Origin of the sequence: Rhizobium chutanense (genome assembly GCF_002531935.1) — a bacterium.
GTDB classification, from domain to species: Bacteria; Pseudomonadota; Alphaproteobacteria; order Rhizobiales; family Rhizobiaceae; genus Rhizobium; species Rhizobium chutanense.
The window spans coordinates 224,147-274,249 of the sequence record NZ_NWSV01000007.1; the positions used below are offsets into that span (position 1 = coordinate 224,147).

General features: G+C 62.2%; 52 protein-coding genes and 1 riboswitch (1 of these 53 running past the window's edge). Of the genes, 31 read left to right on the forward strand and 21 right to left on the reverse strand.

The features are described from left to right. Both CO666_RS14315 and crcB read right to left on the reverse strand, forming a co-directional pair. On the reverse strand, window positions 1-922 hold the 5' portion of the coding sequence (locus CO666_RS14315) for an RluA family pseudouridine synthase (RefSeq protein ID WP_097612757.1). It extends 71 nt beyond the left edge of the window; the window shows 922 of its 993 coding nt (coding positions 1-922); it begins with the start codon at window positions 920-922; its stop codon lies off the left edge, out of view. Between the two features lie 88 nt (window positions 923-1,010). Beyond that, a complete protein-coding gene (gene crcB, locus CO666_RS14320; RefSeq protein WP_097612758.1) occupies window positions 1,011-1,388 on the reverse strand; it encodes a fluoride efflux transporter CrcB in 378 nt (125 codons plus the stop codon). A 121-nt stretch (window positions 1,389-1,509) separates the two neighbouring features. On the opposite strand from crcB, the gene CO666_RS14325 reads away from it, so the two are divergent. After that, entirely contained in the window at window positions 1,510-1,776 is a 267-nt protein-coding gene (locus CO666_RS14325; protein WP_010064965.1) for a hypothetical protein, read from the forward strand. Between the two features lie 82 nt (window positions 1,777-1,858). On the opposite strand, the gene CO666_RS14330 is transcribed toward CO666_RS14325, so the two are convergent. Both CO666_RS14330 and CO666_RS14335 read right to left on the reverse strand, forming a co-directional pair. Further along, the gene (locus tag CO666_RS14330) at window positions 1,859-2,929 is read right to left on the reverse strand and encodes a copper chaperone PCu(A)C domain-containing protein (protein ID WP_097612759.1); all 1,071 of its coding nucleotides are present in this window, start codon (window positions 2,927-2,929) and stop codon (window positions 1,859-1,861) included. Window positions 2,930-3,003: 74 nt separating this feature from the next. Further along, window positions 3,004-3,384: a hypothetical protein gene (locus tag CO666_RS14335; RefSeq protein WP_097612760.1), complete on the reverse strand. Its 381-nt coding sequence runs from the start codon at window positions 3,382-3,384 to the stop codon at window positions 3,004-3,006. Between the two features lie 158 nt (window positions 3,385-3,542). Then, window positions 3,543-3,635: riboswitch (glycine riboswitch) on the forward strand. Between the two features lie 157 nt (window positions 3,636-3,792). Between CO666_RS14335 and gcvT the strand changes: the two genes are divergently transcribed. From gcvT to CO666_RS14365, 6 genes are all read left to right on the forward strand, one after another. Next, window positions 3,793-4,929 (forward strand): glycine cleavage system aminomethyltransferase GcvT, encoded by a 1,137-nt coding sequence (gcvT, locus tag CO666_RS14340; RefSeq protein ID WP_097612761.1) that lies wholly within the window; start codon window positions 3,793-3,795, stop codon window positions 4,927-4,929. Between the two features lie 23 nt (window positions 4,930-4,952). Further along, window positions 4,953-5,315: a glycine cleavage system protein GcvH gene (gene gcvH / locus CO666_RS14345; RefSeq protein WP_097612762.1), complete on the forward strand. Its 363-nt coding sequence runs from the start codon at window positions 4,953-4,955 to the stop codon at window positions 5,313-5,315. Continuing rightward, a complete protein-coding gene (gene gcvP / locus CO666_RS14350; protein ID WP_097612763.1) occupies window positions 5,315-8,179 on the forward strand; it encodes an aminomethyl-transferring glycine dehydrogenase in 2,865 nt (954 codons plus the stop codon). The genes gcvH and gcvP overlap by 1 nt, the downstream gene beginning before the upstream one ends. 132 nt (window positions 8,180-8,311) lie before the next feature. After that, on the forward strand, window positions 8,312-8,557 hold the full coding sequence (locus CO666_RS14355; RefSeq protein WP_164736371.1) for a DUF982 domain-containing protein: 246 nt from the start codon (window positions 8,312-8,314) through the stop codon (window positions 8,555-8,557). Between the two features lie 211 nt (window positions 8,558-8,768). Beyond that, entirely contained in the window at window positions 8,769-9,809 is a 1,041-nt protein-coding gene (locus tag CO666_RS14360; RefSeq protein WP_097612765.1) for a glycoside hydrolase family 25 protein, read from the forward strand. 144 nt (window positions 9,810-9,953) lie between these two features. Further along, window positions 9,954-10,259, forward strand: a complete 306-nt coding sequence (locus CO666_RS14365) for a flagellar basal body rod protein FlgC (protein WP_097612766.1) — start codon at window positions 9,954-9,956, stop codon at window positions 10,257-10,259. Window positions 10,260-10,318: 59 nt separating this feature from the next. Here the strand turns inward: CO666_RS14365 and sufA are convergent, their stop codons facing one another. The 8 genes from sufA to CO666_RS14405 form a co-directional block, all read right to left on the reverse strand. Next, window positions 10,319-10,711, reverse strand: coding sequence for a Fe-S cluster assembly scaffold SufA (sufA, locus tag CO666_RS14370; RefSeq protein WP_097612767.1), 393 nt, complete (start codon window positions 10,709-10,711; stop codon window positions 10,319-10,321). Between the two features lie 113 nt (window positions 10,712-10,824). Beyond that, on the reverse strand, window positions 10,825-11,205 hold the full coding sequence (locus CO666_RS14375; protein ID WP_097612768.1) for an SUF system Fe-S cluster assembly protein: 381 nt from the start codon (window positions 11,203-11,205) through the stop codon (window positions 10,825-10,827). Window positions 11,206-11,217: 12 nt separating this feature from the next. Further along, window positions 11,218-12,459 carry a cysteine desulfurase gene (locus CO666_RS14380; RefSeq protein ID WP_097612769.1) on the reverse strand — a complete coding sequence of 414 codons (1,242 nt, stop codon included), beginning with the start codon at window positions 12,457-12,459 and terminating at the stop codon, window positions 11,218-11,220. A gap of 11 nt (window positions 12,460-12,470) precedes the next feature. Next, window positions 12,471-13,745 (reverse strand): Fe-S cluster assembly protein SufD, encoded by a 1,275-nt coding sequence (gene sufD, locus CO666_RS14385; protein WP_097612770.1) that lies wholly within the window; start codon window positions 13,743-13,745, stop codon window positions 12,471-12,473. 24 nt (window positions 13,746-13,769) lie between these two features. Then, on the reverse strand, window positions 13,770-14,525 hold the full coding sequence (sufC, locus tag CO666_RS14390) for a Fe-S cluster assembly ATPase SufC (RefSeq protein ID WP_037073856.1): 756 nt from the start codon (window positions 14,523-14,525) through the stop codon (window positions 13,770-13,772). Between the two features lie 79 nt (window positions 14,526-14,604). Then, on the reverse strand, window positions 14,605-14,850 hold the full coding sequence (locus CO666_RS14395; RefSeq protein ID WP_097612771.1) for a hypothetical protein: 246 nt from the start codon (window positions 14,848-14,850) through the stop codon (window positions 14,605-14,607). Between the two features lies 1 nt (window position 14,851). After that, window positions 14,852-16,321, reverse strand: a complete 1,470-nt coding sequence (gene sufB / locus CO666_RS14400) for a Fe-S cluster assembly protein SufB (RefSeq protein ID WP_097612772.1) — start codon at window positions 16,319-16,321, stop codon at window positions 14,852-14,854. 144 nt (window positions 16,322-16,465) lie between these two features. Then, the gene (locus CO666_RS14405; RefSeq protein WP_097612773.1) at window positions 16,466-17,632 is read right to left on the reverse strand and encodes a cysteine desulfurase family protein; all 1,167 of its coding nucleotides are present in this window, start codon (window positions 17,630-17,632) and stop codon (window positions 16,466-16,468) included. A gap of 217 nt (window positions 17,633-17,849) precedes the next feature. Here CO666_RS14405 and CO666_RS14410 point away from each other — a divergent pair, with 217 nt between their 5' ends. Together CO666_RS14410 and CO666_RS14415 are read left to right on the forward strand one after the other, a co-directional pair. Then, on the forward strand, window positions 17,850-18,527 hold the full coding sequence (locus CO666_RS14410; RefSeq protein WP_003568896.1) for an alpha/beta hydrolase: 678 nt from the start codon (window positions 17,850-17,852) through the stop codon (window positions 18,525-18,527). A 144-nt stretch (window positions 18,528-18,671) separates the two neighbouring features. Further along, window positions 18,672-19,847 (forward strand): acyltransferase family protein, encoded by a 1,176-nt coding sequence (locus CO666_RS14415; protein WP_097612774.1) that lies wholly within the window; start codon window positions 18,672-18,674, stop codon window positions 19,845-19,847. Here CO666_RS14415 and CO666_RS14420 read toward each other — a convergent pair. Then, window positions 19,837-20,370: a GNAT family N-acetyltransferase gene (locus CO666_RS14420; RefSeq protein ID WP_097612775.1), complete on the reverse strand. Its 534-nt coding sequence runs from the start codon at window positions 20,368-20,370 to the stop codon at window positions 19,837-19,839. The two genes, CO666_RS14415 and CO666_RS14420, sit on opposite strands and share 11 nt — an antisense overlap. Next, complete coding sequence (locus CO666_RS14425) at window positions 20,367-21,485, reverse strand: anhydro-N-acetylmuramic acid kinase (protein WP_097612776.1); 1,119 nt, start codon at window positions 21,483-21,485, stop codon at window positions 20,367-20,369. The genes CO666_RS14420 and CO666_RS14425 overlap by 4 nt, the downstream gene beginning before the upstream one ends. A gap of 130 nt (window positions 21,486-21,615) precedes the next feature. On the opposite strand from CO666_RS14425, the gene tyrS reads away from it, so the two are divergent. Next, complete coding sequence (gene tyrS / locus CO666_RS14430; protein WP_097612777.1) at window positions 21,616-22,872, forward strand: tyrosine--tRNA ligase; 1,257 nt, start codon at window positions 21,616-21,618, stop codon at window positions 22,870-22,872. A gap of 81 nt (window positions 22,873-22,953) precedes the next feature. On the opposite strand, the gene CO666_RS14435 is transcribed toward tyrS, so the two are convergent. Both CO666_RS14435 and CO666_RS14440 read right to left on the reverse strand, forming a co-directional pair. Beyond that, on the reverse strand, window positions 22,954-23,199 hold the full coding sequence (locus CO666_RS14435) for a hypothetical protein (protein ID WP_425352412.1): 246 nt from the start codon (window positions 23,197-23,199) through the stop codon (window positions 22,954-22,956). 180 nt (window positions 23,200-23,379) lie between these two features. After that, window positions 23,380-26,778, reverse strand: coding sequence for a YhdP family protein (locus CO666_RS14440; RefSeq protein WP_097612778.1), 3,399 nt, complete (start codon window positions 26,776-26,778; stop codon window positions 23,380-23,382). 125 nt (window positions 26,779-26,903) lie between these two features. On the opposite strand from CO666_RS14440, the gene CO666_RS14445 reads away from it, so the two are divergent. From CO666_RS14445 to CO666_RS14465, 5 genes are all read left to right on the forward strand, one after another. Continuing rightward, on the forward strand, window positions 26,904-27,377 hold the full coding sequence (locus CO666_RS14445; protein ID WP_097612779.1) for a peroxiredoxin: 474 nt from the start codon (window positions 26,904-26,906) through the stop codon (window positions 27,375-27,377). Continuing rightward, a complete protein-coding gene (locus tag CO666_RS14450) occupies window positions 27,374-28,201 on the forward strand; it encodes a ferritin-like domain-containing protein (protein ID WP_097612780.1) in 828 nt (275 codons plus the stop codon). Before CO666_RS14445 ends, CO666_RS14450 begins: the two co-directional genes overlap by 4 nt. 105 nt (window positions 28,202-28,306) lie before the next feature. Then, window positions 28,307-29,611, forward strand: a complete 1,305-nt coding sequence (locus CO666_RS14455; RefSeq protein WP_097612781.1) for a peptidoglycan DD-metalloendopeptidase family protein — start codon at window positions 28,307-28,309, stop codon at window positions 29,609-29,611. A 157-nt stretch (window positions 29,612-29,768) separates the two neighbouring features. Then, window positions 29,769-31,286, forward strand: coding sequence for a DEAD/DEAH box helicase (locus tag CO666_RS14460; protein ID WP_097612782.1), 1,518 nt, complete (start codon window positions 29,769-29,771; stop codon window positions 31,284-31,286). A gap of 8 nt (window positions 31,287-31,294) precedes the next feature. Next, window positions 31,295-31,720, forward strand: a complete 426-nt coding sequence (locus tag CO666_RS14465) for an NUDIX domain-containing protein (RefSeq protein ID WP_097612783.1) — start codon at window positions 31,295-31,297, stop codon at window positions 31,718-31,720. On the opposite strand, the gene CO666_RS14470 is transcribed toward CO666_RS14465, so the two are convergent. After that, complete coding sequence (locus CO666_RS14470) at window positions 31,721-32,038, reverse strand: TfoX/Sxy family protein (protein ID WP_085737372.1); 318 nt, start codon at window positions 32,036-32,038, stop codon at window positions 31,721-31,723. A 34-nt stretch (window positions 32,039-32,072) separates the two neighbouring features. Further along, entirely contained in the window at window positions 32,073-32,567 is a 495-nt protein-coding gene (locus tag CO666_RS14475; RefSeq protein ID WP_097612784.1) for a flavin reductase, read from the reverse strand. Between the two features lie 284 nt (window positions 32,568-32,851). On the opposite strand from CO666_RS14475, the gene CO666_RS14480 reads away from it, so the two are divergent. The 5 genes from CO666_RS14480 (at window position 32,852) to purB (ending at window position 37,272) form a co-directional block, all read left to right on the forward strand. Further along, on the forward strand, window positions 32,852-33,934 hold the full coding sequence (locus CO666_RS14480; protein ID WP_097612785.1) for a branched-chain amino acid ABC transporter substrate-binding protein: 1,083 nt from the start codon (window positions 32,852-32,854) through the stop codon (window positions 33,932-33,934). A 64-nt stretch (window positions 33,935-33,998) separates the two neighbouring features. After that, window positions 33,999-34,676 (forward strand): ribulose-phosphate 3-epimerase, encoded by a 678-nt coding sequence (rpe, locus tag CO666_RS14485; protein ID WP_097612818.1) that lies wholly within the window; start codon window positions 33,999-34,001, stop codon window positions 34,674-34,676. After that, window positions 34,673-35,398 carry a DUF2259 domain-containing protein gene (locus CO666_RS14490; protein ID WP_097612786.1) on the forward strand — a complete coding sequence of 242 codons (726 nt, stop codon included), beginning with the start codon at window positions 34,673-34,675 and terminating at the stop codon, window positions 35,396-35,398. The genes rpe and CO666_RS14490 overlap by 4 nt, the downstream gene beginning before the upstream one ends. Window positions 35,399-35,408: 10 nt before the next feature. Further along, on the forward strand, window positions 35,409-35,894 hold the full coding sequence (locus CO666_RS14495) for a hypothetical protein (protein WP_097612787.1): 486 nt from the start codon (window positions 35,409-35,411) through the stop codon (window positions 35,892-35,894). 70 nt (window positions 35,895-35,964) lie between these two features. Continuing rightward, window positions 35,965-37,272 (forward strand): adenylosuccinate lyase, encoded by a 1,308-nt coding sequence (gene purB, locus CO666_RS14500; protein WP_097612788.1) that lies wholly within the window; start codon window positions 35,965-35,967, stop codon window positions 37,270-37,272. Between the two features lie 51 nt (window positions 37,273-37,323). On the opposite strand, the gene CO666_RS14505 is transcribed toward purB, so the two are convergent. Together CO666_RS14505 and CO666_RS14510 are read right to left on the reverse strand one after the other, a co-directional pair. After that, entirely contained in the window at window positions 37,324-37,803 is a 480-nt protein-coding gene (locus tag CO666_RS14505; RefSeq protein ID WP_097612789.1) for a low affinity iron permease family protein, read from the reverse strand. A gap of 126 nt (window positions 37,804-37,929) precedes the next feature. Then, complete coding sequence (locus CO666_RS14510; RefSeq protein ID WP_097612790.1) at window positions 37,930-38,733, reverse strand: DUF2189 domain-containing protein; 804 nt, start codon at window positions 38,731-38,733, stop codon at window positions 37,930-37,932. Window positions 38,734-38,909: 176 nt separating this feature from the next. On the opposite strand from CO666_RS14510, the gene CO666_RS14515 reads away from it, so the two are divergent. From CO666_RS14515 to CO666_RS14545, 7 genes are all read left to right on the forward strand, one after another. Beyond that, entirely contained in the window at window positions 38,910-39,464 is a 555-nt protein-coding gene (locus CO666_RS14515) for an RBBP9/YdeN family alpha/beta hydrolase (RefSeq protein WP_097612791.1), read from the forward strand. Window positions 39,465-39,582: 118 nt separating this feature from the next. Continuing rightward, window positions 39,583-41,880: a putative bifunctional diguanylate cyclase/phosphodiesterase gene (locus CO666_RS14520; RefSeq protein ID WP_097612792.1), complete on the forward strand. Its 2,298-nt coding sequence runs from the start codon at window positions 39,583-39,585 to the stop codon at window positions 41,878-41,880. Window positions 41,881-42,148: 268 nt separating this feature from the next. Then, window positions 42,149-42,913 (forward strand): phosphoribosylaminoimidazolesuccinocarboxamide synthase, encoded by a 765-nt coding sequence (gene purC / locus CO666_RS14525; protein ID WP_003568927.1) that lies wholly within the window; start codon window positions 42,149-42,151, stop codon window positions 42,911-42,913. Window positions 42,914-42,928: 15 nt separating this feature from the next. Continuing rightward, window positions 42,929-43,171, forward strand: a complete 243-nt coding sequence (gene purS, locus CO666_RS14530) for a phosphoribosylformylglycinamidine synthase subunit PurS (protein ID WP_088684904.1) — start codon at window positions 42,929-42,931, stop codon at window positions 43,169-43,171. 44 nt (window positions 43,172-43,215) lie between these two features. Continuing rightward, window positions 43,216-43,770 carry an RNA 2'-phosphotransferase gene (locus CO666_RS14535; protein ID WP_097612793.1) on the forward strand — a complete coding sequence of 185 codons (555 nt, stop codon included), beginning with the start codon at window positions 43,216-43,218 and terminating at the stop codon, window positions 43,768-43,770. Beyond that, window positions 43,767-44,438, forward strand: a complete 672-nt coding sequence (gene purQ, locus CO666_RS14540; protein ID WP_097612794.1) for a phosphoribosylformylglycinamidine synthase subunit PurQ — start codon at window positions 43,767-43,769, stop codon at window positions 44,436-44,438. The genes CO666_RS14535 and purQ overlap by 4 nt, the downstream gene beginning before the upstream one ends. A 31-nt stretch (window positions 44,439-44,469) precedes the next feature. Continuing rightward, window positions 44,470-44,865, forward strand: a complete 396-nt coding sequence (locus CO666_RS14545; protein WP_097612795.1) for a hypothetical protein — start codon at window positions 44,470-44,472, stop codon at window positions 44,863-44,865. Between the two features lie 40 nt (window positions 44,866-44,905). Here the strand turns inward: CO666_RS14545 and CO666_RS14550 are convergent, their stop codons facing one another. Continuing rightward, the gene (locus tag CO666_RS14550) at window positions 44,906-45,157 is read right to left on the reverse strand and encodes a DUF1127 domain-containing protein (RefSeq protein WP_097612796.1); all 252 of its coding nucleotides are present in this window, start codon (window positions 45,155-45,157) and stop codon (window positions 44,906-44,908) included. An 81-nt stretch (window positions 45,158-45,238) separates the two neighbouring features. On the opposite strand from CO666_RS14550, the gene CO666_RS14555 reads away from it, so the two are divergent. The 4 genes from CO666_RS14555 to CO666_RS14570 all read left to right on the forward strand — a co-directional run bounded on the left by CO666_RS14555 (window position 45,239) and on the right by CO666_RS14570 (window position 49,961). Beyond that, entirely contained in the window at window positions 45,239-46,657 is a 1,419-nt protein-coding gene (locus tag CO666_RS14555) for an aminotransferase-like domain-containing protein (protein ID WP_097612797.1), read from the forward strand. Between the two features lie 121 nt (window positions 46,658-46,778). Next, the gene (locus CO666_RS14560; protein WP_097612798.1) at window positions 46,779-47,357 is read left to right on the forward strand and encodes an acyloxyacyl hydrolase; all 579 of its coding nucleotides are present in this window, start codon (window positions 46,779-46,781) and stop codon (window positions 47,355-47,357) included. A gap of 119 nt (window positions 47,358-47,476) precedes the next feature. Next, a complete protein-coding gene (gene purL, locus CO666_RS14565; protein ID WP_097612799.1) occupies window positions 47,477-49,708 on the forward strand; it encodes a phosphoribosylformylglycinamidine synthase subunit PurL in 2,232 nt (743 codons plus the stop codon). A 19-nt stretch (window positions 49,709-49,727) separates the two neighbouring features. Continuing rightward, on the forward strand, window positions 49,728-49,961 hold the full coding sequence (locus CO666_RS14570; RefSeq protein ID WP_003540079.1) for a BolA/IbaG family iron-sulfur metabolism protein: 234 nt from the start codon (window positions 49,728-49,730) through the stop codon (window positions 49,959-49,961). Window positions 49,962-50,103 lie beyond the last annotated feature (142 nt).

A 50,103-nucleotide genomic window follows, 5' to 3' on the forward strand; every position in this document is an offset into this window, starting at 1 on the left:
GCAGCGGCGCGCTGACGCGCAACCGCCCACCGGAGGGGTGCGGGATGTCGATGTGACGCGCGTGCAGATGCAGCTTCTTCTGGACGCCGCCCGGAAAATCCCAATTCGGATCATCGTCGAAATATTTCGGATCGCCGATGATGGGATGGCCGATATGCAGGGCATGGACGCGCAACTGGTGGGTACGGCCGGTATAGGGCTCCATCTCCAGCCATGCGAGGTTCTGTGCCGCCGTCTCCACCACGCGATAGAAGGAAATCGCATGGTCGGCGCCGTCCTCGCCGTGTTTGGCGATGCGCATGCGGTCGCCATCGGCCGTCGGTTCCTTGACGAGCCAGGTCGAAATCTTGTCCTCGTGCTTGCGCGGCACGCCCTTGACCAGCGCCCAGTAGGTCTTCTTGGTGTCGCGCTCGCGGAAGGCCGCCGTCAGCTTCTGTGCGGCGCCGCGCGTGCGGGCGATGACGAGAACACCTGACGTGTCGCGGTCGAGGCGGTGAACGAGCCGTGGCTTTTCGCCCTTCGGGCTGGTCCAGGCTTCGAGCATCTGGTCGATATGCCGGGCGACGCCGGAGCCGCCCTGCACGGCAATGCCCGGCGGCTTGTTGAGCACGATGACCTTGTCATCCTCATGCAGCACCATGCGCGACAATAGTTCGAAATCGGACGAATGCTTGAGATCCCTGCCGGCGATCGGTCCGGATTTGACCTTGGCATCGACATCCAGCGGCGGCACCCGCACCGTCTGCCCGGGCTGCACGCGCGCATCCGATTTGACCCGTCCGCCGTCGACGCGCACCTGGCCGGAGCGCAACAGCTTCTGCAGCGGGCCGAAACCGAGCCCTGGAAAATGCACCTTGAACCAGCGATCGAGCCGCATGCCGGCTTCGTCGGGTTCCACCTTGATATGTTCTATGCCAGCCATAAAAAATCTTTCGGAAATTGCAGCGCGGGCCGAGCCGGCGTTCTTGCCGCAGCCTTTAGAGCATTTTCACGCAAAACGGAAACCGGAATCAGGCAAAAGCGCGGATGACGGCAAGCCCGGCAATAACAGCCGCCATCGAAAGCCCGACGCTGGCAGCGATATAGACACCGCCGGCCACGGCCTCGCCGCGCTCGAACAGCGAGATCGCATCCAGCGAGAAGGCCGAGAAGGTGGTGAAACCGCCAAGGAAGCCGGTGATCAGCAACAGGCGCAGTTCCACCGAAGCGTTGAATTTGCGCGCAATCAGCTCGGCGAAAACACCGATGACGAAGCAGCCGACGACGTTGACGGCAAGGGTGCCCCAGGGAAAGGCCGGGCCCATCAGCCGCAACGACCACTGGCCGACATAATATCTGAGAAGGGAACCGACAGCGCCGCCGACGGCAACGAGAAGAGCCTGGATCATCAGCCGGATTTATCGCAACTCCGCCGAGATTCCAATCGGGATGGAACGAATTCTTACCATCCGATAAAATGCCAATGATTTTATTATGATGGCACCAAGATCATGCCGATACGCTGACGGCATGACCCAGCTCCTGTCCGTATCGGCCAACACTGCTGCCATTGCCTTCGAATCGCTGAGGATTCCTCAGCGTGTGGCGACCAGCACCGCCGCACGCGATGCGCGCCGCATTGCCGATCGGCAATTGAAGGCCGACAGCGCCGATCAGGCCGAGGAGCCCTCCAGCATCATCCAGTCGACGGAAGTCGCGCTCGACCTGATGGCCAAAGGCAATCGCCAGCCGCAGGCCGGCCTCAAGCAAGCCTTGCAATCTTACGAAGAGGTCTGAGGCACCGCTTGAACGGCAAGCCCGCAAGCCCGGTTGCGACACCGCAACCACCTGCGGGCTCTTCGTCTTAGGACGGCGTCGTTCACTTGCCCTGCGCTGACAGCACTTGCAGCACCACATCGACTTTGCCGGCTTTTTCGAAGGTCAGCGTCACCGGCACCGTATCGCCCTGCTTGAACGGCGTCTTCACCTTCTGGAACATCAGATGCAGGTTGCCGGGCTCGAGCTTGACCGTCTCGCCGGCGGCAATCGCGATGCCGTCCTTCAGCTGCCGCATCCGCATGACATTGTCCTTCGTTACCATTTCGTGGATCTGAACCTCGCCCGCTGCGGGTGATGTCACCGAGATCAGGCGGTCATCCGCCTTGCCATTGTTCTTCACTGAGAAAAAGCCGCCGCCGACCGGCTGACCGGGCAGCATCGCCTTGGCGAAACCGCCGGCGATTTCGAGATCGCCGGCCTTGACCGTGTCACCGGCCGGCGCTGCCGTCGGCATCCCCGGCATCCCCGGCATCCCCGGCATACCGCTCAGATCCATGCCGGCTTTGCCGGTCATATCCATGCCGGCTTTACCGGTCATGTCCATGCCGGCCATGTCGTCGTGATCGTGGCCATGATCTTCCCCGGCGACAACCTTCAACAGCGGCGCCGGGCTCTTGAGCCCATGCGCGTCGCCTCCCTCCGGCGCCACCTGATCCCAGGCCTGAACCGTATCGCCGCACATCTGCGTCACCGGAAAGGCGAGCGACGTGCCTGCCTCGACGCCGGAAACCTTCCCCTGGATGACAAAGGTATCGTAGAAATCGTCGGAGAGATTGCCGTTCTTCCAGCGGATTTCGATCGCGCCTTTTTTCACCTTGTCGCCGTGATTGTCGTAGGTCTTCTGGTAATCGCCCTTGATGACCTCGAGCTCCCAGCCGGCTTTCGGCTGCGGCTTGGCGAAGACGAAGCCTTCCGGCAGCTTGACCCGCACTTCCGTCGTCGCCTTGCCGTCGCAGCCGTGCGGCAGCTGCAGCGTGGCGAGAATGGTGCTTTCCTGTGTCGCCTGCTTGTCGAGGAAGCTGACATGCGCCTCGGCACCCGAAACGGTGGCGGCGGAAAGAAGGGCGGCAAGGCCCATGGTCTTGATGGTCTCGGTCTTGATCGTTTTCATCGGATATCTCCTCGCCGGCCGCGGCGCTTCTCTCAGGCGGACCGGCATGTTGCATTTGATATTGCGGAGGAAGATCAGACTGGGACGGGAGGCGCGCGGGAATTCGGCCGGCTGACAGCGCTTGCGCCGGCAATTGCGGCGGTTTCGATCGGTGAATTGGTAAGCGAGGCGAGTTTGCGCTCAAGCCAGGAACCCGCATCCGGCGTCGGCAGGATGACCGAAGCCGATAGCCGGCATGCTTCGCAATTCGGCTTGAACCCGACGGTCTTGCCGCCGTCATCCTTGATCGTCACGCAAAGCGAGGCAAAGGTGCCGTCCGGCAGCATATAGGCGGCTGCATCGTAACCCTCGGAAGCGAGAGCCTGCGGCGCCTGATGGGCAAACCCAAGCAAAAGCAGGCTCAATGCGCAAAACATGCGTAAGAAGAGCGTCGCTTTCAATTCGGTTCGCCGCATGAGATCCCCTTCAACAGAAAGCCGCGATAGCCGGTTTCGCCCCCGAATGCAAAACCAGATTTGCCGCAGTTTAAGGCCTGCTTGGAATAAGACGACAAAAATTTGCTCGGTGACGACATTTGGCGCTTGCCAAGTACCGCAGCCGCCGGATAATTGCGCCAACCTTGTTGGGAGAATCCGGTGCTTTCGCCACCGGTGCCGAAGGAGCAACCGCCCCGGAAACTCTCAGGCAAAAGGACCAGCAAGGGGCAGACGGAACTCTGGAGAGAAGCGTTCTCGAAACGCTCGCCGAAGGGATAACAATCTCAGGCAAAGGGACAGAGGGGGCTCAGGAGAGAAGTGCGCAGCCGCGCCTTCAGATTTGAGCCCGCGCCTTCGTGAAGAAGACGCAAACCCCGGAGGCGTCTTTTGGACGATACTGCTGCCCTGAAGAAAACCCCGCTGCATGACCTGCATCTCCAGCTCGGCGCCCGCATGGTGCCGTTCGCAGGTTACGACATGCCGGTGCAATATCCCGCCGGCGTGATGAAGGAGCATCTTCATACCCGTGCCGAAGCCGGCCTCTTCGATGTCTCCCATATGGGCCAGGTCATCATCAAGGCAAAATCGGGCAGTTACGAGGACGCAGCACTGGCGCTCGAAAGTCTGGTGCCCGTCGATATATTGGGCCTTGCCGAAGGCCGCCAGCGCTACGGCTTTTTCACCGACGACAGTGGCTGCATTCTCGACGACCTGATGATCACCCATCTCGACGACCATCTTTTCGTCGTCGTCAACGCGTCCTGCAAGGAAGCCGATCTCGCCCATCTGCAAGCCCATATCGGCGACCGGTGCGACATCACCCTTCTCGACCGCGCTTTGATCGCGCTACAGGGACCGCGTGCCGTCGAGGTGCTCGCCGAACTCTGGGCCGACGTCGCGGCGATGAAATTCATGGATGTGCGCCACTGCCGGCTGCACGACGTTTCCTGTCTGGTTTCGCGCTCCGGCTATAGCGGCGAGGACGGCTTCGAAATCTCGATCCCGTCGGACAAGGCCGTTGATGTCACCATGCGATTGCTCGAGCATCCCGATGTCCAGGCGATCGGCCTCGGCGCCCGCGATTCGCTGCGCCTCGAAGCCGGTCTCTGCCTCTACGGCAACGATATCGACACCACCACCTCGCCGGTCGAGGCCGCACTCGAATGGGCGATGCAGAAGGCACGACGCGCGGGTGGCGCACGCGCCGGCGGTTTCCCGGGCTCCGGCCGCATCCTTTCTGAGCTCGAAAACGGCGCTGCTCGCCGCCGGGTCGGCCTGAAGCCGGAAGGCAAGGCGCCGGTGCGCGGCCATGCCAAGCTCTATGCCGATGCCGAGGGCAAGGCCGAAATCGGCGAAGTCACCTCGGGCGGCTTCGGCCCCAGCGTCGAAGGCCCGGTCGCCATGGGCTACGTCCCGGTCTCCCATGCTGCGGCCGGCACGCTCGTCTACGCCGAGGTGCGCGGCAAATATCTGCCGATCACCGTCAGCACCCTTCCCTTCGTTACCCCGACCTACAAACGCTAAACCTTTTCCAGAGAGGACGAACAATGCTGAAATTCACCGAAGAACACGAATGGCTGCAGATTGAAGGCGGCGTTGCGACGGTCGGCATCACCACCTATGCCGTCGAGCAGCTCGGCGACCTGGTTTTCGTCGAACTGCCGGAAGTCGGCGCGACCTTCTCCAAGAACGCCAATGCCGCGACCGTTGAATCCGTCAAGGCTGCTTCCGACGTCTATTGTCCGCTCGACGGCGAGATCACCGAGGTCAATCCGGCCATCGTCGCAGATCCGTCGCTGGTCAATTCCGATCCTCAAGGCGCCGGCTGGTTCTTCAAGCTGAAGCTTGCAAATGCCGCGGACGCCGATGGCCTGCTCGACGAGGCTGCCTATAAGGAGCTCACCGCGTAATGACGACGCCGACCGAATTCCAGTTCACCGATTACCAGCCCTACGATTTCGCCAATCGACGCCATATCGGCCCCTCGCCGGCCGAGATGACCGACATGCTGAAGGTGATCGGCTATAACAGCCTCGACGGGCTGATCGACGCGACGCTGCCCCCCGCCATCCGTCAGAAGGCGCCGCTCGTCTGGGGCGCGCCGATGACCGAGCGCGAGGCGCTCGACAAGCTGCGCGACACCGCCAACAAGAACAAGGTGCTGGTCTCGCTGATCGGCCAGGGCTATTACGGCACGATCACGCCGCCTGTGATCCAGCGCAACATCCTGGAAAACCCCGCCTGGTACACGGCCTACACGCCCTATCAGCCGGAGATCAGCCAGGGTCGCCTGGAAGCGCTGCTGAACTACCAGACGATGATCTGTGACTTGACCGGTCTCGACGTCGCCAACGCCTCGCTGCTCGACGAGGCGACCGCCGCCGCCGAAGGCATGGCGATGGCCGAGCGCGTCTCCAAGTCGAAGGCAAAAGCCTTCTTCGTCGATGCCGACTGCCACCCGCAGACCATCGCCCTCATCCGCACCCGCGCCGAGCCGCTCGGCTGGAGCGTCATCGTCGGCAATCCCTTCACCGATCTCGACCCCGTCGATGTCTTCGGTGCGATCTTCCAGTATCCCGGCACGCATGGTCACGTGCATGATTTCACCGGCCTGATCTCCCGCCTGCACCAGGCCGGCGCCATCGCAGTCGTCGCCGCCGATATCCTGGCGCTGACGCTGTTGAAATCGCCCGGCGAAATGGGCGCCGATATCGCCGTTGGCTCCTCGCAGCGCTTCGGCGTCCCGGTCGGCTACGGCGGCCCGCATGCGGCCTATATGGCTGTCAAAGATGCCATCAAGCGCTCCATGCCCGGCCGCCTTGTCGGCGTCTCCGTCGATGCCCGCGGCAACCGCGCCTATCGTCTGTCGCTGCAGACCCGCGAGCAGCATATCCGCCGCGAGAAGGCGACCTCGAATATCTGCACCGCCCAGGTGCTGCTCGCCGTCATGGCCTCGATGTATGCGGTCTTCCACGGTCCGGACGGAATCAAGGCGATCGCCCAGCAGGTGCACCAGAAAGCCGTGCTGATGGCCAAGGGCCTGGAAAAGCTCGGCTACAAGGTCGAGCCGGCCAGTTTCTTCGACACGATCACCGTCGATGTCGGCCACATGCAGGGTCTCATCCTGCGCGCCGCCGTCGCCGAAGGCGTCAATCTGCGCAAGGTCGGCGAAACCGGGATCGGCATGAGCCTCGACGAGCGCACGCGGCCTGCGACGCTCGAAGCCGTCTGGCGCGCTTTCGGCGGCAATTTCACCATTGCCGATTTCGAGCCGTCCTACCGGCTGCCGAAGGACCTGCTCAGGACCAGCGATTACCTCACCCATCCGATCTTCCACATGAACCGCGCCGAAAGCGAGATGACGCGTTACATCCGCCGGCTCTCCGACCGCGATCTGGCGCTCGACCGCTCGATGATCCCGCTCGGCTCCTGCACGATGAAGCTGAATGCGACGGCGGAAATGCTGCCGATCACCTGGCCGGAATTTTCCGACATCCACCCCTTCGTGCCGGCAGATCAGGCGCTCGGCTATCGCGAGATGATCGACGACCTGACGGAAAAGCTCTGCGCCGTCACCGGCTACGATGCCTTCTCGATGCAGCCCAATTCCGGGGCGCAAGGCGAATATGCCGGCCTCCTGACGATCCGCAACTTTCATATCGCCAACGGCGAGGGCCATCGCGACGTCTGCCTCATCCCGACCTCGGCGCACGGCACCAACCCGGCCTCGGCCCAGATGGTCGGCATGAAGGTGGTGGTCGTCAAGGTGCGTGAAAACGGCGATATCGATCTCGACGATTTCCGCGCCAAGGCTGAGGAACATGCGGCAAACCTCTCCTGCTGCATGATCACCTACCCCTCGACGCACGGCGTGTTCGAAGAAACCGTCAAGGAAATCTGCGATCTCGTGCATGCCAATGGCGGCCAGGTCTACCTCGACGGCGCCAATATGAACGCCATGGTCGGCCTGTCCCGTCCCGGTGACATCGGCTCCGACGTTTCGCATCTGAACCTCCACAAGACCTTCTGCATCCCGCATGGCGGTGGCGGCCCCGGCATGGGCCCGATCGGCGTCAAGGCGCACCTGGCACCCTATCTGCCCGGCCATCCCGAAACCGACGGGCGCTCGGGCGCGGTTTCGGCTGCAGCTTTCGGATCAGCCTCGATCCTGCCGATCTCCTGGAGCTATTGCTTGATGATGGGCGGCGAAGGGCTGACGCAGGCGACCAAGGTGGCCATCCTCAATGCCAACTATATCGCCACGCGGCTGAAGGGTGCCTATGACGTGCTCTACAAATCGAAGACCGGTCGCGTCGCGCATGAATGCATCATCGACACGCGCCCGCTGGTCGACAGCGCAGGCGTCACGGTCGACGATGTCGCCAAGCGGCTGATCGACTGCGGTTTCCACGCGCCGACCATGAGCTGGCCGGTTGCCGGCACGCTGATGATCGAGCCGACGGAAAGCGAGACCAAGGCCGAACTCGACCGCTTCTGCGAGGCGATGCTGGCGATCCGCGAGGAAGCCCGCGCCATCGAGGATGGCCGCATGGACAAGGCCAACAATCCGCTGAAGAACGCCCCGCATACGGTGGAAGACCTCGTCGGCGAATGGAATCGCCCCTATAGCCGAGAACAGGCCTGCTTCCCGCCCGGCGCCTTCCGCGTCGACAAATACTGGTCGCCTGTCAATCGCGTCGACAATGTCTTCGGCGACCGCAACCTGATCTGCACCTGCCCGCCGGTCGAGGCCTATGCTGAGGCCGCCGAGTAGCGCGCAAGCCTGACGCAGTCGCGAAAGGCTGGACAATCCAAGCCCCTTCCATCATGGGAGGGGCTTTCCCAATTCTGATGGAAATGCACGAAAGAAGGTCATCTCATGCCCCAGGATCCAAGCGAAGCAAGAATGCAGGCGCCCTGGTCGAAGCCTGTGCTCATCGCCCTCGAAGAGCCCGGCCAATACGTGACCATCGACAACACCCAGGCCGCCTCCTGGGCGATGATCGAGGACTGGCCGACGGAGGACGGCGCCGCACTCGACCAGGCGCTGCTGATCTGCGCCGACGTCATCAAAGGCAAGCGCACCGGCGAGGATGCACGCAAGGCATTCATCGCCGCCGCAGTCGAAGCGGACCTCGACATCAAGGCCTGACCGGCTGCAATCCGCCGCTGGAATGGACGATGAAGACACGGCGCTTCACGGCGCTCAACCAGCTTCAATGCCTCGGCAGCGGCACCAGTTTGGGAAATGGCCCACAAGGATCAAATTTAACCTTTCTTAGCAAGTCTCTGTTAGCAATTCATAAAGGTGGCTTCCATCAGCATGGATCACCGTCGATCCCTTGTTTTGCGTGCAGGTTCTTATGCGTCCATCGGCTGTGCCAGCAATCCTCCTTGCCGCCCTGATTCTCTCGGGATGCGCCGCCAGCTCCGGCGCCGAAGATGTGCTGACCCCGGTGCCGTCGCGGGAGACAACCAATGCCATCAGTCAGCCGAGCGGCCCGATACCGGCTGCTGCCGTGGGTGATCCCGCGCCGCAGGCAAGCCCGCCGCAGCAGGCCTTGAGCTGGGCTGGGCAGGTTCCGGAGCCGCAGGCGCTCGTGCCCGCAGACAGGCCGGTCGGTATGCCGATGCCGACCGAAAGGCCGGTGGCGATGCTCATGCCCGCCAATCCGGGGATCGATCCCGATGTCGGTACGAAATCGCCGACACGCTCGCGAATTTACGGTCACCGCTTCCGCGACGCCAAGCCGATCAACTTCGGCTCCACCTCCCCCAGAAAGCTGGCCGTGCACGGCGTCGACGTGTCGCGCTGGCAGGGCGAGATCGACTGGGAAACGCTGCGGCAGCAGGGCGCGAACTTCGTCTACATCAAGGCGACGGACGGCGGCGATCACCTCGATCCGATGTTCAAGAAGAACTGGCGCCGGGCCAAGGAAGCCGGCCTGAAACACGGCGCCTATCACTTCTTCTACTGGTGCCGGACCGCCGGCGAGCAGGCCGACTGGTTCATCCGCAATGTTCCGCGGGAGGCAAACGCACTTCCGCCCGTCATCGACGTCGAATGGAACGGCGAATCGAGCTGCAAGCGGCGCATTTCTCCCGCCCGCGTCCGGGAAAAAATGCAGGTCTTCATGGACAAGCTGGAACGCTATTACGGCCAGCGCCCGATCATCTACACCGCGCCGGACTTCTACCGCGACAATCTGAAGGGCCAAATGCTCGATTATCCCTTCTGGCTGCGCTCGGTGGCCGCCCACCCCTCCAAGGTCTATCCAGGCCGCAAGTGGCTGTTCTGGCAATATTCCGGCTCCGGCCTTTCCGACGGCGTCGACGGCAAGATCGATCTCAACGTGTTCAACGGCAACGAAAGCGACTGGCACGACTGGGTGGCGGCGCGATAGCGAGGCCGCCTCTCCCGTGTCAATCCAGAACAGATGCACCCCCTCGGTGCCCGGTCCGATAAGTCTTTGCTAACGCAAGGCTTTCAACATTCCCTAAGCCATTGCGGATAAAAGCGTTCTATTCAGATCTTAAGGAAACGGCTGATGAGCATATCGGGCATCACCAACATTGCTCTCTCGGGAATGCGGGCGCAGACGACGCGCGTGGGCGCGATTGCCAGCAATATCGCAAACAGCAGCACTCCGGGCTACGCCAAGCTGAATACCAGCCTCACCTCCGTCGAACCAGGCGGCGTCCAGGCGGTCGTCAGCCCGACGACGTCGGATGTCGATCCCGCCACCGAACTGACCGACCTGATCGAAGCCGAGCAGAGCTACAAGGCAAACGCCACAGTCTTCGAGACGGGCGCCGACATGTGGGAAATGCTCATGAGCATCAAGCGCGACTGAACGCACCCGATTTCACCCAAGACGTACTGACAGAAAATTTTCCGCCGGCCTGAAACCTATCAGGAATGCGCCGGCTCGTTCTGCCGCTGTGCGGCAAGCGCCGCGAGATCGGCAGGCTTCAGTTCGACGGATTCGCCGCAGCCGCAGGCCGATGTCTGGTTTGGATTGGTGAAGGTGAAACCGGAGCGCAGCGTCGTCTGCTCGAAGCCCATTTCGGTGCCGAGAAGATAGAGCACAGCGGAGGGTTCGACCCACACCTTGGCGCCGTCGCGCTCGACCAAATCGTCCTTGGTATTCGGCTCGGTCACCAGATCGATGGTATATTCCATCCCGGCGCAGCCGCCCTTCTTGATGCCGACGCGGACGCCCTTGGCCCCCGGGCCGGAATTTTCGACGATCGCCTTGACGCGGGCCGCAGCACCGTCCGTCATGCTCATCACTGCAAAGCCCATCGGCTCATTCTCCTTCCGCAACCGGGGTCAAGATCCGGCGCTTCGTGAATCAAATGTAGTCGCCCGAGGTAAACGGATCAATACCACGGTACCGCGTCAGTACCCTCGCCGGCTCAATACCAGCCGACGGCGACCTGCGCCTCTTCGGACATGCGGTCCGGCGTCCACGGCGGATCGAATGTCATTTCGACCTCGACGCCCGATACGCCTTCGACGGCGCCGACGGCATTTTCAACCCAGCCAGGCATCTCGCCGGCAACCGGGCAGCCGGGCGCGGTCAGGGTCATCATGATCTTCACCATCCGGTCATCCTCGATGTCGATCTTGTAGATCAGACCGAGTTCGAAGATGTCGGCCGGAATTTCCGGATCGTAGACGGTTTTCAGAGCGCTGATGACGTCGTCGCTGAGCCGTGCCAGTTCATCGGCCGGAATGCTGGAATGCACGATGCCTTCGCGCACGTCGATCTTCTGTTCGGTTTCGTCCAGGCTCATCACGAACACTCCTCAGGCAAAGAACTTGCGCGCATATTCAAGCGCATCGGCCAAAGCATCGACTTCGGCGCGGGTATTGTACATGCCGAAGGATGCACGGCATGTGGAGGTGACGCCGAAGCGTTTCAAGAGTGGCATGGCGCAATGCGTGCCGGCCCTGACCGCAACACCCTGCCGGTCGATCACCATCGAGACGTCATGGGCATGGATGCCGGCAAGCTCGAAGGAGAAGATGCTGCCCTTGTCGGGCGCCGTCCCGAACATCCGCAGCGAATTGACCGACTTCAGCCGCTCGACAGCATAAGAGGCAAGATCGGCCTCATGCTTGGCGATCGCCTCACGGCCGATCTTCTCCATGTAGTCGAGTGCATAGCCCAGCCCGATCGCCTGCACGATCGGCGGCGTGCCGGCCTCGAAGCGGTGCGGCGGGTCGTTATAGGTGACGTTATCCTCGGCGACCTCGAAGATCATCTCGCCGCCGCCCTGGAACGGACGCATCTCCTGCAGCCGCTCCTTCTTGCCGTAGAGCACGCCGATGCCCGACGGGCCGTAGAGCTTGTGACCGGTCATGACATACCAGTCGCAATCGATATCCTGCACGTCGACCGGCAGATGCACGGCGCCCTGGCTGCCGTCGATCAGCACCGGGATGCCGCGCTCATGCGCGATCCGGCAGACTTCCTTGACGGGAACGATCGAGCCGAGCGCATTCGACATATGGGTGATGGCGACGAGCTTGGTGCGCTCCGTCAGGCTCTTTTCGAAATCCTCGATATGGAAGGCGCCCTCGTCATCGACTGGCACCCACACGAGTTTGGCGCCCTGCCGCTCGCGGATGAAGTGCCAGGGCACGATGTTGGAATGGTGCTCCATGATTGTCAGGACGATCTCGTCGCCCTCGCCGATTTTGGGCATGCCCCAGCCGTAAGCGACGGTATTGATCGCTTCCGTCGAATTCTTGGTAAAGACGATATCGTTGACCGAAGGCGCGTTGAGGAAGCGGCGGACCTTCTCGCGCGCCGCCTCATAAGCATCCGTCGCCGCATTGGAGAGATAGTGCAGGCCCCGATGCACATTGGCATATTCGTGGGCATAGGCGTGCGAGATGGCGTCGATCACCACCTGCGGCTTCTGGGCGGAAGCGCCGTTGTCGAGATAGACCAGCGGCTTGCCGTGCACCTTCTCCGCCAGGATCGGAAAATCCCGGCGGATGGCTTCGACGTCGTATGGGGTGGCCGGCACTATCTTGTCCATCGCAATTCCGATCAGGCGTGCTTTTGGAGCCAGGCCGAAATTACGCCTTCCAGCGCTTCGACCAGGGCCTCGTCTTCCAGTTCCTCGACGATCTCGGCGACGAAGGCGTTGACCAGCATGGCCCGCGCGATCTTCTCCGGAATACCGCGCGCCATCAGATAGTAAAGATGATTGGCGTCGATATCGGTCACCGTCGCGCCGTGGCCGCACTGCACATCGTCGGCGAAGATTTCGAGTTCGGGCTTGACCGAGAACTCGGCATCGTCGGACATCAGCAGGGTGTTGCAGGCCATCTTGGCATCGGTCTTCTGCGCATCGGGCGCAACCCGGATCATGCCCTGGAAGACGCCCTTGGCCCGGTCGAAGACGACGTTGCGGATCACTTCGGTCGAGCCGGTATGCGGCACGTCGTGGCCGAGCACCATCGTGACGTCGGTATGGCTTTCCGCCCCGAGCAGGTTGATGCCGCGGAGCGTCAGATCAGCGCCCTCGCCCGTCACCTTGATATGCAGCTCCTGGCGCACCAGCTTGCCGCCGGCGTTGATGACGAACAGCCGGAGCTTCGCATCGGCGCCGAGATCGACGCGGATCTGGCCGAGATGCGTATCGTCGCTCCCCTGCTGCTGCAGGATGATCCAGGTCAGCTCCGTGCCTTCGCCGACCGTGATGTCACTGATGTGGGACACGAGCGCGGCATCGCCCGTCACCGCAAGGTGACGCTCGATGACGGTTCCCTTGACGCCGGCGCCGAAGGAAACGGGAAGGCGCGTATGTGCCTGACCGCCGGCATGGAGAAACTGGATTTCAAGCGGATTTTCAAGCTCGGTCTCCGCGGGCACGTCGACGACATAGCCGTCGCGCACGAAGCTGCCGTTGATGCGGCCGACGGCGTCGTCGCTGCCGAGCGCATCGAGCCCGTCCGCGGCGGAGCCGTCGAGCAGACGTTCGGAATAGGCGGAAATGCCGAGGTCACCGGCCACGGCCTTCTGATTGGCATGGCCCTGGATGACCGTCAGCACCGCGGAATCGGCAACGAGCGGCTCCAAAGCTTCCGAGCCGGCGTCACCCGCCTGCGGCGGGACAGTGCGCAGAAGATTCTTGAGGTCGGTATAGTGCCAGGCTTCGATGCGGCGCGTCGGCAGGCCGGCCTTCTTCAGGTCGTCGAGAAGCCGGTCGCGCAGGGCCGTCACCGCACCATTGCCCGGCAGGTCGCCGATCTGCTGGTTGAAGGCCTCGATCAGCGCCGCTTCGGCCGCAGTCAGGCGGCTCGTCGTCTGCATGTTCATGGACGTCGTCCTTTCCACCCGAACTCAGGCCGCCGCGCCGATGATGTCGGCATAGCCGTTGGCCTCAAGCTCATGCGCCAGCGTCTTGTCGCCCGACTTGATCACCTGGCCCTTGTAGAGAACGTGAACCGTATCCGGCACGATATAGTCGAGCAGGCGCTGGTAATGGGTGATGACCACGACGGCGCGATCCGGCGAGCGCAGCGCGTTGACGCCGTCGGCGACGATCTTCAGCGCGTCGATGTCGAGACCGGAATCGGTTTCATCGAGCACGCAGAGCTTCGGCTCCAAGAGCGCCATCTGCAGGATCTCGGCGCGCTTCTTCTCGCCGCCCGAGAAGCCGACGTTGAGCGGCCGCTTCAGCATCTCGGTATTGATCTGCAGCTTGCCCGCGGCATCCTTGACCCGGCGCATGAAATCCGGCGTCGTCAGCTCGTCTTCGCCGCGTGCCTTACGCTGCTCATTCATCGCCACCTTCAGGAACTGCATGGTGGCGACACCTGGAATTTCCACCGGGTACTGGAAGGCGAGGAAGACGCCCTTGGCGGCGCGTTCGGCCGGATCGAGTTCGAGAATGCTCTCGCCATTATAGAGAATGTCGCCCTCGGTGACCTCGTAGTCGCTGCGGCCGGACAGCACATAGGAGAGCGTCGACTTGCCGGAGCCGTTCGGCCCCATGATCGCGGCAACTTCGCCGGCCTTCACCGTCAGGTTCAGGCCACGGATGATCTCTGTGCCGTCTTCGGCGATACGGGCATGGAGGTTTCTGATTTCAAGCATCTTTGGTTCCTGCGTTTTGTCTGCGTAGCTCATCGGAGCCTCGCGCAATTTCTAAGACATCAACATTTTGTGCTCGGCGCTATCGCGAAAAAAAGCGAAAGACACGGAAAACCGCGACCGTTACGAGCCATAGCCATTCGAGAAATTCCGGGAGTTCCTGAAGAATCTGTCCCGGTTTTTCCATGCGCTGCTGGAGAAACACATAAGGCTGCTCCGGCGGCTTTTCTGTTTCGTATCTTTGCTCGCGGGGGCGAATTTTCGCCAATATCTCCCCACGCATATTCTCCAGACGTCCAAAAATACGCTTTTTGTCCGTCTCGTTCATGTCAACCGACCGAGCCTTCCAGCGAGATGCTGATCAGCTTCTGCGCCTCGACGGCGAACTCCATCGGCAGTTCCTGCAGGACTTCCTTGACGAAGCCGTTGACGATCAGGGCGATTGCCGCTTCGGTGGGGATGCCGCGCTGCAGGCAGTAGAACAGCTGGTCCTCGGAGATTTTCGAGGTCGTCGCTTCATGCTCGAACTGCGCCGTCGAGTTCTTCGCCTCGATGTAGGGCACGGTATGAGCGCCGCACTTGTCGCCGATCAGGAGCGAATCGCACTGGGTGAAGTTGCGCGCGTTCGACGCCTTGCGGTGGGCCGAAACCTGGCCGCGATAGGTGTTGTTGGACACGCCGGCGGCGATGCCCTTGGAGACGATGCGGCTCGACGTGTTCTTGCCGAGATGGATCATCTTGGTGCCGCTGTCGATCTGCTGATGGCCGTTGGAGACGGCGATCGAGTAGAACTCGCCGCGGCTGTCGTCGCCGCGCAGGATGCAGGACGGATATTTCCAGGTGATCGCCGAGCCGGTTTCGACCTGCGTCCAGGAAATCTTCGACCGGTCGCCACGGCAATCGCCGCGCTTGGTGACGAAGTTGTAGATGCCGCCCTTGCCTTCCTTGTCACCGGGATACCAGTTCTGGACGGTGGAATACTTGATCTCGGCATCGTCGAGCGCAACCAGCTCGACCACGGCCGCATGCAGCTGGTTTTCGTCGCGCTGCGGTGCCGTGCAGCCTTCGAGGTAGGAAACGTAGGCGCCTTCTTCCGCGATGATCAGCGTGCGCTCGAACTGGCCGGTGCCCTTCTCGTTGATGCGGAAATAGGTGGACAGCTCCATCGGGCAGCGAACGCCCTTCGGCACGAAGACGAAAGAGCCGTCGGTAAAGACCGCGGAGTTCAGCGTCGCATAGTAGTTGTCGCTCGTCGGCACCACGGAGCCGAGATATTTCTGCACCAGTTCCGGATGCTCGCGGATGGCTTCCGAGATCGACATGAAGATCACGCCGGCCTTCTTCAACTCCGCCTTGAAGGTGGTGACGACCGAAACGCTGTCGAAAACGGCGTCGACGGCGATCTTCGGCTTCTCGACGCCGGCAAGGATCTCCTGCTCGCGCAGAGGAATGCCGAGTTTCTCGTAAACCTTCAACAGCTCAGGATCGACCTCGTCGAGCGACTTCGGGCCCGGCGTGCTCTTCGGCGCGGCGTAATAATGAATGTCGTTGAAATCGATCTTCGGATAATCGACGCGCGCCCAGGTCGGCTCTTCCAGCGTCAGCCAGCGCCGATAGGCTTCGAGGCGCCATTCCAGCATCCATTCCGGTTCCTGCTTCTTGGCCGAAATGAAGCGGATGATATCCTCGGACAGGCCTTTCGGCGCCTTGTCCATTTCGATGACGGTCTCGAAACCGTATTTGTACTGGTCCACATCGATCAGGCGCACCTGGTCGATCGTTTCCTGCACGGCAGCCATCTCATTCTCCAATCTCGCCGGATACAAGGTCCGGCAGCTTGTAGCGTTTGGGCAATTGTCTTGCCCCTCATGTAAGACGCCAAAAGGGACTTTTCAGCCCGATTGGCAAGCGGAAATTTGTCTTTCCGCAAGTTTTGAGGCGGGTCAGGCCGCCTCGCCCGCCGACCTTCGCCGGCAGGCGATCTTCGCAAAAGCCGCAATCGCCCGGTCGATATCCTCTTCGGTCGTCGAAAAGCCGAGCGAGATCCGCAGCGCCCCGAGCTTGGCGTCACGTCCCATCGCCGTCAGCACATGGCTTTCGCCGAGCCGTCCCGACGAGCAGGCAGAACCCGCCGAAAGCGCCACGCCTTCGAGATCGAAGGCGATCTGTCCGGTCTCCGCCTTCAGCCCCGGCAGGGTGAAAAAGATCGTGTTGGTGACGCGCTCGCCGCCAGCGCCGTGGATGATCACATCGGCTGCCGCCCGGCGCATGCCGGCTTCCAGCCGCTCGCGCAAGGCGCCGATCGCCGCATTGCGCGCCTCGAATTCGCAGGCCGCCGCCTCCGCCGCCGCACCGAAGCCGATCAGCGCCAGGGAGTTCTGTGTCCCCGACCGGTGACCGCGCTCCTGCCCGCCGCCTTGGATCAGCGGCCGCGGCATCAGCGCCTCGCCGCGCGCAATCAGCGCGCCGGCGCCCTTCGGCCCGCCGATCTTGTGCGACGAGACGATCATGAAGTCGGCGCCGATCCTGCCGATGTCGAGCCCGATGCGGCCGGCCGCCTGCACGGCATCGACGACGAAAAGCCCGCCATGGGCGTGCACGATTTTTGCCGCTGCCTCCACGGGCTGGACGATACCCGTCTCATTGTTGACGAGCATGATGGCGACCATCGGCAGGCCGGCGGCCTTGTCATGGGCATCGAGCAGGCTAGCGAGCGCATTGAGGTCGACGATGCCGGCTTCCGTTACCGGGATTTCCGTCATCGTCTCTTTGGCGAAACGGCCGCCTTCGCGCACCGCCGGATGCTCGATCGCCGAAAAATAGAGATGTCCGAGCCGCAACGGCGTGCGGCCCATGCGGAAATCCGGCGTCAGCACCAGATTGGCGGCCTCGGTCGCGCCGCTGGTGAAGACCACATTGCCGGCGTCGGTGCCCACCAGGGCCGCCACTTTGCGCCGTGCGCATTCGATGGCAGCGCGGGCGGCGCGGCCTTCGCCGTGGACGGAATTTGGATTGCCGAAAATGTCGATGGCGCGCATGATCGCCTCGCGCGCTGCGGGGTGCAGCGGCGCTGTGGCATTCCAGTCGAGATAAAGGCGTGGCGGCGCCATGATCTTCAGTCCTGCGCTTGACGAGCTTGCTTCAGCACCCGCGGCTCATTTTTCTTGAAATTTCCGCCGGGCTTGCCTTATGACACATTCCACGATGCGTGGATCGCCATGCAAGTTTCGAATTGTTCTAAACTGCGTTTTAGAAAAGCTGACAACACTAGTCAAGTCATGTTGTCGTCCAACGCAGCGCGAACGCGAAATAAAACCCGGAGTACCAATGCCCGAAGTTATTTTCAACGGCCCAGCCGGCCGTCTTGAAGGCCGCTACCAGCCCTCCAAGGAAAAAAGCGCGCCCATCGCTCTCATCCTGCATCCGCATCCGCAGTTCGGCGGCACGATGAACAATCAGATCGTCTACCAGCTCTTCTACATGTTCCAGAAGCGCGGGTTCACGACCCTGCGCTTCAATTTCCGGGGCATCGGCCGCAGCCAGGGCGAATTCGACCACGGCGCCGGCGAACTCTCGGACGCCGCCTCCGCGCTCGACTGGGTGCAGAGCCTGCATCCCGATTCGAAGACCTGCTGGGTCGCCGGTTATTCCTTCGGCTCCTGGATCGGCATGCAGCTGCTGATGCGCCGGCCGGAGATCGAGGGCTTCATGTCGATCGCGCCGCAGCCCAACACATACGACTTCTCCTTCCTGGCGCCCTGCCCCTCCTCCGGCCTGATCATCAACGGCGAGGCCGACAAGGTGGCGCCGGAAAAGGATGTCAACGGCCTTGTGGAGAAACTGAAGACCCAGAAGGGCATCCTCATCACCCACCGCACCGTTTCCAACGCCAACCACTTCTTCAACGGCCAGGTGGAAACGCTGATGGGCGAATGCGAGGATTATCTCGACCGCCGCCTCAACGGCGAACTGGTGCCGGAACCGGCCGCCAAACGGATCCGCTGACGCATAGCGCCGGCTCGTCTTCCCCTGAGAAGGCGAGCCGGGACGCCACCCGCCGATTGTGCCGGAACAGATCACCTATCGTGTTGCAATATATATTGCAGTGCGGTAGGGTCCTCGCGATCCTAACTAAAGCGAGGTCCGCAAATGACCAAGTCGTTCGGGGAAGTCCTGGATAAGTATAGGGGTATTGGTCCGGGGTTCGACTTTCTTCGAATTGGGCTCGCCTTTTCTATCGTATTGACGCATTCGTTTTTGCTGACGCGGAATGATGCCTTCATCAGAGGCTCGGTATTCTGGTTTACCGAATACGCTCTTGTTCCGATGTTTTTCGCCCTGAGCGGATTTCTGATTGCCGGCAGCGCCCAGCGCCTGAGCCTCCCGAATTTTCTGATCAATCGCGGCTTGCGCATCGTTCCGGCACTTGCCGTCGATATCGTCGTGTGTTCGCTGATCATCGGACCGATCGTGACGATCGTCTATCACGCCGAATATTTTACCGATCCGCGGTTCTTCAAATACTTCCTGAATATCGTCGGCTGGATCCATTACGAGCTGCCGGGCGTCTTCCAGGACAATCCGAGCCAGCGGGTCAACGGCGCTCTGTGGACGGTTCCATGGGAGATCTTCTGCTACATCATCATGTCGTTCCTGATGATCACCGCCATCGTGAAGACGCGCTACAAGCTGCTCGGCGTAACGATCGCCTACATCGTCATCGGTCTCATCGTGCAGAAGATGCCCTATCTGTTGCCCGGTTCAATCAAGCCGATCGCTCGCTTCCTGTTCATGAGTCGCGGCTCCCAGCTGATCACGGCCTTCATGATGGGCATCGTCGTCTTTCAGTTCAAAGCGGTCATTCCGCATTCCCGCTGGCTGTTCGCCGCCGCCTGCCTGGTTTGCATCGTCGCCATTCTCACCCTCGACAGCCGGGCGGTGGAGTCGGTAATCAACCGGCCGATCGTCATCACCTCGCTCGTCTACATCACCGTCTTCATCGGCTTGTCTGAGGTGCCCATTCCGGCCTTTTTCAGGAAGGGCGACTATTCCTACGGCGTCTATCTCTACCATGATCCGTTCCTGCAGATCTGGATCAGCGCGTTCCCCTCACTCTTTCTCTACCCGAAATATGGTGCGCTGGCGCTCTATATGGTCGGTCTGCCCTCGGCTCTCGCCGTCGCGGTGCTGTCCTGGCATTTCATCGAGAAACCGATCCTCGGCCTTCGCAAGAAATTCTCGTTCATCGCCCAGGTCCGGGGCGTCGAGAATGGCAATCACGCTGGACATGGATCCAATGTCCGGCCGGTCGCGGTCAAAAGTTAGGGCTTTGCCGGCGCATATCCGCGGTGAGTTCAAAAGCTGGGTCAAGCACTCCATCGATCAGGATCGGCGCGCGTTCGCGCATGCCGATCTTCTGGAGGACGCGTTGCGAGGCGATGTTTTCGGGATGCGTGAAGGCGATGAAGCCGGATGCCAACTGCTTCTCAAAGAACCAGTCTGAAAGCGCTAACGCCGCCTCGGTCGCTAAGCCCTTGCCCCAAGCCTCCTCGCGCAGGGAATAGCCAAGTTCGAAGTGTTCGCCCCTGAACTTCGAAATCCCCGCGCGGCCGATGAATTGGCCATCCTCGGCGATAATCTTGTATTTGGTCGTGCCGTCGCGTGCCTGTTCCCCGAACCAGCCCCGCAGCCGCTCTTCGGCCTTTTCGAGACTCCACGGCGCGCTGCCGGGCAGATATCGGGTCGTCGCCATGGTCGAATGCAACTGCTGCACCAGCGCCGCATCGCCTTCGTCCCACATGACGAAGCTGAGCCGTGGCGTCTTCAGTATGACCTGCTGCTCTCTCATGGCCTTGCCAGCACCCCGCCGCTGACTGGGGCGGCGACCCCCGTCGTGCCGGGAAACGTCAACGGCAGCCCGTCCAGCGAGCGGACGGCGAGATAGGCCCAGGCCTCGGCTTCCATCGCATCGCCGTCGAAGCCGGCCTGTTCGGCGGTCAACACCTTCGAGCCCAGCCTTTCGGCCATGGCCGAGAACTCCGCCATGAGGGTGGCGTTCAGCCGCCCGCCGCCGCAGACGATATAGATCGACGGGCTCTCGGGCAGGAAACCGGCGGATTTGATGATCGAGGCGGCGGCGACATGGGCGAGTGTGCGGGCGCCGTCCTCGAGGCTTGCCTCCTCCGGCCGAAGCGGCGCAAAATCGCCGCGGTCAAGTGAGCGGCGAACATTGCCGCGAAAGAACGGGCTTGCCAGATAGCGTTCCGCAAGAGCGGCCACGACCTTGCCGCGCCCGCCGATCTCGCCGCCGGGATCATAGGTTTTGCCGGTCTGCATCTCCACCCATTGGTCGATCAGCGTATTGCCCGGCCCGCTGTCGAAGGCCGCGATCCGGCCATCCCCACCGATAAAGGTCAGATTCGAGATGCCGCCGATATTGACGAAACACACCGCCTGCACCGCTTGCTGGAATTTTCCTGCGAGTGCCGCGTGATAGGCCGGCACCAGCGGCGCGCCCTGCCCGCCATGAAGCATGTCGTTGGCGCGCATGTCATAGACCACCGATATGCCGGTCCGGCGCGCCAATTCCCCTCCATCGCCGATCTGGATCGTCAATCCTTCGTCGGGGCGATGGAGCACTGTCTGGCCATGAAAACCGAGAACATCGATGGCATCGGCAGAAAGCCCGAAACGCTCCAGAAATGCCGTAACGGCAGCTGCATGCCGCAAGGTCAGTTCAAGCTCGATCCGGCGAAGTTCCTCCGGCCGTTCACGCCGGTCGCGCAGCGGCCGCGCCAGCTCCAGCGCCCGTTTCAGCCGCCCGCGAAAATCGGCGTCATAGGGCACGCCCATGAAAGGCCCGCGTTCGATGAAGCCGCGGCCGTCGGTCCTGAGCAGCGCGACGTCGATTCCGTCCATCGACGTGCCGCTCATCAGGCCGATCGCAGTCCTGATGACGTCCATGCGGCTTGCCTCCCTGCGATTCCCGGATGCACTTTTATAAAAACAGTGCTAAACGCGCCGCGACAGATCAACAACAACGAACTTGCGCAAGCCCCAGCGGTCGAGCGCAGATACTCAAGAGACGAAACCCATGTCCGAGTTCAAGTCCGATTTCCTCCGCACCCTGAAAGAGCGCGGCTTCATTCATCAGATCTCTGATGAAAGCGGCCTCGACGACCTCTTCGCCAAGGAAACCGTGACGGCCTATATCGGCTATGACCCGACGGCATCCAGCCTCCATGTCGGCCATCTCACGCAGATCATGATGCTGCACTGGCTGCAGGCGACGGGCCACCGCCCGATCTCGCTGATGGGCGGCGGCACCGGCATGGTCGGCGATCCCTCCTTCAAAGAGGAGGCCCGCAAGCTGATGACGATCGAGACGATCGAAGAAAATATCGCATCGATCAAGCGCTGCTTTTCGAACTATCTCGATTACGGCAAGCCCGGCAACGCCGCGCTGATGATCAACAATGCCGAATGGCTGCGTACGTTGAATTACCTGGAGTTCCTGCGCGATGTCGGCCGCCATTTCTCGGTCAACCGAATGCTGTCCTTCGACAGTGTGAAGACGCGCCTTGACCGCGAGCAGTCGCTCTCCTTCCTGGAATTCAATTACATGATCCTCCAGGCCTATGATTTCGTCGAGCTCGCCAAACGCTACGACTGCCGCCTGCAGATGGGCGGTTCGGACCAATGGGGCAATATCGTCAACGGCATCGATCTCGGTCACCGCATGGGGACGCAGCAGCTTTACGCCCTGACTTCGCCGCTGCTGACGACATCGTCCGGCGCCAAGATGGGCAAGTCGGCGACGGGCGCTATCTGGCTGAACGCCGATATGCTCTCGGCCTATGATTTCTGGCAATATTGGCGCAACACCGAGGATGCCGACGTCTCGCGCTTCCTGAAGCTGTACACGACGCTGCCGATGGATGAAATCGCTCGTCTTTCGGCGCTCGGCGGTTCGGAGATCAACGAGGTCAAGAAGATCCTCGCGACCGAAGTGACGGCGATCCTGCACGGGCGCGAGGCGGCTGAACAGGCCGCCGAAACGGCGCGCAAAACTTTCGAAGAAGGCGGCCTTTCCGACAACCTGCCGTCTGTCGAGGTTCCCGCATCCGAACTCGACGCCGGCATCGGTTTGCTGTCGCTGATCGTTCGGGCCGGCCTGGCCGCGTCGAATGGCGAAGCCCGCCGTCACGTCCAAGGCGGCGCTGTCCGCATCAACGACGAGGCCGTCAGCGACGAACGGAAGATGATCGGCAGCGGCGAAATCACCGCCGACGGCATCATCAAGCTCTCGCTCGGCAAGAAGAAGCACATCCTGATCCGTCGCGCGGCGTAAGCGGCTTCAAGTGTGAACGGATATGAAAGCCGGCGGCCTCGCCGGCTTTTTCTTTGTTAGCCCCTGCATCAGCGAACAAGATCATTCAGCTCTTTGCTGACCTTCACCGTCATTCCGTTCGGTTTCTCGAAGCAGATAGCCCGGCGGATCGATATTTGAAGCGGGCTTCATCCGCGACCACCAGCTGATCGAGAAGATCGGCGGCGTCACCGTCGCGTCGAGGGGAACGGCGAGGATGTGGCCGGAGCGGGTGGGCTGGGGCGGTTTTGGCCGGTCGCCCTTTTCCGCAGAATACGAAGCCTGATGGCCGACCGTGACGGCGATCACGATGGCGGATGCAAAAGAGACTGTCCGAGCACGCCGCATGGCATTCTCCGCCGGCCATCACTTTCTGGCCGAAACCCCACATTACATCAGTATTCACTAAAATACTTCAGCGTCGACGACGAAATTGCCGGCAGGCGACCGAACGGATGATCCGGATTCGCGAGGAAGCCCTCGCCTGCTTCACTGGAATTCGAAGATCTGCCGGAAAACACCGGGCGCGATGATCGACAGCGGATTGATCTGCAGGTTCGGCTGGTCGAACTTGCCTGTGAGTTTGAAGGTGATACCGATCAGGCCGCGGTCGCTGCCATTGCCGAGGATGACGCCGATCAGCGGCAGTTCGGCAAACAGCCGGTTGAGGCCGTAGGCCGGCATGAAAGTGCCGGTCATGTCCATGTTGCCCTTGCGATCGCGCACGACTCCCTGGAAAGTCGCGCCGATCTGGTCGCCGCGCAGCACGCCGTTCTCGATGCCGACCATGCCATTGCGCGACACGACGCGGGCAAAGCCGCGCTGGAAACGCTGCGACGAGGTATCGATGTCGCGCTTGACGGCTTCATTGAGGCTGCGCTGCTCGCTTCCGACAGGCGTCGAGACGATCGAGCGCAGCCGTTGTTCGTTGACGATCGCAAAACGGCGCACGTCGAGCGAACCGTCCCAGCCGCCCTGTGGAGAAAGCCGGATCGCCAGATTGAGCAGACCGCCCTGCATGTGCTGATAGAGATCGGCGAAACGCGATACCGCGCCGGCATCGCCGCTGGTGATGTTGATGACGCCGCCATCCTTCATCTGGCTGACCACGGCCTCGCCGCTGTCGGTAACGGCGGAAAAGTTCAGCGCTTGCAGCCTGTCGCCGCGCAGTGACACCTGCGCCTGGAAATTGCCGATCTTTTCGTCGTTGAAACCGATGACGTTTTTGAGCTTAGCGCGCACCGACACGCCGGTGTCGCCGGCATCTCCTTCATCATCATCGCCCGAGCCCGATTTCAACCGTGCGATAACCGGCCGCGCATCGGCGCTATCGCCGGAAACGGAAACGTCGAAATTACCCTTGCTGCGCTTCACCGATAGGGCGAAATCGTCGAGCGAGGAGAGTTTGACGCTGTCGAAATCGGCAGAGATCAGCCCGGCCTTGCCGACATTCAGAGACCCGGTGGCGCCGAAACCGTCGCCCTTCAGCCGGAAATTCTTGATCTCGGTATTGTCGGCCGGGCCGGATGTTTCGAATTCGGCCGTGGCCGCAATGCCGCTGCCCTTCGACCAGCCGATCCACGGCAGGTCGAGCTGCGATTTGGTGAGGTCGAGCTGGACGTCCTGCCGGTCGTCGTCGATCCGCGTCAGCACCATCTTCACGCTGCCGCCGATGATGCCGGCGAGGCCGGGTATCAGCTTGTTGCGCTGGTCTTCGGACAGCGTCGCGGTGATTACCCGCTGCCGCTTCGCGCTGTCGGATGCCTCGACCGGTTCGGCAAGATCGATGTCGGCCGGGACGCCATCGATCTGGGCCTTGGCGTCGAGCGTGATCTGTTTCGGATTGCCGTTCAGCGTACCGTTGAGATTGCTGATCGTCCGGCCGGAAAACGGCTTGGCAAGATCGATGTCGGTCAGCTTCATTTCCGCCGTCCATTCGGCCGGCGGCGGGTTCTGCGAAGAGAGCAGGCCGAAATGCGCCTTGACGTGCGCCTCGATCCGGCCTTTGAAATCGTCGGGCGTAAAGCCGGCGCGCTGCAGCACCCGGATCGGCCTATAGGTCAGAAGTTCGCCGACGGCGTCGGCTGCTCCGGAGACCGCGAGATCGATATCCGCCATCAGCGGCTTGTCGTAGGTGGCGGGCATGATGAAGGTTCCCTGCCCGAGAACGACGGATCGGCCGGAAGGGAAATAGGACGTGCCGCTCTTGATCGCGATCGTCGCAACGGGGCCGGTCAGATCGAAATGGGCCGACGTGTCACGGATCGGCGGAATCTCGCCGGCGACGTTCATCCGCGCTCCCGCGATGTCGAAGCCGATGCGGATCTGGTTGGCATCGAGCTTCAATCCCCTGCCGCCGGCGGCCTCATCCAGTCTGCCGAAGGGAATGAAGACTGATATGGCGGCGTTGGTGACCGTGCCGCCGAAGAGGTTGCCGTGTACCCAGGCGCGCACCTTCGGCGCCATCCAGAAGGGCCAGAGCTGCTTGATCGCGGTCGTCTGCAACTGTGCCGACTGGCCGGCAAAGCTGATCTCCGGCGATTTGTCGCCGAGCTTGACGTGCAGCGCCCCGTAAAGCGCGCCGAGCGGGCTGGAGACGGTCATGTTGGGAAACAGGAACTCCCGCCCGCTGACCATGTAGCGCCCGGTGGCCTGGATGTCGAAGGAGAGCGGCTGCTCGCCGGAGCCGCCGGGGGCCGCTGTGCCGCCGCTGACAAGCAGGTCGATGCCGAAGCCCTTCCCGGCCTGCGGATCGAGCTTGTCGAGATCGATGAGCGCGCCGTTGATCGGCACCGTGGTCGCGCCGAACCGGGCGTTCGACCGGGCAATTTCGAGCGTCTGCTTGTCGAAATCGTAGACGAGGTTGATCTGCCCGCCCGACAGCTCCTGCGCATCGCCGTCCGCATAGATCAGGCCGGAACCGATATCGAGCGTCGCCGCCAGCGCCGGCTGCACGCTGTCTCGCCCCCTGGTGGCCGACACCGTCAGGTCGGCGAAGGCGTTGAGCCCCTGGCGTATCACGCCCTGATCGTTGCGTTTCAGCGCAAAGGGCGTGAGATCGGCATGCTTCAGCGTCGCCACGACCTTCGACACGTGGCCGCCTTCTTTCTCGGCGAGCACATCGAGCTCGGCCACCTCACCGTTGAGCGCGACCTCGCCGCTCAATTGCAGTGAGGACGGGCCGGCATGGGCAAAGACGAGATTGTCGATGACGAGCGACAGCGGACCATTGGCGGTATCGGCAAGCTTGATGTTTATGCCGGAGATGCGCACCGAATTCGTCGAGCCGCGCGTCACGATGCTGTCGAACATATCGAACTGCGAAAAGATCCTTTCCATCGCCGCCGGCATGGCGTCAATGCGCAGATCGTCGAGTTTGACGGGATTGCCGGAGGGAAGAAGTGCTGTATCGAGGGCGATATCCTCCGCTTCGATGTCCGAAACGGCGATGCGGCCGCGGAAAAGCTGCAGCGGATCGAGCCCCAGGCGCACAGAACCCGTCGTCGACAGGTGCTGACCGCTCTCCCGGTCGATCATGTTGACGTTGCGCGCCTCCAGCGCCAGCCGGAAGTCCGACGTGAAGCGGATGACGGTGGAGCCGACCTCGGCGCGGTAGCGCGGTCCGGCCACGCCGTTCAACGCCGCCTGCGCCTGCTGCGACAGCGGCTTGTCGAACATGCCACTTTCGACGGTGAAGATGATCGCAGCGAAAACAAGCAGAATCAGCCCCAGAAATCCGAGCGTCAGCTTCGCCGTGCGCTGCATTGGCGAACGCGGCGGCGGGCAATGGACGATGATCGGATCCTCGGCCTGGGCGGACGGCAAGCGGTCCAGCGCAACGATATCCTTCTTGCGAAACGTGACCTTTTCGCCGCGGATGGCTGACATGCGCCTTCGGGCTCTCCCTTAAGTGAAGAATTGAACCCGGCAATGCTGGACGGGTTTCCATCCACTATATAATTCGGGGAGAGACAGTGTCATCCACAAACCCGGCAAAAGAAAGGTTTTCCCAAATGGCGGTTCCCGGCATCGGCGCCACGGCTCCTGATTTCAACCTTCCCCGCGATGGCGGCGGCCGCGTCTCGCTGGCCGAATTCCATGGCAGGCCGCTCGTCCTGTTCTTCTACCCTAAGGACGACACGACCGGCTGCACTGCAGAATCACTGGCTTTCACCGCATTGGCAAGCGAGTTCGAGGCGGCCGGTGCCGCCGTCATCGGCATGTCGCCCGATTCGGCCGCCTGCCATGACAAGTTTATCAGGAAGCACCGTCTTTCGGTGGCGCTCGCCTCGGACGAGGAAAAAACCACGCTGCGGGCCTATGGCGTCTGGAAGGAAAAGAGCATGTACGGCCGCAACTTCATGGGCGTCGAGCGCACCACTTTCCTGATCCGCCAGGACGGCACGATCGCCACCATCTGGCAGAAGGTGAAGGTGCAGGGCCATGCCGAAACCGTGCTCGAGGCCGTGCGGAATCTGGCGGCGTGACCGGCAACCTCACGATAACATCTCTGCGTGGCGGCGCCATCGATGCGATACGCTCCGCCGATCTCGACCGCAAGACGGCGCTCGCGCAGGAAAGCGCCACCCGCTGGTTCGAACGCCGGGTGTCGTTGCGCTCGCCGCTCGATGCCGCATTGCCGGACAGGCCCGGCCGTCCTGAAAAGCCGGTTCTGACGCCGCCGACCCAGGTGGAGAAACGCTCGTTGCACACGCTGAAAGGCCGGATCGCCCTGCTCCATGCCATCGCCCATATCGAGCTTAATGCCGTCGATCTGGCGCTCGATATCGTCGCGCGTTTCGCAACCGAACAGGTGCCGAATTCCTTCTTCGACGGCTGGATGCAGGTTGCCTTCGAGGAGGCGAAACATTTCCGCATGGTGCGCGCCCGCCTCAACGATCTCGGCGCCGATTACGGCGATCTTCCCGCCCATGACGGGCTCTGGCAGGCCGCCCATTCTACGCGCAACGACCTCACCGCAAGGCTCGCCGTCGTGCCGCTGATTCTCGAAGCCCGCGGCCTCGACGTCACGCCGTCGCTGCAGGCAAAGATGCGCCAGACCGGCGATCTCGAAAGTGCTGCCGTGCTCGACGTCATCTACAACGACGAGAAAGGCCATGTCGCCGTCGGCGCCAAATGGTTCCGCTTCCTCTGCGCCCGCGAGAAGCGCGACCCCGCAAAGGCTTTTCAGGAGCTGGTGCGCGCCAATTTCCGCGGGCCGCTGAAGCCACCCTTCAACGACCTCGCTCGCGCCGAGGCCGGACTGACGCCGTCCTTCTATCGCTCGCTGGCTTCGATCAGCCACGCGTGAAGTCCCTGAAATTTATGATCCGACGACGGCAGTGAAAGCATTCATTAACCATAACCGTGTCTAATCTTCCGAAAGAGGCGTAGCGCATCAATCGGGAGAGCCTGCGTGAACAGCGGACATCAGCACCGGGTATTCGGCAGGCGGGCGCAGGAACATATCCTGATCCTGGCAAGCGGCGACAAGGTCCGCCACGTGACGGTCCGGCCGTGGATGGCGGCGATCGCCTTCTGCTTCATCGGCGTCTTCTCGATCGGCTATCTCCTGGCCACCTCCTATCTCGTGCTGCGCGACGATCTGATCGGCGCCACCATGGCGCGCCAAGCCCGCATGCAGCACGACTATGAAGATCGCATCGCCGCCCTTCGCGCTCAGGTCGACCGCATCACCTCCCGCCAGCTTCTCGACCAGCAGGTGGTCGAAGACAAGGTCGACAAGCTGATGGAGCAGCAAATGGCGCTGACCTCGCGCCACGGCAAGCTCGACAATCTGCTCGACCGGGCCGAAAGCTCCGGCCTCACGGAAAAGGACGGTGCCCCGCCTGCCCCCATTCAGTCCTATGCTCCCGACATCAAGGACAAGCGCGCTTCGCTTGGCGGCATCGAGGCGATCGAGAAACAGCTGGCGAGCGGCGCGCCCGCCGATGCGACGCCAGACAACTCGACGCTTGCCTATGTGCCGTCCGCCGAAACCGTCGGCGATCGCGCCGATCGCATCTTCTCCAACGTGACGCTGTCGCTGAAGGGTGTCGAACAGGACCAGCGCAACCGCGTAGAGCAACTGACGAGCGATGCCGGCAATGCCGCCAACGCCATTGCGACAGTGCTGACCCGCTTCAAGATTCCGACGCCGGCAGAGACCGCGGCTGAGAAGGACGACGACGCCGTCGGCGGCCCATATGTCGAGCCCGAAAGCAACGACGACTTCAACAATTCACTGGTGGCGCTCGACAGCGCGCTGACCCGGCTTGAAGCGGTGCGCAGCACTGCCGAATCGCTGCCCTTCCGCAATCCCGCCATCGGCAAGGAAGTGACCAGCCCCTTCGGCAATCGCCGTGATCCTTTCCTCGGCCGCCTGGCGCTCCATTCCGGCATCGACTTCCGCTTTGCTCCGGGCGAGAGGATCCGCCCGACCGCACCCGGTAAGGTGATTGCGGCCGGCTGGACCGGCGGCTACGGCAACATGGTCGAAGTCGATCACGGGAACGGCATCTCGACGCGCTACGGGCATATGTCGGAAGTGCTGGTCAAGGTCGGCGACACGGTCGACCGCAATGACGTCATCGGCCTTGCCGGCAGCACCGGCCGCTCGACGGGGACGCATCTGCACTATGAAGTGCGCCAGGACGGCCACGCCGTCGATCCAGTATATTTCATGAATGCCGGCCTTAAACTCGCCACCTATATCAAGTAACAGCCATCAGGTAACCATCGCTTCACTCTGCACGGGGTGCGGCCTCTCTATTTCTTGACTTGCCGGCCATTCGGGGTTATGTCGCGCTGCATTGCGGCATGCAATCCCGCCGACTCGTTCAGAGCTCGGCCGAACCGGAACGGAAACAGTTTTCCCTTTGACGACATTCGCTGACCTTGGCTTGAGCCAAAAAGTGCTATCCGCTGTTACCGATGCGGGCTACACGATACCCACGCCTATTCAGGCGGGAGCTATTCCCTTTGCGCTCGAGCGCCGCGATATTTGCGGCATCGCGCAGACGGGCACCGGCAAGACGGCATCCTTCGTTCTGCCGATGCTGTCGCTCCTGGAAAAGGGCCGCGCCCGCGCCCGCATGCCGCGGACGCTGATTCTCGAGCCGACGCGCGAACTCGCCGCCCAGGTCGCTGAGAATTTCGAAAAATACGGCAAGAACCACCGCCTCAACGTTGCCCTTCTGATCGGCGGCGTTTCGTTCGAGGACCAGGACCGCAAGCTCGAGCGCGGCGCCGACGTGCTGATCTGCACACCCGGCCGCCTCCTCGACCATTTCGAGCGCGGCAAGCTGCTGATGAGCGGCGTCGAGATCCTCGTCATCGACGAGGCCGACCGCATGCTCGACATGGGCTTCATCCCCGATATCGAGCGCATCGCCAAGATGATCCCCTTCACCCGCCAGACGCTGTTCTTCTCGGCAACCATGCCGCCGGAGATCCAGAAGCTCGCCGACCGCTTCCTGCAAAATCCCGAGCGCATCGAGGTGGCAAAGCCCGCGTCGGCCGCAAAGACCGTGACCCAGCGCTTCGTCGCCTCGCACGGCAAGGACTACGAGAAGCGCGCGGTTCTGCGTGAACTCGTCCGCGCCCAGGCCGAACTCAAGAACGCCATCGTCTTCTGCAACCGCAAGAAGGATGTCGCCGATCTCTTCCGGTCGCTCGAACGCCACGGCTTTTCCGTCGGCGCCCTGCATGGCGACATGGATCAGCGTTCCCGCACGACGACGCTGCAGAGCTTCCGTGACGGCAACCTCCAACTGCTGGTCGCCTCCGACGTCGCAGCCCGCGGCCTCGACATTCCCGATGTCAGCCACGTCTTCAATTTCGACGTGCCGATCCATTCCGAGGATTACGTCCATCGTATCGGCCGCACCGGCCGTGCCGGCCGCTCGGGCGCCGCCTTCACGCTCGTCACCAAGCGCGACACCAAATTTGTCGATGCGATCGAAAAGCTGATCGGCGAAAAGATCGAATGGCTGAGCGGCGATGTCAATTCCCTGCCGCCGGCAGAAGAAAGCGCCGACAGCGAGCGCCCGCGGCGCAACGGCCGCGAGCGTGGCGCTAGGGGTGAACGAGGCGACAGGGATCGCGGACGCGGGCGCGGCAATCGCAGCGCCGCGGGTCATAAATCTGATAACGACATACAGGATAATGACGTCCAAGTGATCCAGGCAGCACCAGTAAAGGCCGACATCGTGAAGCACGAGCGCAAAGCAGAGCAGAAGCCGCAAAACAATGCGCGCAACAGCCGGCCTTATCCGGCAAACGACGACAGCCGCGACCGCCGCCGCCATCGCGACCATGATGACGGCCCGACCCCGGTCGGCTTCGGCGACGATATCCCCGCCTTCATGCTGATCGCCGGCAGCGCCAAGATTTGAGCCTTGCCATGGCCAGGCCCGGTCTCGATTTTCCGGGCTTCGGCGTCGGCCTGGTGATTTTGCGCGACGCCAGGATCCTTCTCTACAAGCGCATGCGCCCGCCCGAAGCCGGCTACTGGAATATTGTCGGCGGCAAGGTCGATCATATGGAGCCGGCCGAGCAAGCCGCGCGCCGCGAGGCCGAAGAAGAAACCGGCCTCAAGATCGGCCGCATCGAGCGCATCGGCATGACCGAGCAGATCATCGATACCGACCGCCAGCACTGGATTTCGCTTCTCTATCTCGCCCGCGATGTCGAGGGTGAGCCGCAATTGACCGAACCGGACAAGCTTTCGGATTTCGGCTGGTTTCCCCTGACGGATTTGCCGGAACCGCTGTCGGCCTTCACCAAGGCGGCGATCGCAGCCTTGCCACCCGGTGAACGAGACGAATAGTTATTCGGCGCGAAGCGACGCCTCATAGGCAAGCCGCACCCATTTCGCCATCAGATCGGGATCGTCATAGGCCTCGTCGGGGATCGACCAGTAGGGCATTTTCACCGGCTTGCCCTTCTTGCCCTCATAGCTCCACTGCGTGGCGCCGGCGGCGGCAAATTCCGGGGCGCTCGTCTCGTCCGCCTTCAGCAGCATCTCGTCACGCACTTCGAGCGCGATGATGCGCCCGAGATGATAGATGCCCTTGCCGCCGAACATGCGCTTGACCGTGACCGGGCCGAGCCCCTGAAACATTTCCTCGATCCCGGCATTGTCCATGCTCTATTCCCTCGAAATCCTGTCACCGCTCACATCACAGCGCGTGATAATCCCGGTTCAGATAGAGGAGCGCCGGGTGCTTTTCGCTGAAGCGGACGGCTGCGACCTCGCCGAAGATGACATTGTGCGTCGGCATTTCCTTGATGTCGGTCACCCGGCAATCGAAGGCGGCGAGCGCATCGGCCAGCACAGGCGCGCCGGTAACCAGCGTCTCGAAACGGGCGCTGCCGAAACGGGCATCATCGGCAAGCGCCGTGCGCCCGGAGAAAGCGTCGGCAACGCCCTGATGATGGGCGCCGAGCGTGTTGAGCACGAAGATGCCGCTGCGGAAAAAGATCTCGTTCTTCGGATTGGTGTTGTTGAGGCATATCAGCACCGAGGCCGGATTGTCGGAGACCGAGCAGGCGGCGGTGATGGTGACACCGCGGCGCACGCCTTCCATGACAGTCGTCACGAGCTGCACATGGCCGGCATAACGGCTCATGGCATCGCGATAAAGGCCAGGGTCGATATGCTGCCTGTTCAACACCTGCTTCTCCCTTGCGCTCTTCTGTCTACTGCCTAATTCCGTAAATCGGCATCGTTTAAACGACGAAAATTAGGCAGCAATCGAAAGTGCTACAGCCTTCTCCGCGCATCCGAAAAGATGCGCGTCGCTGTCGTTCGACTTGCTATCGCGCCAATATGGCGAGCATCTGTTACGTTTTCTACAATAGGACCGGTGAAAAGCGCTGGGTTACGCTTGTTTTTCTTTGACGATCGCGGCCTTGCGGATAAAAGGGCATGGACGATGGCTAGGGATCTCCGCCTTTCATGATCAACCTGCGAGGGATAGCAGCCTTTCTGGTGCTGCTCGGAGCGGCGGCGCAAGGCCATGCGGCCGGCGTGACGATCGGCATCGTCGCCCCTCAGAACGGCCCGCTCGCTTTGCTCGGCAGCCAGATCGCCGCCGGCGCCGGTTTCGAGATCCAGCAATCCGGAAATACGCTCGTCGCCGTCAACGAGACCTGTGAGGACAATAGCGGTGCAGCGGTTGCCGATGCGCTCGTCAATGCCAAGGTGCAGATCGCAATCGGCTTTCTCTGCAGCGAGACGCTGGAAGGCGCGCTGCCGAAGCTGAAAGACGCCGGCATCCCCGCCATCACCGTCTCGGTGCGCTCCCGCATCCTCATGGAGGATGCCCTGAAAAACGGCTGGCCGCTCTTCCGCCTGGCGCCCGCCGACGGCACCGAGGCGGCAAAGATCATCGAAGTGATCCTCAAGGACTGGGCGGCCGATCCGATCGCGCTGATCGAGGACGGCACCATTCATGGCCGCGAACTGACGGAAGCTGTGCGCAATGCGCTGGAGCAGAACGGCCTGAAGCCGGTCTTCACCGACACCTACCGGCCGGGACAGGAGCAGCAGATCGCCCTTGTCCGCCGCCTGAAACGAGCTGGCGCCACCCGGGTCTTCATCGGCGGCGACCGCAACGATGTCGCCGTCATTGCCCGCGACGCCAAGGCGGAAAACATCCCGCTGTCCATTCTCGGCGGTGACGCCATGCGCGCCGCCGACCAGCCGCTGCCGCTGAATGCGGGCGTACGCGCCGTCGCTCTGCCGGAATATGCCCTGCTTCAGGAGGGCGCAGCCGCAGCTGAGACGCTGCGCGCCAAAGGCATCGAGCCGGAAGGGTATGTCCTGCCGTCGCTGGCCGCGGCACGCATTGCCGGCCAGGCCGTGGAAGCCGCCGCTCAAGCGGGCAAGCCCTTGCAGGAGACGCTTCTCGGCACGACATTCCAGACGCCCGTCGGCGCTGTGACCTTCAACGGAACGCATGAGCTTTCGCAAAATCCCTACCGCCTGCTCGAATGGCGGGGCAATGGCTTTTTCCCACCCGGCGCGCCGACGCAGTAAGGGGCGCGCCAGCCTTGAATCCGGCCGCCGCGATTCGATGGCGGCCCATACGGAGTACGACCTGATGACGCTGCCCATTCGTATCGCCCCCTCGATCCTCGCGGCGGACTTCGCCAGGCTCGGCGAGGAGGTACGCGACGTGACGGCCGCCGGCGCCGACTGGATCCATCTCGACGTCATGGACGGCCATTTCGTGCCGAACATCTCCTTCGGCCCTGACGTCATCAAGTCGCTGCGCTCCTATAGCGCAGCCACTTTCGACTGCCATCTGATGATCTCGCCGGTCGACGACTATCTCGAAGCCTTCGCCAAGGCCGGCTGCGACCGCATCACCGTGCATGCCGAAGCCGGGCCGCATCTGCACCGCTCGCTGCAGACCATCCGCAATCTCGGCAAGAAGGTCGGGGTGACGATCAATCCGGCAACCCCGCTCAGCGCCATCGAGAACGTGCTCGACGATGTCGATCTCATCCTGATCATGTCGGTCAACCCGGGCTTTGGCGGGCAGAAATTCATTCCGGCGATGGCCGCCAAGATTGCCGCGGCAAAATCACTGATCGGTGACAGACCGATCGAACTTCAGGTCGACGGCGGCGTCACGGTGGAAACGGCCCCTGATATCGCGCGCGCCGGCGGCAACGTCCTCGTCGCCGGCTCGGCGATTTTCAAGGGCGATACGGTCGAGGCGTATCGCAAGACCGTCGCCGATCTGCGTCAGGCAGCCGAAGGGGCACGAACATGATGAAGGGTCTTGTCATTGGCGGCATGCTTGCCGCCGCATTTGCCGGCCTGCCGGCAATGTCACTTGCCGGAGATATCGCCAGCGTCCAGCCGATCGGCTTTTCTGCCGATGGCAAGGTCTTCGCCTTTCAGGAGTTCGGTATCGAGGAGGGCGGTAATGTCCCCTATTCCGAAACCTATTTCATCGATACCGAAAACGGCCATTATCTCGAGGGTACACCCTTCCGCACCGAGCTGACCGAGAAGGATGCCAATCTTTCCAAGGCACGGCGGCAGAACCTGACGGCGGCGCGCAGCCAGATGGACAAATACGATCTGCTGACCAATCCCGGCCTGATCGCCGCCTTCAATCCGCCGACCGAGCTCGGCTCTCCCGCAAAGACGATCCGCTATACGACGCTTGCGACCGACGGTCCGCCGAAGGCGCCTTATACGCTTTCGCTCGGAGAGATGCCCGTGCCGACGCCGAAGGGTTGCGCCGCGGTCGACAAGCGTGTCATCGGCTTCAGCCTGCAGATGATCGAGAAGGAAGGCGCTCCGAACCGGCAGGCGGCGCGCCAGGCGACGGCGGTTCCGGCCGAGCGCAGCTGTTCGGTCGAATACCGGATCGGCGGCGCCATGGTGTACCAGCCGGAGGGCGGCAATCCGGTTCACATCGCCCTCGTCCTCGCCTTCGATGCCTCAAGGAATGGCCGCTGGATCGCCGTTCCGGTTCATCCCTGAGCGCCCCGGAATGGATCGTCTAAGGGCGGCAAAGCCGCCCTACCCCGATCTGATTGCCGGCGCATTGCTCTGGGGCATGCAGATGCTGGCCGCCGCCATGCTCGGCCTTTACCTGCGCAACGGCCTGGAGACGAGCCGGCTCGGCGAGGTCGCCGCCCTCTATTTCCTCGGCGGCCTGCTCTCCTGGCCCTTCGCCCTGCCGGTCGCCCGCTTCCTTGCCTATGACAGGCCGCCGGAAGCACGCTTCGCGGCTTTTTTCGTGACGTTGACGGCGGCGACGATCCTGATGACAGCCTTCCTCTTCGCCATGGAATACCGGCTCTTCTATTCGCGCTGGCACGCCCCCTCCGGCAGCGTCGTCTGGGCGTTCCAGTTCATCTTCACCAGTATCAGCGCCGTCTATCAGTTCCTGGTGATCGGCCTGCGCCTTTTCCTGCCGCTCGGCCTCGTCTGCCTTGTCGTTAGCAGTTATCATCTTGCCAAACGCATGCGTTGAGATTGCCGCCGGTCTTTGCTACAGGGGCTCCAACCTTGAATAAATCTCTTGAAAACGAAGGCAACCGCCCATGATCCCGCGTTATTCCCGGCCCGAAATGGTCGCCATCTGGTCTCCCGAAACCAAGTTCCGCATCTGGTTCGAGATCGAGGCGCATGCCTGCGACGCGCTGGCCGAACTCGGCGTCATCCCGAAATCGGCGGCAAGGACGATCTGGGAGAAAGGCGGCGCTGCCACCTTCGACGTCGCCCGCATCGATGAGATCGAGGCCGTCACCAAGCACGACGTCATCGCCTTCCTCACCCATCTCGCCGAGATCGTCGGCCCGGATGCCCGCTTCGTCCACCAGGGCATGACCTCGTCCGATGTGCTCGACACCTGCTTCAACGTCCAGCTGGTGCGGGCCACCGATATCCTCATCGCCGATCTCGACCGCCTTCTCGCGGCGCTGAAAACCCGCGCCTTCGAACACAAGGACACCGTCACCATCGGCCGCTCGCACGGCATCCATGCCGAGCCCACGACCTTCGGCGTCAAGCTGGCGCTCGCCTATGCCGAATTCGAGCGCTGCCGCCAGCGCCTGGTGGCCGCACGCGAGGAAGTCGCGACCTGCGCCATCTCAGGCGCCGTCGGCACCTTCGCCAATATCGATCCGCGCGTCGAGGAACACGTCGCCGAGGCCCTCGGCCTGAAGGCCGAGCCGGTCTCGACCCAGGTCATCCCACGCGACCGCCACGCCATGTACTTCGCCACGCTCGGCGTCGTCGCCTCGTCGATCGAACGCCTGGCAACCGAAATCCGCCACCTGCAGCGCACCGAAGTTCTGGAAGCCGAGGAATATTTCTCCCCCGGCCAGAAGGGCTCCTCGGCCATGCCGCACAAGCGCAACCCGGTTCTCACCGAAAACCTGACCGGCCTTGCCCGCATGGTCCGCTCCTACGCCCTGCCGGCCATGGAAAACGTCGCCCTCTGGCACGAGCGCGATATCTCCCACTCCTCAGTCGAACGCATGATCGGCCCCGATGCCACGGTCACCCTCGACTTCGCCCTCTCGCGGCTGGCCGGCGTCATCGAAAAGCTGTTGGTCTATCCCGAGAACATGGAGAAGAACCTCAACAAGTTCCGCGGCCTCGTCCACTCCCAGCGCGTCCTCCTGGCCCTGACCCAGGCCGGCACCTCCCGCGAAGACGCCTACCGCCTCGTCCAGCGCAACGCGATGAAGGTCTGGGAACAGGGCAAGGATTTTCTGGAAGAGCTGCTAGGCGATGCAGAGGTTCGTGCCGCGCTTTCGGAGGAGGATATTCGGGAGAAGTTCGACCTTGGTTATCACACCAAGCATGTCGATACGATCTTCCGGCGGGTGTTTGGCAACACGTAAGCGATCTGCAATCAACGATATGGCGGCGCCCTTGCAGGCGCCGTTTCATATCTAGCTTTTCTCAAGCGGCCGTTGTTTTTGCTTCGGCGCTTTCGCAACCACAGAACGTTTGCGTGCCTGCGCCTTTTTAGATGGCGCCGCTTTCTCCACCTCCTCTGTCCGGCAAGCCTCTGTCTCAGCCCTGCCCTTTGCCGCCTTGGCGACCAACTCGTCGAGACGCTTCAACTCCTCCTCGTCGAGGTTCTCGATGCCGATGAAGCGGTTCTCGGCATGGCTCGTCAGGATGATTTCGTTGAGCTTGGCCTGGATCGCCCGCGTGTCGCGCGTCTGGGCGTTCTGCAGCACGAAAACCATCAGGAAGGTGACGATCGTCGTGCCGGTATTGATGACCAACTGCCAGGTTTCCGAATAATCGAAGAGAGGGCCGAGTAAGGCCCAGATGATGACGGCAGTCAGCGCCAGAATGAAGATAACGGGTTTGCCCGCCCATTCCGATGTCTTGGTCGCGAAGTGGGCAAACAGATGCTGCATCGTCACCTCTGAAATCCTCCCACGAAGCCGGTCACAAATAACGCGGCGAGAGGTCTTGAGGTTCCGGGAATCGGCGAAGGTTTGCATTTCGGGGATCGCGCGCATTCGCGACCCCCAAGCCTCTGACTACGCGGCTTCCCGCGCAATCAGCTTGCGATAGAGATGCCAGGTCGCATGGCCGAGAATCGGGATGACGAGCGCCAGCCCGGCAAAGACCGGGATCGTGCCGATGACGAGCAGCGCTGCGACGATCAGGCCCCAGAGCAGCACCGGCACCGGATTGGCGACCGTCGCCCGGATCGAGGCGATGACGGCGGCCACTGCGCCGACATCGCGGTCGAGCAACAGCGGAAAGGTGATCACGGATATCGAAAGCACGACGAGCGCGAAGACGAAGCCGATCAGATTGCCCCAGATGATCAGCTGCATGCCCTCGGGGGTGCCGAAGACCTGGCGGAAGAAATCCGCCATGCTGCGCGGAAACACTTCGCCGAGCAGATTGCTGTAAAGCGTCTGCGCCGTCACCAGCCAGACGACGAAAAGGGCACAAAGCATCAGCCCGACCGCGACGATCGACGGCAGCGCCGGCGAATGGCGCACATCGAGCGCATGCGTCCAGGACGTGTCGAGGCCGGCCTCGCGCCGCCGGCTGATCTCGTAGAGGCCGATTGCGGCGATCGGGCCGATCAGCACGAAACCCGCCATCAGCGGGAAGACCATCGGCAGAAGATTGGCGCCCGAGGTCCACAGCGTCAGGAAGACGCCGGCGATCGGGTACATCAGGCACAGGAACACGTAGTGGGACGGTTTCTCCATGAAATCCTCGTACCCGCGCTTCAGCGCGTCGAAGACGTCGGCGATACCGATGCGATTGACCACGGGCCGCGCGAAGCTTTCGCCTGCACCCGTCATGACATGAAATGCCGCCATGGCTTTCTCCTCCTCAGCCGAGACCTGGTCGGCGGCGGGCGCGCATCGGCGGGCAAGCCGACACGAAATCCGCAACCGGCACTGGAGCAATATAGCAAAGCTCAGCGCCCCTGTCGCTCTCTCCCTTCACATCGCCTCTTGACATCTTGGACAAGCTTTCTCACATCGGCGGCACTATGAAAGCCTCAGACGCAGATATCCTCATCATCCCCGGCTACACCAATTCCGGCCCGAGCCACTGGCAGAGCCGCTGGGAGGCAAAGCTCAGCACGGCGCGACGCGTCGAGCAGGCCGAATGGACAAAGCCGGTCCGCGAGGACTGGATCGCCCGGATCGCCGAGGAGGTGAACGCCTCGACCCGCCCGGTCGTGCTCGTCGCCCATTCGCTTGGTGTCGCCTCGGCCATCCACGCTATCCCGCTTTTCCGCAAGCCGGTGGCGGGCGCCTTCCTCGTTGCTCCGCCCGATGTCACCAATCCCGACATCCGCCCGAAGCACCTGATGACCTTCGGCCCCTACCCGCGCGATCCGCTACCCTTCCCGTCGATCACGGTGGCCAGCCGCAACGATCCGTTCGGCTCTTACGAACATGCCGACGATATCGCCAGCAGCTGGGGCTCCTTCCTCGTCGATGCCGGCGAATCCGGTCATATCAATGCCGATTCCGGTCACGGCCCCTGGCCGGAGGGCACGATGGTCTTCGCCCAGTTCCTCAGCCGGCTCTCCGGCTGACAGAGGAAAACTCGCCTTCTTGCTAGTTAAGCCCGCCTTCTCGATACTTAAGTAAGTGCTTTCTAAGTCTTTCTTAATGGAATGACAGCAGACTGCATCGAGATTGAAATAAGCGAGAATGCCCGTGAAGAAAGCCCATCCAGAGGCCGACAATCCCCATGGCGAGGCTGCAGCGGCTGAGCCAGGCGCCGACAACGGGGCAGTCGACGATTCCGACCTGGCCGATCGGGAAAGCCGATGGAACCATGCGCTTGTCGGCTCGGGCCTCGGCGTATGGGATCACAACTTCCGTCTCGGCCGGAAATTTTATTCGCGGACCTGGAAGACCATGCGCGGCATGGCGCCCGACGAGGAGGCCGCCGGCGACTACGATGCCTGGCTGCAGCTCGTCCACCCCGATGATCGCGATTTCGTCGTCCACGCCATCGAACGACAAAACGTCGGCGATCCGGATTTCCAGATCTTCCAATATCGCGAGCGCCATCGGGACGGCCACTGGATCTGGATCGACTGCCGCGGCGCCTGCGTGGAATGGGACGAGAGCGGCATGCCGACGCGCATCGTCGGCACGGATACCGATATCACCGCTCGCAAGGAGGCCGAGGAGACGCTGGCCCGTCTGTCGCGCCGGCTCGATCTGGCGCTGGAGATTTCCCGCATCGGCGTTTTCGAGGCGGATATCGACAATGATACCGTCGAATGGGACGATCGCCTTATCGCCATTTACGGGCTGAAAGGCGCCGCGCACCAGATCGCCAGTGACGCCTGGGCGAAAAGCCTGCATCCCGAGGACCGCGAGCGCGTGCTGGGCCTGTCCGACCGCAGCGTCGAAAGCGGCAGTGATTTCCAGCAGGAATACCGCATCATCCGCGGCGACGGCGCCGAACGCGTCATCCGCGCCCGCTCAGCCTTCTTCGTCGACGGCAACGGTCACCGCAAGCTGATCGGCGCCAATTGGGATGTCACCGCCGAGGTCGCGCTCCGCAACGAGCTGCAGCGCGCCAGAGATCTGGCCGAGGCCCGCAATCGCGAACTCGAGGCGGCCAAGGAGAGCATCGAGCGCCTGGCGCTGCACGATTACCTCACCGACCTGCCGAACCGCCGCTATCTCGACAAGATGCTGGACGATCGCTCGTCCGAGTGCCGGGCCAAAGGCCTTGGGCTGGCGGTCCTGCATATCGATCTCGACCGCTTCAAGCAGATCAACGACACGCTCGGCCACCGGGCCGGCGATGCCATGCTCAAGCATGCAGCAAGCGTGCTCAGAAACTCCGTCCGCGCCGCCGATTTCGTCGCCCGCATCGGCGGCGACGAATTCGTCATCCTCTGCACCGTCGATCCCGGCTCGAAGAAGATCGCCGGCCTTGCTCAACGCATCATTCGCGAATTGCGCAAACCCGTCAGATATGAGGGGCATGACTGCCGTTTCGGCGCCAGCATCGGCATCGCCATCGACAGCGGGCCGAAGCTCGACGCCAAGCAGACGCTGCTCGATGCCGATATCGCGCTCTATCGCGCCAAGGGCCTCGGCCGCAACCGCTTCGAATTTTTCTCGGCCTCTGCCCGCCGCGACATTATCTCCGCCAAGCACCTTGCCGACGAGATCCTGATCGGTCTCGAGCGCAATGAATTCGTGCCCTTCTACCAGCTGCAGTTCGACGCCCGCACGCTCGATGTCACTGGCGTCGAAACGCTTGCCCGCTGGCAGCACCCGGTGCACGGGCTGCTGACGCCCGATCGCTTCCTCGATATCGCCGAGGATCTCGACGTCGTCTCGACCATCGATGCCCTGATCCTGGAGCGCGCCCTTGCCGACCGCCGCGCCTGGATCAAGGACGGGCTGTCGGTTCCGAAAATATCGGTCAACGTTTCCGCTAGGCGACTTGCCGATCCCGATCTCGGCAAGAAGCTCCGCGCCCTGAAGATTACGCCCGGCACCATCTCCTTCGAATTGCTGGAATCGATCTCCCTCGACGATTGCGACGAGGCGGTGGCCGCCAATCTGAAAAAGCTGCGCAAACTCGGCATCGACATCCAGATCGATGATTTCGGCACCGGTCACGCTTCGATCGTCAGCCTGCTGCGCTTGAGCCCGAAGACGCTGAAGATCGACCGCGAACTGATCCGCATGCTGCCGCAATCGGCCGAGCAGCGCAAACTGGTCGGCTCGATCATCGATATCGGCCGCTCGCTCGATATCCTCGTCATCGCCGAGGGGGTCGAGACGGCCGATCATATCCGCATTCTCGAAGAACTGGACTGCGACACGCTGCAGGGCTATGCCCTTGCCCGGCCGATGCCGGCCATGCAGATCCCCTCCTTCATCCGCGCCGGAAGCTGGCGCCATGGGCAAGCCGCCGCCCGCGCCCTGCAGACGCAGCTTCGCCGCGCGCTGCGAAGCAGAGCCGGCAAATAAAAGCCTGCATAACCGGCCCGCCATTTCGCCTTCATTTCACCGTACAGGAAATGGCGCTAGACTTGTCTGGCGAATTCATTCGATTCTCTTGGCGGTATTCCGTAAAATCAGAAACCGGGGCCAGAATACGGAAACCGGGGCCAGAATGCGTAAACCGGGGAAGGAGCGACAGGCGGATTGTGAAACCCACTCTTTTCCTTTAAGGGGACGCCACGAGATCGATCCACTCGCGCTATCCCAAGAGCGCCAACAACAGAGAATGACCACGATGAACCGTCGCCGCCGTATTTACGAGGGCAAGGCAAAGATTCTGTATGAGGGTCCGGAACCGGGCACTTTGATCCAGTTCTTCAAGGACGATGCCACTGCCTTCAACAAGAAGAAGCACGAAGTCATCGATGGCAAGGGCGTCCTCAACAACCGCATTTCCGAATATATCTTCAGCCATCTGAACAAGATCGGCATCCCCACCCATTTCATCCGCCGCCTCAACATGCGCGAGCAGCTGATCAAGGAAGTGGAGATGATCCCGCTGGAGATCGTCGTGCGCAACGTCGCCGCCGGTTCGCTTGCCAAGCGCCTCGGGATCGATGAAGGCGTGGTCCTGCCGCGCTCGATCATCGAATTCTATTACAAGTCCGACGCGCTTGACGATCCGATGGTCTCCGAAGAGCACATCACCGCTTTCGGCTGGGCCAATCCCGCCGAGCTCGACGACATCATGGCGCTTGCCATCCGCGTCAACGACTTCATGACCGGCCTCTTCCTGGGCGTCGGCATCCAGCTCGTCGACTTCAAGATCGAATGCGGCCGCCTCTTCGAAGGCGATCTGATGCGCATCATCCTCGCCGACGAGATCTCGCCGGACAGCTGCCGGCTGTGGGATATCGAGACCCACGAGAAGATGGACAAGGATCGTTTCCGCCGCGATCTCGGCGGGCTGCTCGAAGCCTATTCCGAAGTGGCGCGCCGTCTCGGCATCATCAATGAAAACGAGCCTGTGCGCGGCACCGGGCCAGTTCTCGTCAAGTAAGGCAGGAAAGACAAAGTGATCAAGGCTCGTGTCACCGTCACGCTGAAAAACGGCGTTCTCGATCCGCAGGGCAAAGCCATCGAAGGCGCGCTCGGCGCCCTCGGCTTCTCGGGCGTCGGCCATATAAGACAAGGCAAGGTCTTCGACCTGGAGCTTGAAGGCGCCGACAAGGCGAAGGCCGAAGCCGACCTCAAGGCCATGTGCGAAAAACTCCTCGCCAACACGGTGATCGAGAATTACGCGATCGCGATCGACTGACGATCACCGCCCCGTCGTCCTGCGGACTGTGAGGATTTGGCGTCATGATGAAAGCAAAGCTGGAGACGGAAGTCTCGAAATATATGAGCTATGTTTTGCGTCATGCGCCGGAGGCCGCGGGCCTGACGCTTGATGCCGAGGGCTGGGTGTCGTTCGATACGCTCGAAAAAGCGGTGACGTCGAAATATGAGGTTTGCCGCGCCGATATCATCGAGATTGTCGAAAACAATCCGAAGAAGCGCTTCACCCTCGTCGATAACAGAATCCGCGCCAATCAGGGTCATAGCATCGACGTCGATCTCGCCTTGACCCCGATCGAACCGCCTGCCGCTCTGTTTCACGGCACGTCTCGGACGAACTGGCCGTCGATCGAGCACCAAGGCTTGCAGAAGATGCAGCGGCACCACGTTCATCTCTCGGCGGATGTGGAAACCGCGAAAATCGTCGCAATGCGCCGCAAGGGTGAACATATCATCCTGCGTGTGGATGCGGCCCGCATGTTTTCGGAAGGTCATTCTTTCTTTGTCTCCGACAATGGAGTATGGCTCGCCGAAAGCGTTCCAGTTCAATATCTTTCGCTAGACGCAGGGACCCCATGAAATCAGCCGTCGTTCAACTTCCGGGCCTCAACCGCGACCGCGACATGATCGCCGCCTTGACCAAGATCTCCGGCAAGGCGCCGGTGACGATCTGGCAGACAGAGACCGAGATCCCCGATGTCGATCTGATCGTCATCCCCGGCGGCTTCTCCTACGGCGATTACCTGCGCTGCGGCGCGATCGCCGCCCGCATGCCGGTCATGCAGGCGATCATCGACAAGGCGGCAAAGGGCGTGAAGGTGCTCGGCGTCTGCAACGGCTTCCAGATCCTCGTCGAGGCCGGCCTGCTGCCGGGCGCACTGATGCGCAATGCCTCGCTGAAATTCGTCTGCCGCGAAGTCAAGCTCGAGGTCGTCAATGCCGAGACGGATTTCACCCGCGCCTATGCGCAGGGGCAGGTCATCCGCAGCCCGGTCGCGCATCACGACGGCAATTATTTCGCCGATGCAGCGACGCTGGCGGCGATCGAAGCCAAGGGCCAGGTGGTGTTCCGTTATGCCGAAGGCACCAATCCGAACGGCTCGATCAACGATATTGCCGGCGTGATGAACGAAAAGGGCAATGTGCTCGGCATGATGCCGCATCCGGAGAACCTGATCGAAACCGCCCATGGCGGCTCGGACGGCCGTGGCCTCTTCGCCTCGGCGCTCGATGTCATCGCTGCCTGAAATCCCTTCATCCGGATCTGGAGCAAGATCGATGCGCCCTCGCCTTTCCGCCAACGCCGCCCTGCTCGCCGCACTCGCTGCCATGGTCGCGGCCTGCCAGTCGTCGCCGGCCCCCACAGGTCCGGACCGCGCCGCGCTGCCGACGATGGAACGCGTGGCGCTCGGCGCCAATGCCTGCTGGTTCAAATCGGGCGATCCGGCCTTTGCCGCCTATAAACTCGCGCCGGAGCTCAATTCCTTCTCCGGCCGACCGCGTATCCTGCTCGTCCACAAGGGCAGCCCGGAAGCCCGGCCGCTGCTCGTCGTGCAGGCCGAGGGAAGCCCGTCGCGCCTCCAGGCCTTCGGTCCGATGATGTCGGAACCGGTCGCCGGCCGCATCGCCGCCGACGTCAACCGCTGGTCCGGCGGCAACAAGGCCTGCAGCTGATCCTCCCGGCGGCGGGAAGCCCGATCAATCCCAGAAACGGTCAGTCCCAGAAAAACGACTTGCCGACTTCGCGCGCCGCATCGGACTGCGACACTCCGATATCCTTTAGTCCGGCTGCCGTAAGCTCCCTCAGCGCACGCCGCCCCTCCCGCTTCTGATGCCAGAGAAGAATGGCAGCCCAGATCCGCCCCAAACGCGTCGCCGCGGCAGGCTCGGCGGGGATGACTTGTCTCCTGTCCTCGTAGGAGACAATAGGTACAATCGGCATTTTGATCTCAGGCAAGGCAGACATTCCAGGAATCCTTTTGGACAACCATTGGAATTGACTCATACGCTTGACGGATACAATGTGCCAATATATACAATTGTCACCATGACAAATTGGCTTCCCGATATTTCCCGCGGCTCCGGACCGGTCTATCTCCGGCTCGCCGACAGCATCGAATCCGCCATATCGAGCGGCGCCCTGCCCGCCGGCAGCAAACTGCCGCCGCAGCGCAATCTTGCCTATGATATCGGCGTGACGATCGGCACGATCGGCCGCGCCTATGCGCTGGTGCACGAGCGCGGCCTGGTCGCCGGCGAGGTCGGGCGCGGCACCTATGTGCTGAACCGCTCCGAGACGCCGCCCAGCGAACAGATCGATCCGCTGACCATCTCGCTCGGCGGCACCCGCCTCCAGGATGCGCCTGCGAACGTGATCCGCTTCGACACGACAGCCGCTCCCGATCTCGGCCAGGGCAAGATCATAGCAGGTATCCTTTCCGAGATCGGCGAACAGCATCTCGCCGAAATCTCTTCTTATTCCCGGAGTTTTCCGCCAAACTGGTTCGAAGCCGGCCGCCGCTGGCTTGCCCGCAGCGGCTGGACGCCGGAGGTCGAAAACATCGTACCGACGCTCGGCGCTCACGCAGCGGCAGTCGCGGTCATCGCCGCCGTCTCCGCACCGGGCGACAAGATCGTCTTCGAGAACCTCACCTATACGCAGGTCAGCCGCAGCGCCCGCCTGCTCGGCCGCCGCACGCTGACGGTCGATTCCGATGAGGTTGGCGTGATCCCGGAGGATTTCGAGCGGGTCTGCCAGCAGCAGCATCCGAAAGTCGCCTTCCTGATGCCGACCGTCCACAATCCGACGGTGGCGATCATGCCCTATGAGCGGCGTGCGGCAATTGCCGGCATTGCCAGGAAACACGGCGTCTGGCTGATCGAGGACGATCTCTACGGCGGCATGGCCGACGATGATACGCCGCTCATCGCCTCGCTGGCGCCCGACCGCACCTTCCTCGTCAATGGCCTGTCGAAATCGGTCGCCGCCGGCGTGCGCGGCGGCTGGGTCGCCTGCCCGCCGCATTTTGCTCAGCGGATCCGGGTGACGCACAGGATGATCACCGGCGGTCTGCCCTTCATCCTGGCGGAAACCTGTGCGCGCCTCGTCGAAAGCGGCACGGCGCATGAAATCCGCAGGCAGAGTGTCGAGGAACTCTCCCGGCGCGTTCGCCTTGTCCGCGAGCAGCTGCAGGGCTTCGATTTCGCATCGCACCCGCACGCGCCCTTCCTCTGGCTGAAACTGCCGGAGCCGTGGATGTCGGGCACCTTCAAGAATGCCGCTTTCCGCGACGGCGTGCTCGTCGACGACGAGGACGAATTCAAAGCGGCCCGCGGCGAGAAATCCTATCATCGCGTTCGCGTCGGCTTCTCTTCGCCCAAGACCAGTCAGGAGTTGATCTCCGGCCTGATGATCCTGCGCCGGCTGCTGGAAAATGGCGGTTCCGCCTATGATGGCGAGATATGACCTGTTGCATATACGCCTCATAATTTAGAAAAAGCGCAGACGCGCATATCCAGCGCCGTCCCGACTCAACCTCCGTGTTACGTCTTTGTATTCCCGCCTGACGCGAATCAAAGGACAGTCAATGAGAGTCGACGTCGGAAGAATCACATTGTGCTTTTTGAGTGCGGCGTCATTGGCAGCGATATCAGGCATCTCGGCTGCAGGCTCGGCCAGTGCCGGCGAGCAGATATTCGATGAGCTGCGCTTCGGGGTCTCGACCTCGGTACAATCGGGACATTCCAGGGAAGACGGCGTCTTTCCGGAAATGACTGCCCTCTTCGATCCTTTCGGATATGAGGCCGCCGTCGGCTGGCAGCAGCAGCTGTTGCATCCCCGCGTCCATCTCGGCACCTCGATCGGCACGTCGGGCGAAGCCACCCAATTCTTCACCGGCTTCACCTGGACGGTCGATTTCAACGAGAAGCTTTTTGCCGAAGCCGGTTTCGGCGGTGTCATCCATACCGGCGATCTCGACGGCGATGGCGACGGCCCGGAACTCGGCTGCCGCGTCCTCTTCCACGAATATGTCGGCGCCGGCTACCGCTTTACCCGCAATTGGAACGTGATGGCCCAGATCGCCCACTCCTCGCATGCCAATCTTTGCGACGGTCCGAACGACGGCATGACGCGCGCCGGCCTGCAGATCGGCTACAAGTTCTGATCGATTGTCCTTTTCCCGGAAACTCTGCCCGCCCTCTGTTGACGGCAGGCATTTTCCTGTCGCGCGCCGCCGCTACATAAGCTAAAGACAGCGCAAAACGCGCCAGGGACTCTCCGCTCATGACCATTCCAAACACCATCCCGATCACGCCGGAACTCATCGCAAGCCACGGCCTGAAGCCGGACGAGTATCAGCGTATCCTGGATCTGATCGGCCGCGAACCGACTTTCACCGAGCTCGGCATCTTCTCGGCCATGTGGAACGAGCACTGCTCCTACAAATCCTCGAAGAAATGGCTGCGCACGCTGCCGACCAAGGGGCCGCGCGTCATCCAGGGCCCGGGCGAGAACGCCGGCGTGGTCGATATCGATGACGGCGATTGCGTCGTCTTCAAGATGGAGAGCCACAACCACCCTTCCTATATCGAGCCTTACCAGGGGGCCGCGACCGGTGTCGGCGGCATCCTGCGCGACGTCTTCACCATGGGCGCGCGTCCGATCGCCGCGATGAACGCCTTGCGCTTCGGCGAGCCGGATCATCCGAAGACCCGCCACCTCGTCTCCGGCGTCGTTTCCGGCGTCGGCGGCTACGGCAATTCCTTCGGCGTGCCGACGGTCGGCGGCGAAGTCGAGTTCGATGCCCGCTATAACGGCAACATCCTCGTCAACGCCTTTGCCGCCGGCATTGCCAAATCCAACGCCATCTTCCTGTCCGAAGCCAAGGGCGTCGGCTTGCCCGTCGTCTATCTCGGTGCCAAGACCGGCCGCGACGGCGTCGGTGGCGCCACGATGGCCTCGGCCGAATTCGACGAATCGATCGAGGAAAAGCGCCCGACCGTTCAGGTCGGCGACCCCTTCACCGAAAAGTGCCTGCTGGAAGCCTGCCTCGAACTGATGCAGACCGGCGCCGTCATCGCCATCCAGGATATGGGTGCCGCCGGTCTCACCTGCTCGGCCGTCGAAATGGGCGCCAAGGGCGATCTCGGCATCCTGCTCGAACTCGACAAGGTACCGGTGCGCGAAGAGCGGATGACCGCCTACGAGATGATGCTGTCGGAAAGCCAGGAGCGCATGCTCATGGTGCTGCAGCCGGAAAAGGAAGAGGAAGCCAAGGCGATCTTCGTCAAGTGGGGCCTCGATTTCGCCATCGTCGGCAAGACCACCGACGACCTGCGCTTCCGCGTCGTGCATCAGGGCGAGGAAGTCGCCAACCTGCCGATCAAGGATCTCGGCGACCAGGCGCCGGAATATGACCGTCCTTGGCGCGAATCCGGCAAGCAAGCTCCCCTGCCCGCCAATCTCGTCGCCGCACCGCAGGATTACGGCCAGGCGCTGCTCCAGCTCGTCGGCTCCGCCAACCAGTCGAGCCGCCGCTGGGTCTACGAGCAGTACGATACGCTGATCCAGGGCAATTCGCTGCAGCTTCCGGGCGGCGATGCCGGCGTCGTGCGCGTCGACGGCCATCCGAGCAAGGCGCTCGCCTTCTCCTCCGACGTCACGCCGCGTTACGTCGAGGCCGATCCCTTCGAAGGCGGCAAGCAGGCGGTTGCCGAATGCTGGCGCAACATCACCGCAACCGGCGCCGAACCGCTCGCCGCCACCGATAATCTCAACTTCGGCAACCCCGAAAAGCCTGAGATCATGGGCCAGTTCGTCCAGGCAGTGAAGGGCATCGGTGAAGCCTGCCGCGCGCTCGACTTCCCGATCGTCTCCGGCAATGTCTCGCTCTACAACGAGACCAATGGCGTCGCCATCCTGCCGACCCCGACGATCGCAGGCGTCGGCCTGCTGCCGGACTGGCGTAAGATGGTCCGCATCGGCAGCGCCAATGACGGCGACAAGGTGATCATGATCGGCGTCGACGGCAGCCACCTCGGCCAGTCCGTTTATCTCCGTGACGTGCTTTCCAGCCGCGAAGGTCCCGCCCCAGAGGTCGATCTGTTCGCCGAGCGCCGCAACGGCGATTTCGTCCGCTCCGTCATCCGCAACGGCCAGGCGACCGCCTGCCACGACATTTCCTCGGGCGGCCTCGCCGTCGCGCTTGCCGAAATGGCCATGGCGTCGGACAAGGGTCTGGCGATCGATCTCGGCGAAGGCAAGGGTGCTCCGCATGCGCTGCTCTTCGGCGAGGACCAGGCCCGTTACGTGCTGACGGTGCCGGCCGATGTCGCCGATTTCGTCTGCGCCAATGCCGAAGGCGCCGGCATTCCCTTCCGCCGTCTCGGCACGGTCGCGGGATCGGCGCTGACCGTCGGCGATCTCATTTCGCTGCCGATTCAGCAATTGCGCGATGCCCATGAATCGTGGTTCCCTGATTTCATGGAAGGCCGCGGCGAACTGGCCGCGGAATAATGCGCAAGGAGTAACGATCATGGCCATGAAACCCGGCGATATCGAAGACATGATCAAGGCTGGGATTCCCGGTGCCAAGGTGACGATCCGCGATCTGGCAGGCGACGGCGACCACTACGCCGCCGAAGTCGTCGCCGAAGCCTTCCGCGGCAAGAGCCGCGTACAGCAGCACCAGATGGTCTACGAAGCGCTGAAAGGCAATATGGGCGGCGTGTTGCACGCGCTGGCGCTGCAGACCTCGGCACCGGAATGATGGTAGGGTAGCGACGGAAGGACGAGCCGCTCGTACGAAGCGTTTGATTTGCGCAGACCGTTCCTCCACCCTCACCAAGTCAGTTTATGCCGGGATGGGCGCAATTTGATTTTGCTGTCGCAAGGCGTCCCTGACGCGTGCG

Coding starts and splice junctions, on each gene's coding strand:
- CO666_RS14375 (WP_097612768.1), bottom strand. CDS start 11,205: ATGAGCCTGGACGAAACCGAACAGAAGATCGACGTGCGCGAAGGCATC.
- CO666_RS14520 (WP_097612792.1), top strand. CDS start 39,583: ATGCCCGTGAAGAAAGCCCATCCAGAGGCCGACAATCCCCATGGCGAG.
- CO666_RS14395 (WP_097612771.1), bottom strand. CDS start 14,850: ATGAACGAGACGGACAAAAAGCGTATTTTTGGACGTCTGGAGAATATG.
- CO666_RS14425 (WP_097612776.1), bottom strand. CDS start 21,485: ATGGACGTCATCAGGACTGCGATCGGCCTGATGAGCGGCACGTCGATG.
- sufD (WP_097612770.1), bottom strand. CDS start 13,745: ATGAACATGCAGACGACGAGCCGCCTGACTGCGGCCGAAGCGGCGCTG.
- CO666_RS14470 (WP_085737372.1), bottom strand. CDS start 32,038: ATGGACAATGCCGGGATCGAGGAAATGTTTCAGGGGCTCGGCCCGGTC.
- purL (WP_097612799.1), top strand. CDS start 47,477: ATGACCATTCCAAACACCATCCCGATCACGCCGGAACTCATCGCAAGC.
- purQ (WP_097612794.1), top strand. CDS start 43,767: ATGAAATCAGCCGTCGTTCAACTTCCGGGCCTCAACCGCGACCGCGAC.
- CO666_RS14410 (WP_003568896.1), top strand. CDS start 17,850: ATGCCCGAAGTTATTTTCAACGGCCCAGCCGGCCGTCTTGAAGGCCGC.
- CO666_RS14555 (WP_097612797.1), top strand. CDS start 45,239: ATGACAAATTGGCTTCCCGATATTTCCCGCGGCTCCGGACCGGTCTAT.
- CO666_RS14515 (WP_097612791.1), top strand. CDS start 38,910: ATGAAAGCCTCAGACGCAGATATCCTCATCATCCCCGGCTACACCAAT.
- CO666_RS14420 (WP_097612775.1), bottom strand. CDS start 20,370: ATGAGAGAGCAGCAGGTCATACTGAAGACGCCACGGCTCAGCTTCGTC.
- CO666_RS14490 (WP_097612786.1), top strand. CDS start 34,673: ATGATGAAGGGTCTTGTCATTGGCGGCATGCTTGCCGCCGCATTTGCC.
- CO666_RS14560 (WP_097612798.1), top strand. CDS start 46,779: ATGAGAGTCGACGTCGGAAGAATCACATTGTGCTTTTTGAGTGCGGCG.
- CO666_RS14330 (WP_097612759.1), bottom strand. CDS start 2,929: ATGAAAACGATCAAGACCGAGACCATCAAGACCATGGGCCTTGCCGCC.
- CO666_RS14545 (WP_097612795.1), top strand. CDS start 44,470: ATGCGCCCTCGCCTTTCCGCCAACGCCGCCCTGCTCGCCGCACTCGCT.
- CO666_RS14440 (WP_097612778.1), bottom strand. CDS start 26,778: ATGTCAGCCATCCGCGGCGAAAAGGTCACGTTTCGCAAGAAGGATATC.
- CO666_RS14360 (WP_097612765.1), top strand. CDS start 8,769: ATGCGTCCATCGGCTGTGCCAGCAATCCTCCTTGCCGCCCTGATTCTC.
- purB (WP_097612788.1), top strand. CDS start 35,965: ATGATCCCGCGTTATTCCCGGCCCGAAATGGTCGCCATCTGGTCTCCC.
- rpe (WP_097612818.1), top strand. CDS start 33,999: ATGACGCTGCCCATTCGTATCGCCCCCTCGATCCTCGCGGCGGACTTC.
- CO666_RS14510 (WP_097612790.1), bottom strand. CDS start 38,733: ATGGCGGCATTTCATGTCATGACGGGTGCAGGCGAAAGCTTCGCGCGG.
- CO666_RS14570 (WP_003540079.1), top strand. CDS start 49,728: ATGGCCATGAAACCCGGCGATATCGAAGACATGATCAAGGCTGGGATT.
- tyrS (WP_097612777.1), top strand. CDS start 21,616: ATGTCCGAGTTCAAGTCCGATTTCCTCCGCACCCTGAAAGAGCGCGGC.
- crcB (WP_097612758.1), bottom strand. CDS start 1,388: ATGATCCAGGCTCTTCTCGTTGCCGTCGGCGGCGCTGTCGGTTCCCTT.
- gcvP (WP_097612763.1), top strand. CDS start 5,315: ATGACGACGCCGACCGAATTCCAGTTCACCGATTACCAGCCCTACGAT.
- CO666_RS14550 (WP_097612796.1), bottom strand. CDS start 45,157: ATGTCTGCCTTGCCTGAGATCAAAATGCCGATTGTACCTATTGTCTCC.
- CO666_RS14465 (WP_097612783.1), top strand. CDS start 31,295: ATGGCCAGGCCCGGTCTCGATTTTCCGGGCTTCGGCGTCGGCCTGGTG.
- sufA (WP_097612767.1), bottom strand. CDS start 10,711: ATGGGCTTTGCAGTGATGAGCATGACGGACGGTGCTGCGGCCCGCGTC.
- CO666_RS14535 (WP_097612793.1), top strand. CDS start 43,216: ATGATGAAAGCAAAGCTGGAGACGGAAGTCTCGAAATATATGAGCTAT.
- CO666_RS14365 (WP_097612766.1), top strand. CDS start 9,954: ATGAGCATATCGGGCATCACCAACATTGCTCTCTCGGGAATGCGGGCG.
- CO666_RS14405 (WP_097612773.1), bottom strand. CDS start 17,632: ATGGCGCCGCCACGCCTTTATCTCGACTGGAATGCCACAGCGCCGCTG.
- sufC (WP_037073856.1), bottom strand. CDS start 14,525: ATGCTTGAAATCAGAAACCTCCATGCCCGTATCGCCGAAGACGGCACA.
- CO666_RS14480 (WP_097612785.1), top strand. CDS start 32,852: ATGATCAACCTGCGAGGGATAGCAGCCTTTCTGGTGCTGCTCGGAGCG.
- CO666_RS14445 (WP_097612779.1), top strand. CDS start 26,904: ATGGCGGTTCCCGGCATCGGCGCCACGGCTCCTGATTTCAACCTTCCC.
- CO666_RS14355 (WP_164736371.1), top strand. CDS start 8,312: ATGCAGGCGCCCTGGTCGAAGCCTGTGCTCATCGCCCTCGAAGAGCCC.
- CO666_RS14495 (WP_097612787.1), top strand. CDS start 35,409: ATGGATCGTCTAAGGGCGGCAAAGCCGCCCTACCCCGATCTGATTGCC.
- CO666_RS14325 (WP_010064965.1), top strand. CDS start 1,510: ATGACCCAGCTCCTGTCCGTATCGGCCAACACTGCTGCCATTGCCTTC.
- CO666_RS14380 (WP_097612769.1), bottom strand. CDS start 12,459: ATGGACAAGATAGTGCCGGCCACCCCATACGACGTCGAAGCCATCCGC.
- CO666_RS14335 (WP_097612760.1), bottom strand. CDS start 3,384: ATGCGGCGAACCGAATTGAAAGCGACGCTCTTCTTACGCATGTTTTGC.
- CO666_RS14505 (WP_097612789.1), bottom strand. CDS start 37,803: ATGCAGCATCTGTTTGCCCACTTCGCGACCAAGACATCGGAATGGGCG.
- purC (WP_003568927.1), top strand. CDS start 42,149: ATGAACCGTCGCCGCCGTATTTACGAGGGCAAGGCAAAGATTCTGTAT.
- gcvH (WP_097612762.1), top strand. CDS start 4,953: ATGCTGAAATTCACCGAAGAACACGAATGGCTGCAGATTGAAGGCGGC.
- sufB (WP_097612772.1), bottom strand. CDS start 16,321: ATGGCTGCCGTGCAGGAAACGATCGACCAGGTGCGCCTGATCGATGTG.
- CO666_RS14415 (WP_097612774.1), top strand. CDS start 18,672: ATGACCAAGTCGTTCGGGGAAGTCCTGGATAAGTATAGGGGTATTGGT.